This window comes from Shewanella pneumatophori (genome assembly GCF_023283895.1).
Lineage (GTDB): Bacteria > Pseudomonadota > Gammaproteobacteria > Enterobacterales > Shewanellaceae > Shewanella > Shewanella pneumatophori.
Window position 1 is genome coordinate 1 of record NZ_JAKILB010000012.1, and the last position, 57,671, is coordinate 57,671.

The following is a 57,671-nucleotide window of genomic DNA, read 5'->3' on the forward strand; positions in this document are numbered from 1 at the left end:
TTCCTATTAGTGTAACTTTCATATTGGACACCTTTTGTTAGTTATTGAACGCACAAATTCAATATGGCGCAAATGACGCCGGTTTAACAAGAGGTGTCCATCCCATCATCCGTGTAGGCTCAACGAAAACATCCATGTTTTCGACGGCTTCAGCCGCATCTGCACTAGGTTAAACAAGCACTATTCTGGTGATTCGGAGTTATGGCTGTATGGCTCGTTAATTATCTATTCCAAATTCGTTTTGACCCGTTTATGTTCGATAAATTTTCGGTATCGCTTTGCGATATGGAAAAATCAATTTTTTAACATCTTTCAGATAAATGACTTTACATCAATGGGTTACGTTGCTAGTTTTGATATCAATTAATAAAAAGCAAGGATTTATCCAAGATGCAGGATAATAAGCTGTTAGCAATTTAATTTAGCATGTGGGAAATCTTTTAATCCCTTTTGGTGTGTTGAAGCTTTATTAAAGGACAATAATAAAATTTAAGGAAGAATATGAATAATAAAATACTAAAATCCCTCGCCTTTAGCTCATTAATTTTATGTAATTCAGTTGCTGCGGCAGATTGTCGTGATGTGTCCCAAATTATTGCTAAACAACTTGAAGATAACTACGTAATTGAAAATACGGCAACAAAGATATCTAAGTTAATGCGCTCCAAACAATTCCTCTCTGATTGCAGTCGCCTAGAATCAGCTGAAGATATAGCTGAATTTATGACTTTGGAATTAAACAAGATTGCAAATGATAAACACCTCTCAGTGGTCTATGACCCACAATGGGTTAGTGAATTGAAAGCCTATCGTTCGTCAGCACAAACTGAGGCGTTTGCTGATAGTCGTGTCATGGAAACTCCGACAGACAACTATGGTTTTAAAAAAATTGAAATGCTCGATGGAAACATTGGTTACCTTGACATAAGAATGTTCTCTGATAGTCATTTAGGTGGTGAAACGCTTGAAAATGCGATGAAGTTTTTACAGCATTCGGATGGCATAATTATTGATTTAAGGAACAATTTTGGTGGTAGTCCATTTATGGTTACTTCCTTAGCCAGTTACTTTTTTGATTTAAATACCGTCCATTTATCAACCTTTGAACAACGTGAAAACGGTGTGTTAACTCAAACGCAAGATTGGACGTCGCCATATGTACCGGGTCCTAGGTTTAAAGATACTCCACTTTATATTCTCACCAGCAGTAATTCTGCCTCCGCAGCAGAAGGCTTTAGCTATGCTATGCAAAGTTTAACTAGAGCAACCATTGTTGGAGAGGTAACTGCTGGCGCCGCTCATGCTAGTAGCGCAGAAATTGTCAATAACGATTATATTCTCACGTTACCATCCACACGACCTGTAGATCCGAGAACAAATGACAACTGGGAAAGAAAAGGTGTAAAACCAAATATAGAAACGAGCAGTGACAATGCACTTAATGTAGCTTATGCAGAGGTGCTGAACTTCTTAATTAAAAGTAAGGGTAGTAACCTTAGTTTGCATCAATGGGTCTATCCGCTAGTAAAAGCTAACTCCAACCAATACCAGCCAAGTCAGAATGACATCGACCAAATTATAGGTACGTATGGTAAGCGCAAAGTTTTTCAAAAAAATGGCAAACTTTTTTATCAATATTTAGATGACACAGCTTTTGAAATAGAGCTGCTTGATAAAGAAGTTATTGTGTTTAAAGCGTTTACTGAAGCTAGGTTGCAAGTGATATATAAAGATAAACAAGCCACAGCATTGAAAATGCTCTCTTTTGGCGAGGATGGAAGAGAGTTTCAGAGAACCATGTAAAAATTGCTAACAAGCGCTTCAATAAAGACAAATACTGGTTTGAATCTACGCTGCGCTTCGGATTATAGCCAACTAGCATTTTCCTGTTAAGCGGGCGTTATTTCAAATTCATCATACAGGGATAGTTAATGATAGATTCAAAGGTAGTTTTAGTAACTGGTGGTAGTCGAGGGATAGGTGCTGCGACTTCAATATATTTAGCAAAGCAGGGTTACTCTGTTTGTGTTAATTATATTTCAAATGAAATTGAAGCTAACAAAGTCGTCGCTGAAATAAAAGATAATGGCGGTGTAGCTATCGCGGTGCAAGCAGATGTATCTAAAGAAGCTGATGTGATTCGTCTTTTTAATACTATTGATAGCTCATTGGGTAAAATCACACATTTGGTTAATAATGCAGGTATTTTACTTCCGCAAATGCGCGTATCTGAAATGACAGCAGAAAGAGTTAATAAAATTCTTACAACAAATATCACTAGTTATTTTTTATGTTGCCGTGAAGCAATAAGCAGAATGAATAATGGAGGTTCTATTGTTAATGTATCTTCGGCGGCATCAAGATTAGGAGGTGCTGGAGAGTATGTAGATTATGCCTCGTCAAAAGGAGCAATTGATACATTAACAATAGGCCTCTCGCTTGAAGTTGCTAATCAAAATATTCGGGTGAACTGTGTTCGTCCTGGATTTATATTCACTGATATGCATGGAGATGGCGGTGAGCCTAATAGAGTTGAACGTGTTAAGCCATTAATCCCTTTACAACGTGGCGGTACACCAAAAGAAGTAGCTGCTTCTATAGCGTATCTTCTATCCAATGAAGCATCATTTGTTACTGGTACATTTATAGAAGTTGCCGGTGGTAAATAGCCGTATAACAAGGCAATAAAGTCACGGGCGCATAACAGTTGGTTGCATTCGAGCTTCGCTAATTTTAGCCAACTATTTTACGCCACTGATTGAGGCGTTATATTTTAAACATCTAGAAAGAGTCTAATAAATGAAGTCTGTAAAGTTAAATGGAATTGAGGTTCAACCAACAAAATTGGTGTGCATTGGAAGGAATTATGTAGAACATATTAAAGAACTCAATAATGAAATACCTACAGATCCAGTAATTTTTATAAAGCCCAACTCATCAATATCAAATAGCATTGATACAAGTAAAACCGAAGAAATACACTACGAAGGTGAAATCTGCTTTTTAATCAAAAATAACAAATTACATGGTGTAGGTTTTGGTTTAGATCTTACGAAAAGAAATCTTCAATCTACACTTAAATCCAAGGGTTTACCTTGGGAGCGTGCAAAATCATTTGATAAATCTGCTGTATTTAGTGAGTTTGTAGAGTGTGGTGATGTACAAAGTTATAAAATGGAATTGTATATCAATGATCATCTTAAACAGTCAGCCAATTATCAGCTTATGATACATAAGCCTGAAGCCTTATTAGAGGAAGTTAAGAGCTTTTTAACACTTGAAGATGGCGACATAATAATGACCGGAACCCCTAAAGGAGTTGGTATCATTAATTCTGGTGATAAGTTTACAGCAAAAATATTTTGTCGTAAAAATACAGTAATTGAAAAGTCATGGGTCGCTTTGTAAAAATATGCAAGCTGTTCTAGTGGAGCTGTTAAAGTTTGGCTCGGTTTCGTTTCACTTCACATTTTAGCCAAACATTATCAGTCCCTTAACAGGGCGTTACAGCATATCTTATTGTCATAGCTTTCCTAAGGCTAAGAGTAATTTTCAGAGCTTAAGCTCGAACCAATTTCTGTCCAAAATCGAGCTATAAGTTTCTTTTATCTGTAGTTAAAACTTCAAGGCTAGCTATCCGCTGAGGCTTAAAGGAAACGCCAATTCCCCATCGAAGTTGCCGAAATACGCTGAAGAAATAGGCGTGATGCCCACATGGATGTGGGCATAGCTTTCGCGGGGCAGGATGCCCCATCGGAAGCGTTAGACTATTTCGAGTAAGTACGAGGAAGACAACTTCGACTGGGGCGCTGAGGGTTTGCTAAGGGGGACAAGCGCTTTCCCCCTTGGCTCGGGTGCGGGCGAAGCGCCGCGACCTTAGTTGTTAGACGTAGTCTAACTTTGTGCTAATTAGTGCAGCTTCAAGTGTGGGTGTACGATGCGGCTAATGCCTTTAGCGAACATCAACAAGGTGCCTTTAATTGGGCCGTGTAGCTCAATTAAGTGTCTGCGGTATAGTGAGGTGTAAACAAAACGCGCAATCTTGCCTTCTACCATTACGCCGCCACCAATAAATGACATCAAGTTACCTACAGTGTGGAACTTAGATAAGTTTACTAATGCACCTAAATCTTTATATACGTAGTTGTTTGATGCTGGCTTGCCATCTAACAATAACTTGATATTGTCTGCCGTCATCAGTGCCATTTGGCGGGCTGATTGACCACGTGGCGGTACCCAACTGCCATCTTCTTGTGGGCAGGCCGCGCAGTCACCAATAGCGAAAATAGCTGGGTCGCGGGTAGTTTGCATATTCTGATTAACCATAACTTGGTTAATGTGGTTACTCTCTAGGCCGCCAATTTCTTTTAAGAAGTCTGGTGCTTTTACGCCTGTAGACCAAATCACCATATCTGATGGAATAAATTCATCTTCAGAAGTATGTAAGCCTTCTTCTGTGACTTGGTTAATACGTGTGTTGGTCATTACCTTAACGCCAATGGCTGTTAGCTCTTTGGCAACAGATGCTGAGATCTCGGCTTTTTCTACCTTAGGTAGAATACGGTCATCGGCTTCAATAAGGGTGATTTCAAGTAGGCTGCTATCGATTTTGTAGCCAAAGCCGCGAAGCTGATCAACAGCGTGGTGCATTTCTGCAGACATCTCAACCCCAGTTGCCCCTGCGCCAACAACGGCAATTTTGATTTTGTCGTCTAGTTGATGATGGCTAGCGTAGCGCATGAACTTGTTTAGTAGCATGCTACGAATTTCCATCGCTTGCTCTGTGCTATCTAAAAATACGCAGTGCTCACGCACACCGGTAATATTAAAGTCATTGGCGATACTACCAATCGCAATCACTAAGTAGTCGTAATCGATACGACGGGCAGGTAAAAGTTCATTGCCTTTTTCATCATTAATAGGCGCTAAAATCACTTGTTTAGTTTCTCTATCAATATCTGTCATCGCACCTTGTTGAAAGTGGTAGCCATGATTAGCAGCATGGCCGCGGTAGCTAATAGCATCAATACCAATATCTAAGGCGCCGGTGGCAACCTCATGCAGAAGGGGCTTCCAAACATGGCTTTCAGCGCAATCAATTAATGTAACCCTAGCTTTGCCTTTTCGGCCTAGCTGGTGACCAAGTTTTGTTGCGATTTCCATACCACCAGCGCCGCCACCAACGATGACAATATTAGCCATTTCATGCATGAGTTTTAAAATCCTTAATTAGATAAAAGTGTAAATTAAATATAGGTTTAGCTTGAGGCCGAGTAAGCAAAAAGGCGAGTTTAGCCTAAAGATTTTACTTGGTTATAACTTGGGCTATATCGAAATTTTGACGATAATTTAGGTTAAAAAGTGTAGCAGTAGATATGAAAAACGGCAATTTAGCGGCAAAACTGGGTTTAATTGCGTTTTTTAGTGAGTTATGTTTTTTAATTCTTTGTATTTTAATGTTTTATTGTTTTTGTTGGTGTTGTTTTATAGCTAATTGTAAGCAGTGAGTTGCTGTTGGGGATGGGAGAAAGTTTTACTAGAAAGTTAGAATTGTGATCTTGCTCGTTATTTAACAAGTAAATCAAAAATCGGCATGTCTCGATAACGGAAACATGCCGATAATTATTAGAGTTTGCTTAAGCGAGACTTATAGTCTTCGATAACATGCTCCATGATCTCTTGCACTGAGGTGTCTTTGGTTTTGTTATCCATAAATACTTTGAAAGTTACTAGTGCGTGCTTATCGTCTTTGAGGCGATCATTTTGCATGGCAAAGTAGGCTTGCTCTTGCTCACATTCTCTAACCACAAAACCTTCATGTTCAAAAAGTCGGTTGCCTGAATGGCCGTGCCACTTAGTAATTCTGTCTAATGCGATTTCACATGAGCGATTAAGCTCAATATGGTTACGCCAGCTGGTTGGGTGAGCGGGATCCTTGATGTGTGGGCATCGTACTGTGTAGTTGTATACATGAGAGATTGCTGTCATAAATTACCTACCTGTTCGCTGTGACTGATGCCATCTTAGGCATCGTTTTTTATCATGGTCAACCACTTGCGTGGTTTGAGCGTACTTTCTGTGTAGTTCGAGCAAATTGAGCTAACTAAATATTGATCATTTCTATCGCGCAAAATCATAGCGCCTAGTTAACACTCTAGTTGCTGTATCTATTGTTTACCATGACACTTTACTGAATAACCTTGCTTGAGCTCTCACTTTTATCGATGAAGTTAAATTTGCTGCGGCTTTGGCTAATAAAGCATCAGTTAAATTGCAGGCTTACATACTAATACCCGTCTATATTTCCCTTGTAATGTTAATCAGACTCTTTCAGTGGTAGACAAAGTATTGAGTATTTGTTGGCAAAAGGTTTCTTTTGCGTGAGCTTTAAGCATATAATTTCTGCATAAAAATAAAGCACATATCCTATTTCTTTGGAGGCTTGAATGGCTAGCTCAACAGTTTCAAAACTTGCGTTGTGGATTATCGTCTTGGGTTCCACAATAACTTCAGGCTGTGGCGAGGCTCCAAAACCACAACAAGCCATGTTACCTAGTGTGATTGTTAACGTAGCGCATCAAAAAGATATTATTCCTAAAACTGAAATTGTTGGTCGTACCCGCGCGTCAGAAGACGTGGTCATTAAATCGCAAATTCAAGGCCAGTTGCTTAAACGCTCTTTTGTTGAAGGTGATGATGTCACCGCTGGTGATTTATTGTTTGAAATTGATCCCGCAGCCTTTAAAGCAGAACTCGCGCAGCAAAAGGCGGTATTAAAGCAAGCGGTTGCCTCACGTGATGTAGCGGTAATGAACTGGGAGCGTGGTCGCCGCTTATTACCTGATGGCATGATTAGCGCCCAAGATATGGATGAGCTAACCAGCCGTAAATTAACCACTGCAGCAGGTGTTGTGCAAGCGGAAGCGGCAGTGCAAGCCGCTGAGCTACAGTTAAGTTATACCAAGGTTTATGCGCCAATATCGGGCCGTATTAGTAACGCTAAAGTCAGTACCGGTGACATCATTACGCCGCAGTCTGAGATGGCGAGCTTAGTTCAACTTCAACCTATGTGGGTGAGTTTCCAAGTTCCAGAAAAGGGACTGATTACAGCGCAGCAAAACTTTTCTAAAGCGGAGCAACGTGAAGTTAAGATAAGCGATATTGTTATGCGCTTGCGCCTGCCTAACGGCACCATGTTTGATGAGGTTGGTTTTATCGACTTTGTTGGTAACCGCGTTGATGCCGCAACGGGTACCTTACCGGTGCGCGCGACCTTTAAAAATGACGATAAGCTGATGTTACCTGGCTTGTTTGTCACCTTAATTATTGAATCACCTATTAAAGAAACTGCACTGTTAATTCCTCAAGCCGCTGTGCAAGAAGATCAGCAAGGCCGCTTTGTAATGGTGTTGAATCAACAAGATGAAGTGCAAAAGCGCGTAGTTGAGCTTGGTGAGCGTTTTGGCGTGGAGTGGCGCGTGTTAAACGGCCTTGAAGATGGCGAGCGTATTGTGGTTGAAGGGCTACAGAAAATCCGCCCAGGGATCAAGGTCAACCCTGTAGAGCAAGAAGTTATCCCTTTTAAAGAAGACGAAACTAAATAGGAGCTGTGCTGATGAACACATCTTATTTTGTCTACTCAAGGGCCGCTTATGCCTATTGTAATGAGCGTGTTTTAACGCTGACAGGGGAACACCATGATTAGTGATTTTTTTATTAACAGGCCCAAGTTTGCCTTTGTTATTTCAACCGTATTAACCCTTGTTGGTTTAATTTCTATTCCTGTGCTGTCGGTAGCTGAATTTCCTGAAATAGCGCCGCCTCAAGTGAGTGTATCGACCAGCTACTCTGGTGCCAGTGCCGATATTGTAAAAGACACTATTGCCCAGCCGTTAGAAGCCGAAGTTAACGGTGTTGAAGGCATGCTCTACATGGAGTCTAAAAGTGCTAACGACGGCAGTTACTCGCTCAATGTGACTTTTGAGGTGGGCACCGACGCCGATATGGCACAGGTTAAAGTGCAAAACCGGGTGCAGCAGGCGATGCCTCGATTGCCTGAAGAGGTGAAACGCCAAGGGGTTAAAGTAGAAAAGCAAAGCCCTAATATGTTGATGGTGGTTAACCTTGTTTCGCCAAATGAAACCTTTGATTCGCTGTTTATTACTAACTATGCCGGACTCAATGTAAAAGATGCATTGGCGCGCCAATATGGTGTGTCTAAAGTGCAGGTTATTGGTGCGCTCGATTACGCCATGCGTATTTGGCTCGACCCAGACAAAATGGCCAGCCTTGGCGTAACGGCTACCGATGTGATTGCCGCCTTGCAAGAGCAAAATATTCAGGTTGCTGCTGGTCGTATTGGTGCTGCGCCTGTGGATCCCGATCAGCAATTTCAATATACCCTACAAACTAAAGGCCGCCTTAAAGATCCGCAAGAGTTTCATGATGTGATGATCCGCGCCAATAACGACGGTTCTAAAGTGGTGGTGGGCGATGTAGCTCGAGTAGAGCTGGGCTCACAAACCTATGATGCGCAGGGTAAATTAAATAATAAACCATCGGCAATTATTGCAATTTATCAGTCGCCTGATGCCAATGCGCTAGATGTAGGACAAGCGATTAAAGCTGAGATGGAAAAGCTTTCAGAGCGCTTCCCTAACGATTTAGAATATGAAGTGCTGTACGACACAACAGAGTTTGTTGAAACCTCTATTGAAGAGGTAGTGCAAACCCTGTTTATCTCAATCGCACTGGTTGTATTTGTGGTGTTTATCTTCTTACAAGATGCGCGCTCAACCTTAGTTCCGGGTATTGCTATTCCGGTTTCACTTATCGGTACATTCGCCTTTTTGCTCGCCTTTGGTATGAGCATCAATACGGTTTCTTTATTCGCGCTTATTTTGGCGATTGGTATTGTGGTGGACGACGCTATCGTGGTGGTCGAGAACGTCACTCGCTTAATGCAAGATGAGGGCTTATCACCTAAAGAAGCCACATCTAAAGCGATGAAAGAGGTGACGGGGCCGATTATTGCTACAACATTAGTATTGTTAGCGGTATTTGCGCCAACAGCTGTTATGCCGGGGATCACCGGCCAAATGTACGCACAGTTCTCGGTCACTATCTGTATATCTGTATTAATCTCATCGATTAACGCATTGACCTTAAGCCCTGCGTTATGTGCTTCATTGCTGCGCCCGCCTAAGACGCACACTAAAGGCTTTCATGCTGCCTTTAACCGCAATTTCGAGCGCTTTACGGGTAAGTATATGAAGTTGGTGTCTTCACTGACTCGCAAGTTGGTATTGGTTGGTGTGGTTTATGGCTGCTTGATCTTGCTAACAGGCGGCGTGGCTAAAATCTTGCCTTCTGGCTTTGTGCCGATGGAAGATAAGAAAGCCTTCATGGTTGATATTCAGCTACCCGATGGTGCATCACTAAACCGTACTGAAGATGTGATGCGTGACTTAGTTGAGCTAACGCTAGCAGAGCCGGGCGTTGAGAATGTGATCCACGCCAGTGGCTTTAGTATTCTTACCGGCTCTGTTTCATCCAACGGTGGTTTGATGATTGTGACGCTATCCACTTGGAGTGAGCGTGAATCACCAGATATGGTTGAATCGGCTATCGTGGCAAAACTGCAGGCTAAATACGCTGCGAACCCATCAGTTAAAGCTATGGCATTCTCTCTGCCACCTATTCCTGGGGTTGGTAGCGTGGGTGGCTTTGAGTTTGTGCTGCAAGATACCCAAGGGAGAAGTCCACAAGAGCTAGCATCGGTTATGCGCGCCTTAATTATGAAAGCCAATGAGCAACCTGAAATTGCCATGGCGTTTAGTAACTTCCGCGCCGATGTGCCGCAAATGTTTGTTGATGTTGATAGAGATAAAGCCAAAGCGCTTGGTATATCCTTAAATGAAATCTTCTCGACGATGCAAACCATGCTCGGCTCTATGTACGTTAACGACTTTAACCGCTTTGGTAAGGTGTTTAGGGTTATTTTGCAAGCGGAAGGCGACTTTAGAGATTCTGACCAAGATATTTCTCGATTCTATGTGCGCTCCAATACCGGTGAGATGGTGCCGCTCAGCACCCTAGTGACTGTTACGCCGATATTAGGCCCGGATGTGATGAACAACTACAACATGTTCAGCTCAACCACCATTAACGGTTTCCCTGCGCCTGGCTACAGCTCGGGTGACTCGATTACTGCGATGGAACGTGCAGCGAATGAGTCATTGCCTGCGGGATATACCTTTGAGTGGACGGGGCAAACCTATCAAGAAATTAAAGCAGGTAACCTTGCGCCGCTTATTTTCTCGTTAGCGTTAGTGTTTACTTACTTATTCCTAGTGGCTCAGTATGAGAGTTGGACCATTCCGTTTGCGGTTATTTTGGCAGTGCCGATTGCGGTATTAGGGGCATTCCTTAATATCTTGCTGGTGGGGTCAGATCTTAACTTGTACGCGCAAATTGGTCTGGTGCTACTTATTGGCCTTGCCTGTAAGAACGCGATTTTGATTGTTGAGTTTGCTAAGCAGCTTAGAGAAGAGGGCAAAAGCATTATTGAAGCCGGTGAGACTGCTGCAAGACTGCGTTTTCGTGCGGTATTAATGACGGCGTTCTCTTTCTTACTCGGCGTATTACCTTTAGTTGTGGCATCGGGTGCGGGTGCAGGTAGTCGCCGCGCCTTAGGTTATTCGGTATTTGGTGGTATGTTAGCGGCCACTATCGTTGGTACCATATTAGTGCCAGTATTTTATGTGATTATGCAAAAAATGCGTGAGAAAGCGAAAGGCAACAAGCCTGAGTTGGAAACAAAGCAAGCATAGGCGCTAATACTGAGAGCGATAATACTGTTAACTCCGATGAATATCAGATCAATGGAGTAAAGGCTAAATGTATTCATTGCGGCCATAGTCATTTTGAATTGGGAAGCGCTCAATTAAACACGGCAGGTATGACTCTTCTCAATTTAGATTGGGCAAATGATAGCGCCAGAAAGAAGAAACCCACTCCGAGGAGTGGGTTTCAAAGCTTGCTTTAACTTTTGCAGGGAAAAAGCGAACTTCTCAATTATACCAAATATGTATCCCTTTGTATCGCCATTAGCAGGATAAAATAGCGCCAAAGAGTCTAGGTAGTTGTTTTAATTGCAGTTAGTCATTAAGAAAGTGACAAAAATGCTCGCCAATAGCCGAGCATTTTTTTAAGCTTTTTATAACTAGGCTACTTTATCTGCTGGCAGCCTAGTTAAGGCTCTGGGTTTAAGCGCTGGGTTAAAGCTTAGGGTTAAAGCGCATTAGTAAAGATTTGGCAGATCTCTTCGTGAGTTGCTTGCTTAGGGTTAGTAAAACCACAAGCATCTTTAAGTGCATTATCCGCAAGAGTTGGGATATCTTCTGCTTTTACGCCTAGTTCAGTTAGGTTAGCAGGGATATTGACCGCAACAGATAGCTGCTTTATCGCCTCAATTGCTGCTTGTGCACCTTGCTCGTCTGTAAGCGCTATTACATCAACACCCATAGCTTTTGCCACATCTTTTAGGCGGCCTGGCACAACTTGCGCGTTGTAAGCTTGTACGTGTGGCAGCAATAGTGCGTTACAAACACCGTGTGGTAGGTCATAGAAGCCACCAAGTTGATGCGCCATAGCATGTACATAACCAAGGCTTGCGTTGTTAAATGCCATACCCGCTAGGAACTGGGCGTATGCCATTTGGTCACGAGCTTCAATGCTTTGGCCATTATCAACAGCTTCTACCAAGTTACCTTTAATTAGCTCAATGGCTTTAATTGCACATGCATCGGTAATTGGGTTGGCAGCGATAGAAACATAAGCTTCAACTGCGTGGGTGAGCGCGTCCATACCGGTAGCTGCAGTTAGCCCAGCAGGCTTGAGGAGCATAAGCTCAGGATCGTTGACTGATAGAATTGGCGTGGTGTTCTTATCTACAATGGCCATTTTGATGTGACGTTCTTCATCGGTAATGATGCAAAAACGGGTCATCTCACTTGCAGTACCTGCAGTGGTGTTGATTGCCACTAGTGGCAGCTGTGGTTTAGTTGAAACATCTAAACCTTCGTAATCTTTAATGCTGCCGCCATTGGTCGCTACAAGGGCAATACCTTTAGCGCAATCATGAGGTGAACCACCACCTAGAGAAATCACAAAGTCACAATTGTTGCGGGTTAAAATTTCAAGGCCCGCTTCAACATTACCGACCGTTGGGTTAGGTTGCACCCCATCAAAGACTACGGCGTTAATTTCGTTGCTAGCTAACTTATCTACGACTTGAGCGACAAGGCCAATATCAACTAGAGGTTTATCTGTAACAATTAGCGCATTTTTAAAGCCAAGAGACTTAATGTCACCAATAGCTTCTGTAACAGCATTTTGTCCTAAGATATTGACAGATGGGATAAAAAATTTAGCAGCCATAAGAATCACCTATTACGCTTAATGTTAAAAGTTGTTATCTTTTCTGGTAATTAAAGTACCAATACTGCGACTTTAAAGGTGTGATCTAGCTCAAGAAAAACACCGACTTAGCTAAATATAGAGCGAAAGTTGGATCTGTATTACTAATTCTGTAATTTTATGACATAAACAAGGTGTTTTTAGCTGCCCGCACTGTTTTGGTTAGTTAAATAGTGAAATAAACTAATAAATTAGCTGTTAACTAGCACTAAGTAATGAGTTTATTCGTCAATGTAAATTCTGATGCACTACCATGGGTTTAGTTTGCGCTAATTTAGTGCAATAAGTTGTTGTTTTTACTTTACCGTTTTAAACGCTTGGTAATTTTCTGATCCACTTACCCTATTGATTTTAAAGGTTTAAAATATTTAATAATTCTGAAATAAAACTGTCTCCATATTGTTATTTGTAATTGGCATGGTAACTGCTCTATTCAGGGCTGGAATAGCCAAGTGCAAGGGTGACGGATATGGGATTAGATAAGTTACTGTATTTGCAAGGCGTTGCCATTGAGTTTAATGATTGCAATGGTGAGTATGTTCGTATCTCCGACGCTGACAGGTTAGGAGTACTAACCTGCATGTTAACCAAAGTTGATGCAAGCCAGTCCGACTGTTTAAGTACTGCTACCGAGTTATTACTGTCTGAAGAATCCATTGCTAAACGCAATTTTCAGCTTGATGCCAAGCCATGGACTCAAGCACTGCCTCCGTTTCAGCATTGTGATATCGAGCAGTTAACCCTTAGTTTTTATCTCCCCGACAATTTTCAGCAGCAAGTTGAGATTAAGCTGCAGCTTGAAAGCGGCGAGTGCTATCAGTTTGCTATTAATGCAAGTCATCATTTCCAGTGTCGAGTCGTGGGTGATTATCGAATTGATGCTCAAGTCTATCTGCACTATCAATTGCAGATCTCTACCGACGTTTGTGGCTCAGAGTTGCCGCATATTGGCTTTGGTTATCATCAAGTATCAATCAGTGGTTATAGCAAAGAAGACGCCGATAAACAGATAAGCGCAACTTGGTTGGTTGCACCTACTAAAACCTATCAAAGAGGGCTCACAACTCAGCAAGCCACTAAAGAGTGGGGGATAAGCGTACAGCTTTATAGTTTGCGCAGTGAAAACCAATGGGGAATAGGTGACTTTGGTGACTTGCTGCAATTAATTGATTTAGCTGCCAGTCAAAAAGCGGCGTTTATCTTATTAAATCCATTACATGCGCTCAATATCAGTACCCCTGAGGAAGCTAGCCCCTATAGCCCAGATGACAGACGACGGCTAAATCCGCTGTATATCAATATAGAGCAAGTCGCCGAGTTTAATGACATTGACCAGCCGAAGTTACTTAGCCGTTTATCGCAGTTTGACGGCATTTTATCTCAGCTTGAAAATAGTGATTTAGAGACGATAGATTCATTATCAGCACTCAAACACCTCCTCAATCAATCAGATTGGTTAAATTACACTGAGGTTAGCTTTTGTAAGTACCATGTGTTGCAACTGCTCTATGAACAATTTTGCTTAAAGCAACTCAATTGCAATAGCCAAAGGGCACAGCAGTTTAAAGACTTTGTAGCTGAGCAAGGGCAACCGCTGACTCAGTTTTGCCTGCAGCAAGTAAAAGCTAGCGCCAATTTAGACGGTTTTGATAATCCTGCCGCTGAGTTTTTTGCTTATTTGCAGTTTGTTGCCGAGCAGCAATTAGCAAAGTGCCAACTGCATGCAAAGCAACAACAGATGTCGATTGGTTTAGTGCGAGATCTTGCTGTTGGTGTATCTGCTAGCGGCAGTGAAGTGACAAGTCATCCAGAGCTGTTTTGCACCCATGCAAGTATCGGCGCACCGCCAGATAGATTTGCACCACAAGGTCAAAACTGGGGCTTAGTGCCACTTGACCCCATAGCCCTCAAACAAAATAGCTACCAGTTTTTTATCAATTTACTTAGACGCAATATGCAGTCCTGCGGGGCGCTGCGTATTGATCATGTTATGTCGCTTTTACGCCTTTGGTGGTGGCCGAATAATTCTGAGTTGGGTGGCGGCGCTTATGTTTATTATCCGCTTGATAGTTTGATGGCCATTTTATGCATTGAAAGCCAGCGTGCACGCTGCCGAGTTATTGGCGAAGATCTTGGCATTATACCAACTGAAATCATTACTTGCCTCGAGTCTGCCGGAGTGCTGTCGAATCAGTTGTTTTACTTCAATAAGCAGCAACAGCAGTTCACCGCGCCAAAACAATACAAACAACATAGCTTAATGATGTTAGCCAATCATGACGTTCCTACACTTGCAGCTTGGTGGACGGGAGCGGATCTGACTTTGCGCCGCAGCCTTGATCTTATTGCCGATGAGCAGGCGTTATCTCAGTTGCAGGCTGAGCGTGCTGACGACAAACAGCAGCTATTGGACCTTGTTATTGCCCATAACCAACTTGATGCGACTAGCACTTTAGACAATGTTGATTATCAGGCCTTGTTGTCGGCATGGATCCAGGTATGTGCCACTGGTAAAGCCGAGTTATTTAGTGTGCAGCTTTGCGATCTAATTCAAGAGCGTTTAAGCGTGAATGTGCCGGGAACTTGGCACGAATACCCCAATTGGCAGCGACGCTTACCGAAAACGCTTACGCAAATCATCAATGACGATGAGGTTAAGTTGCTGATGCAGCAACTAGCTGCCAGCCGCGCAGAAGTAACAAATTAAAATTTGGCGAGCGCTAGCAAAAATCGGCGCTCATAACACCATCACGGACTGATATGGATAAACTTTTATGGACACGATAGCAATGACTCAAAATGCTCCGGAATTTCAAAACGGTGTCGATATAGCGCTGCTTAATAGTGAATATATTGATGTGTTTGGCCTACTTGGTATGCACTCGATTAATCAAGGGAAAGCGTTGAGTGTGCGCTGCTTTTTGCGCGGTGCACTTAAGGTCGATGTGATTTGTCATAAAACCGGTCGCAAAATTGCCAGTTTAGAGCAAAGTAATGAGCAAGGTTTATTCAGTGGCATTATGGGTCGCCGAGTTAAACCTTTTCTATATAAGCTAAGGGTTGAATATCCATTAAGTCAGCAAGAGATTGTTGATCCATATCAGTTTGCAAGTCTGTTATCTGAAGATGATACCTACCTGTTTAATGAAGGTCTGCAACTGCAGGCTTACCAGTTTTTAGGCGCTAATTGGCGCGAGACTCAAGGTGTTACAGGAGTGCATTTTTGTGTGTGGGCGCCCAATGCTAAAAGGGTTTCGTTGCTAGGAGATTTTAACCATTGGGATGGCGCCGCCCATGTTATGCGTCAGCATTTGGCTAGTGGCTTATGGGAAATATTTTTACCTAATGCAGAGGCTAATCAGCACTATAAGTTTGAAATTATTACCGCGAATAATGAACGGTTAGAAAAGTCAGACCCTTATGCTAAAGCGATGCAAGAGGCGCCGAGTAATGCTTCGCTGGTGCCTTATCCAAATGAATATCAATGGCAAGATAACAACTGGCTAAGTGCGCGTAAAAAAGTGCAGTGGCATCAAGCTCCCATGTCTATCTACGAAGTGCATTTAGCATCGTGGCGTCGCAAAGGTGATAACGGGGAGCAGTACTTAAATTATCAAGATTTAATCGATCAATTAGTGCCTTATGTGGTCGAAATGGGCTTTACCCATCTGCAACTGATGCCGATTAGCGAGTACCCATTTGATGGCTCTTGGGGATATCAGCCTGTCGGTTTATACGCACCGAGTCATCGCTTTGGTGATGCGAATGGCCTTAAAGCCTTTATCGATGCTTGCCACCAAGCGGGCATCGCGGTGGTTTTAGATTGGGTAGCAGCGCATTTTCCTAAAGATCCTCATGGGCTTACTCAGTTTGACGGCAGTTGTTTATATGAGCATAACGATCCGCGCCAAGGGGAACATCCTGATTGGGATACCTTGATCTACAACTATGGCCGTGGAGAAGTGCAAAGCTATTTGTTAAGTAATGCTCATTATTGGCTTAGTGAGTTTCATTTTGACGGCTTAAGGCTTGATGCCGTCTCTTCGATGCTTTATCTCGATTACAGTCGTGAACCGGGTCAATGGTTACCGAATCAGTATGGCGGCCGCGAAAACTTAGCAGCGATTAGCTTTTTACAAACGCTTAATCAGCATATGTACCAAGCTTTTCCTGGCGTTTGCATGATCGCCGAGGAGTCAACCGCTTGGCCGGGTGTGACCCATATGATTGGCGAGAATGAACAGCAGTCGTCACAAAGTCTTGGCTTTGGTTTTAAGTGGAATATGGGCTGGATGAATGACAGCTTAGGTTACCTTAAACGCGACCCTATTTATCGAAGCCATCATCACCAAGAGCTGACTTTTAGCTTGGTGTATCAATATACAGAGCAATTTATCCTGTCTTTAAGCCATGATGAAGTGGTGCATGGTAAGGGCTCACTGCTACATAAAATACCTAATGATGATTGGCAGAAGTTTGCCACACTCAGAGCATATTACGGCTTTATGTGGGGACACCCAGGTAAGAAGTTACTGTTTATGGGTAATGAGTTTGCCCAGCGAGACGAGTGGAACCACAACAAGAGCTTAGATTGGCACTTACTGCAATATGCCCCCCATCAAGGCATGCAATTATGGCTGAAAGATCTCAATAAACTTTATCAGTCAACGCCTGAGCTTTGGCTAGCAGATGGCGAGCCATCAGGTTTTCAATGGTTAGATTGCAATAATGATAAAGCCTGCGTTTTAAGCTTTATGCGCAAATCCACGGATAGCGATACACCGGTGATTTTCATTATTAATATGACGCCTGAGGTGCATCAGGGGTTTCGTATCGGACTGCCAGATGGTGATGATTATATTGAGCTATTAAATAGCGATAGTGAAGCTTATGGTGGCAGCAATGTGGGCAATAGCGGCGTAATTTGCTCACAAAAGCAATCTTATCAAGGCTTTGATTACAGCGCAGAGATCACCGTCGCGCCGCTGTCTTGCCTAGTGCTGGGTAAAGGCTAACTAATGCGGGTATTAGCCGGCAGGCCTTACCCATTAGGGGCAACTGTTGAAGATGGCGGCGTCAATTTTGCGCTATTTTCAGCTAATGCCACTAAGGTGACCTTGTGTTTATTTGACCGCAGTGGTCATTTTGAAACTCAGCAAATTGTGCTTGAGCAAAACACGCAGCAGGTTTGGCATGGGTTTTTAACAGGCATTGAAGCAGGTCAAGTATACGGTTATCGCGTTGATGGTCTGTACGAGCCCCATTCTGGTCATCGCTTTAATCCACATAAATTGTTACTCGACCCCTATGCTAAGCAATGGGTTGGGCAATTTGTTGAGCACGATAGTCATTATGCATACGATAAGAGCAGTAGCGATGAGGACTTATCACTGGATCTGCGCGATAACAGTGAGTTCATGCCCAAATGTAAGGTCATCGATGTTAGTCACTTAACTCCAATCGCACCTTTGCAAAGAGGGCAATTTACCGAGAACCTAAGTCAATCGGTTAACTTGGCTAATGCGGCTTTAGCGCCAACGCCTACACCAATAGCAGAAAGCATCCTCTATGAGCTACATGTTAAAGGGTTTACCCAGCAACATTCTCAAGTAGCGCCGCGTTATCAAGGCACTTTTTTAGGCCTAGTAGAGCAAGAACCACTTGAATATTTAACCCAGCTTGGAGTGACTGCTGTTGAATTACTGCCAGTACACAGTTTTATCTCAGAAGCGTTTTTACAAAACAAAAGCTTAAGTAATTACTGGGGCTACAACAGTCTAGGTTTTTTTGCGCCCCATAGCGGCTATTTAAGCCACGCCAATATCGATGAGTTCCGCCAAATGGTAAGTAAGCTGCACCAGGCTGGCATCGAAGTCATATTGGATGTTGTTTATAACCATACAGCAGAAGGTAATCATTTAGGGCCAAGCTTAAGTTTTAAAGGCATTGATAACCTGAGTTATTACCGCCTGCAAAGTAATGATAAACGCTTTTATATCAATGATACAGGTTGTGGTAATACCCTAAACATTAGTCATCCTCGAGTGTTGCAGTTAGTGATGGACTCGCTGCGCTATTGGGTTGAAGTGATGGGTGTTGATGGTTTCCGTTTTGATTTAGCCAGTACGCTTGGGCGCGAGTCTTATGGTTTTGATGCTGGTGCAGGCTTTTTCGATGCAATAGCCCAAGATCCGCTGTTAAGCCGGGTGAAGTTAATTGCTGAGCCTTGGGATATTGGCCCAGGAGGTTATCAGCTTGGGGCTTATCCTCAAGGGTGGAGTGAGTGGAACGATAGGTACCGCGATACATTAAGGCGCTTTTGGCGCGGTGACTTTGGTATGTTGCCAGAGTTTGCTCGCAGAATTCATGGCTCTAGCGATCTGTTTGAACATTCTGGCCGAACCCCGAGTGCCAGCATTAATTTTATCACTAGCCATGATGGCTTTACCTTGTATGATTTGCTCAGCTTTAGCGAGCGACATAACTTAGCTAATGGTGAAGATAATCGCGACGGTCACCAAGAAAACTTTAGCCATAATCATGGCGTTGAAGGGCCAACCGAGCAGGCGGATATTATTCGTCTGCGGCAGCGGCAATCTCGAAATTTACTCACCAGTTTATTGTTATCTCAAGGCATCCCTATGTTGCTGGCAGGCGATGAGTTTGCTCACAGTCAACAAGGTAATAATAATGCTTATTGCCAAGATAATCCGCTGACTTGGCTCAATTGGCAACACAGTGCAGAGCAGCAACAACTCATTAAATTCACCCAGAATCTGATTAGTCTAAGAAAGCGTTTTCAGGCGCTTCGTTACCCGCGTTACATTCATAACAATACTCAAGATAACTCACCATTATTAGATTGGTTTTGCCGCCAAGGCGAGCCGATGAGCAAGGTGTTGTGGGCTGAGGGGCAAACTCGCAGTTTAAGCCTTGTGCTGCGCGGAGAGTTAGATGCAACTGAGTCTGGTGAGCAAGCATTGTTATTGATGCTTAACAGCGATGAACAAGCGCTAGAGTTCACCGCACCGCCGTTAAATGGATTTTCTGCTTGGCAACAACTCATCGACACCCATGCTGAAGCACTTGATGAGCAAATTTGCCTGACTGATAAGGCTGCCACGCTCGACGCTAATCAAACCCTATTGTTACCAGACCGAAGCTTAATGTTGTTTTACGCCAAATCACAAGGAGTGACTGCATGACAACGCCTGTAAAACCGAATGTTAAAAGTAAGTCCAAAAAGCAAGTTACTGCCAAAAAAGCTGCTGCAAACAGTTTGCCGCAAGATTTAGATGCCTCATTAGCTAAGCGAATGCAACGCCACGTTAGCCATGGATTAGGCCGTGATAAGCATAGTAAACAGGAGCTATTTCAAGCATTAGCGCTGAGTATTAAAGAGGAGATGCTTGCACGTTGGCGGGCAACTCGTCAGCTAGATAGTCAGTTTGAGTGCAAACAGGTGGCGTACTTATCGCTGGAGTTCTTAATGGGCAGAGCCATGGGCAACGCGATTATGAACTTAGACTTGTTGCCTGAAACCAAGGCGCTTATGCAAGATTACGCTGTTGAGCTCGAGGAGCTTGAAGAAGTTGAGCATGATGCTGGGCTTGGTAATGGCGGACTTGGCCGGCTGGCAGCGTGTTTTCTTGATAGCTGCGCCAGCCTTGATTTGAGTGTAACAGGTTACGGCATTCGTTATGAATATGGCATGTTTGCCCAAAAGCTGGTGGACGGTTTTCAAGTAGAGCGTCCAGATCGCTGGCTTAGAGAAGGTAATCCGTGGGAGGTGCGCGTCTCTGAGCATAATGTCACTGTGCCATTTTTCGGCCACACCAGCAGTTATGTTGACCCTAATGGTCGCCGCAATGTGGTTTGGTTAGACACTCAAGATGTGTTGGCCGTTGCTTATGATATGCCTGTGCCGGGTTATAAGAACGATCGCATCAATACCTTAAGGCTGTGGAAGTCTGAAGCGACTGATGACTTTGACTTAGAAGAGTTTAACCAAGGTGATTACACCGAAGCGGTAGCAAGAAAGAACCTTGCAGAGCAGATCACTATGGTGCTTTATCCCAATGATGCCAGTGAAAATGGCAAAGAGCTGCGCTTACGTCAGCAATATTTTTTAAGCTCGGCCAGTCTGCAAGATCTACTCAATAATTGGGTTCGCAAACACGGTAACGACTTTAGCCAATTTGCTAAATACAACGTGATGCAGCTTAACGATACTCACCCAAGTATTGCTATTCCAGAGCTGATGCGTTTACTCGTTGATGAGCATTTCCTTGAATGGGACGATGCGTGGCAAGTTGTCAGCCAAACAATGGCTTATACCAATCACACCTTGCTACCTGAAGCGCTAGAGCGCTGGCCTGTACGTATGCTGGGGCATATGTTGCCGCGTATTTTAGAAATCATTTTTGAAATCAACGCCCGTTACCTAGAGCTTGTTGCCCACCAGTGGCCGGGAGACGAGCAAAAGCTCGCGGCGATGTCGATTATTGAAGAAGGTCAAGAGCAGCATGTGCGTATGGCATATTTAGCCATAGTTGCCAGCTTTTCAGTTAATGGTGTGGCCGGGCTACATAGCAAGTTATTGACCTCAGGTTTATTTAAAGACTTCTATCAATTGTGGCCTGAGAAGTTTAATAACAAGACCAATGGTGTGACTCCAAGGCGTTGGCTAGCTCATTGTAATCCAGAGCTTGCGGCATTATTAACCAAGCGTTTGGGCGCTGATTGGGTAAGCGATTTAAGCCATCTTAATGCGCTTAATGCATTTACCGACGACAAAGCATTCTTGCGTGATTGGCAGCAAGTAAAGCTTAACAATAAAGCGGTACTAAAGCAGTTGATTAAAGCTGAATGTGACGTTGATTTTGATGTCAACATGCTGTTTGACGTGCAAGTAAAACGCATTCACGAATACAAACGTCAGTTACTTAATATTTTGCACATCATCCACCTTTATCACCAAATTCAACAAGGCAACACCAGCAATATGGTGCCGCGCTGTATCTTAATTGGTGGTAAAGCCGCACCTGGTTATGCCATGGCCAAGCTGATTATTAAATTAGCTAGCAATGTGGCGCACATGGTCAACTCTGACGCTGAGGTGGCTAAGTACCTAAGAGTGGCCTTCCTACCAAATTATAACGTTAGTGCGATGGAAAGAATCTGTCCGGCGACAGATGTTTCCGAACAGATCTCCACCGCGGGCAAAGAAGCGTCTGGCACTGGCAACATGAAGTTTATGATGAATGGTGCGGTCACCATAGGCACCTTAGATGGCGCGAATGTGGAGATGCTAGAGGAAGTCGGTGAAGACAACTTTTTCTTATTTGGCCTGACTGCTGAGCAAGTGATGGAGCAGCGCCTTAATTATCAACCACAGCAATTTATCAATGCCTCGCCCGCACTTACAGAGGTATTAAGCCTGATTGAAAGTGGCCACTTTAGTTTATTAGAGCCGGGGATTTTCGCGCCGTTATTAACCGCAATTACCAGCCCAGATGATCCTTGGATGACGGCGGCTGATTTTGAGTCCTACCGTTTGGCGCAAGAGCGCGTGGCTAAGGCATACAAGGACCCTATCACTTGGACGCAAATGAGTATCCGTAATACTGCGGCAAGTGGCCGTTTCTCTAGCGATGTCACCATTGCTCAATATCGTGATGAAATTTGGAGAGCGTAATAGATGGAACAGACCAATTTAATTCAAATCAATTTAGTAGCAAGTTCAAGGAGTGAACGTACATGACCAAAACCAACCCGCGCTATATCAGTAATTTAACTCGTGACACCTACGCTATTATTCTTGCTGGTGGCCGAGGCTCTCGCTTGCATGAATTAACCGACTGGCGTGCTAAGCCTTCTCTGTATTTTGGCGGTAAGTTTCGTATTATCGATTTCCCATTATCAAACTGTATTAATTCAGGGATCCGCCGCATTGGTGTCGTTACCCAATACAAGTCTCACTCATTAATTCGTCACGTTATGCGCGGCTGGGGCCACTTTAAAAAAGAGCTAGGCGAGTCGGTAGAAATTTTGCCTGCATCGCAGCGTTACTCTGACAACTGGTATCAAGGAACTGCGGATGCGGTATTTCAAAATATCGATATTATCCGCCATGAACTGCCGAAGTACGTGATGATTTTATCTGGCGATCATGTCTACCGCATGGATTATGCTGGCCTTTTAGCTACTCATGCTGAATCTGGCGCCGATATGACAGTATCTTGTTTAGAGGTGCCAGTTGCTGAAGCGACTGGAGCATTTGGTGTAGTTGAAGTGGATGAGTCTAAGCGTATTCTTGGTTTTGAAGAAAAACCTGCATTGCCAAAGCATCTGCCAGAAGATCCTGAGATGTGTTTAGCCTCAATGGGGAATTACGTTTTTAATACTGAGTTTTTGTTTGATCAGCTAAAGCGTGATGCGCAAAATGAAGATTCAGACCGTGACTTCGGTAAGGATATTATTCCCGCAATTATTAAAGAACATAAAGTCTACGCCCATCGTTTCCGTAGCGCCTTTCCAAATGAAGAAGCCTATTGGCGCGATGTGGGCACTTTAGATTCTTTTTGGCAGTCGAATATGGAGCTGCTTTCTCCTACTCCAGCGCTGAACCTTTACGATGCCAAATGGCCAATTTGGACCTATCAAGAGCAACTACCGCCAGCAAAGTTTGTGTTTGATGACGATGACCGCCGCGGTATGGCATTAGACTCAATTATTTCCGGTGGTTGTATTATCTCTGGCTCCACAGTGCGTCGTAGTGTGCTGTTTAATGAGGTGCGAGTTTGCTCTTATTCAAGTGTTGAAGACTCGGTGATCTTGCCTGATGTGGTCATTTTGCGTAATTGCAAAATCAAAAATGCCATCATTGACCGCGGTTGTATTATTCCAGAGGGCAGTGTGATTGGTTATAACCATGAGCAGGATAAAGCTAAAGGCTTTAGAGTGTCTGAAAAGGGCAAGGTGTTAGTCACACGCGACATGCTAGGTTTACCTGTGGGGTACGAGTAATTTATGTCGATATTGGATAATCAATATAATCCCCCTCAGGCAAGAGTGTTAATGCTTGCGGCTGAAAATGGCGCCATCCCTGGCGCTAAAGTTGGCGGCATGGCTGATGTGTTACGTGATCTGCCGCTTGCGCTGGCAAAACTCAATATCGCGGTTGATGTGATAATGCCAAGCTTTGGCTCATTAATCGCTTCGGCAAATGCCCATTGGGTAGCTAACATTGACGTTGATTTTCAAGGGCAACATCAGCGCGTAGCGGTTTACCGCGCTGCTAACCCAAAACTTGAAAACAGCCACTTTTACCTTTTTGAACATGGGCTGTTTAACGGCAGCCTTGGCGCTTATTCGCAAGGGGATGCACAGCGCCCGTTTGCTGAAGATGCGACCAAGTTTGCACTGTTTAACTTGGCGGTAGCCGAAGCCCTAAGTCAGGATTTTTATACCGATAAACCGCGACAGGTTTTTAACGAGCTTCCTAGTCATATTCATCTGCACGATTGGCATACAGGCATGTTTGCAGCGCTGCGCGCTTTTGATCGCCGCTACCGCTTTTTACAAGACTTGCCTTGTGTGTTTAGTATTCACAATTTGGCACTGCAGGGCATTAGGCCGTTAAGTGGTGATTCATCGTCGCTTGCAGCTTGGTATCCAAGATTAACTGCTAAACTTAGCCCCGAGCAGCTTTGCCAGTTACAAGACCCGCGTTATTACAACTGTGTCAACCCTATGCGCGCAGGCATAGTGCTTAGCGATAAAGTGCATTTAGTCTCACCGAGTTACGCCCATGAAGTGCTTCGGCCATCGGCGCCAGCACAAGGCTTTTTTGGTGGTGAGGGACTAGAGCATGACTTGCAAGCAAAGCTAGATAAGCAGGCATTGGTGGGGATTTTAAATGGCTGTATGTATGGCGATGAAACACAAGCAACTGACTCTTTAGCTGCGAGCTGTGATTCAAAACTCGATTTTGTTGAGCAAGCTTTAGATAAGCTTATTAATTGGCAAGTGGGAAAATTGCAGGTCAGAACTCAGGACTTTATTGCTCAGAGTCGATTGCAGCAGTGGCAATCTGGCAGCCTAAATAGCGTTAATCAAGCCAAAGATGTTAAAGGCTCAAACGCGCAGCAGGCATTTTTGTTGACCTCAGTTGGCCGCTTAACTGATCAAAAGGTGATGATATTGCGTCATCGCTTTTCTTTAGAGGTGAGTGACAACAGCTTGCGCGGTAAAACCGTGTTAGAAGTGCTGCTGGCGAAACTTGCTGAGCATGATAGCCACGCTCGCTTTGTGATGCTTGGTAGCGGTGATAATGCTATTGCCCGTGAGTTTGCTGATATCGCCGCCAGACATAAGCAGTTTATTTTTATGGATGGTTACGATGAGCAATTATCAAAACAGTTATATGAGTTAGGCTCATTGTTTTTGATGCCGAGTTCATTTGAACCTTGTGGGATCAGCCAGATGTTAGCAATGCGAGCAGGGCAGTTGTGCTTAGTTAATCATATCGGCGGCCTTAAAGACACGGTACATCATTTAGAGACTGGTTTTGTATTTGAGGGCGAGGATATACAGCAGCAAGGTTTATCATTGTTAGCGACCTTTGATAAGGCGTTATCTATGGCTGGTAGTGCGACATGGCAGCAAATGCAGCAGTGCGCTAAGTCAGTTCGCTTTGACTGGCTAAGCCAAGCAAAACGCTATAAAAGCGCGCTTTATGATTTGGTTTAGCGAGTTGTATTAGTCGCTAAGATAGCCCAGCGTAAATATAATAAAGGCTCAGCCAAATTAGTGGTTGAGCCTTTTTTATTTAAGCTTTTATCGTTAACTATAAGGTTAAAATAACAAAGCTACCGTCATGAGCTTAAAGCAACAAGGCTAAAGTAAAGAACTTAAAGCAACAAGCTAGGGTCGATTTCATGGTACTGGTTAACAGAGTCAATCAGTGATTTTGCGGTTAAGCTTGGCACGCCATAAACCTGAGTTTCCACGCCATACTTTTGCTGGATTTTTTGCATCAGCAAATCAAAATCTCCGTCACCGGATAGCAAAATAACACTGTCTACTTCACTTGCTGCTTCCATAATATCTATAGTTATGCCCACATCCCAGTCACCTTTGGCTGAGCCATCACTGCGCTGGATAAAAGGTTTTAGTTTTACCTCAAAGCCAATGTGTTTTAATGCGTCTTGAAACTTGAGCTGGCCGTCATCACCGCGATGAATTGCATAAGCGGTGGCCTGTACTATATCGCCCTCATAGCCTAAATGTTGCCACAGTTTACGATAGTTAAACTGTTGGCCGTAGGCTTGGCGACAGGTGTAGTAGATGTTTTGCACATCAACAAACAGAGCGATTTTTTTCAAAGTAGACTCATTTAGTTAGGCTCATTTAGTAAGACTTAATTTTGCTGAGCATAGGCAGAAGTTGTTAGCTAGCTAGATAGATAGATGCTAATTGATGAGACTAGCACTAACTCACAGCGCTCGCACTAATTGATTACACTCGTACCGGCTCATTGCGCTTGCATTGACTCATGAGACAAGCCGACCATCTTGTGATAGTCGATTATACATAACGATACTTTAGTTGTGTTGTTAGTTATGTTGCTAGCTATGCGGTTAGCGAGTGTTACAACTGATTATATATAGATATCAATATCAGGTAGGTAGTTTTGCGATGATTGGCGTCTATCGTAGGCCTTTAGTTTACTGTTCGCTCGATTGTCGCGTCCTGAGCGTCTTTCTACAATAAATTGGCCGTCAATATGCACAGTGTCAAAGATATTACTGTCATCGGTGTCAATTGAGGAGTCATAGTGAGCATTGTTGCGAGTAAAGTCAGTTTCATCCATAAGCGTGACCTCCTTGTGCGAATAAAGCGTTTGCTAGGTGGCAGTATATCCTCCTGCCTTAATACCAATAAGTATAGAATCAATATCAAGCTTTGCTGTGTGTTTTTATACCAATCAGTAAAAACAAAAAGGAGCTCATATTATGAATATGGGCTCCTTTATAGTGAGTAAGATTATTGCTAGTTAGCTTTTACTCTCCAGCTGTGACTTATCATCAAGTCATCAATATTATGATGATTGTGAAGTTAGCTGCTTATGCTCTTCAATGGCTTTATCAAGCTGTGACTCAACAAAACCTGGCGATTTGGTTGCCACAGAGATCAAGCGGTACATAGCTGGGATAACGAGTAGGGTTACAAAGGTGGCAAACGCCATACCAAAGAACACTACAGTACCGACAGAGATGCGGCTCTCTGAACCTGCACCAGTTGATAAAATCAGTGGGATTGCACCAATTAGCGTAGTAAATGCCGTCATCAAAATTGGACGTAAGCGACGAGTCGATGCATCAATAATCGCTTGCTCAATTTCAAGGCCTTTATCGCGCAACTGGTTAGCAAATTCAACGATAAGAATACCGTTCTTGGTTACCATACCAATTAGCATGATCATGCCGATCTGGCTGTAAATATTTAGGCCTTGGCCGGTTAGATACAAACCTAGGAAACCACCAAATACCCCCATAGGTACAGTAAACATCACCACTAACGGGTTAATAAAGCTTTCAAACTGCGCTGCTAATACTAAGTATGCAACCAGCAAGGCTAAACCAAACACAATAAAGATACTGCTTTGGTTTTCTTTAAAGTCTTTTGACTCACCGGTGTAAGCAACAGTGATATCGCTTGGCAGCATTTCAATTGCTTTTTGATCTAAGAAGTCTAACGCTTCACCTAAGGTGTAACCTTCGCCTAAGTTGGCTTTTAAGGTGATCGACTTTTGCTTGTTGTTGTGGCTAAGTTTAAGCGCTGATGCCACTTCTTCAATATGAGTAATGGTATCTAAGGTGATGAGCTCGCCTTTGTTTGAGCGCATATAAATTTGGCTTAAATCGGCTACGTTATTAAAGCTATCTTCATCGCCGCGCAGATAAACATCGTACTCTTCTCCACGCTCAACAAAGGTCGTTTCGCTGCGGCCACCAAGCATGATCTCTAAGGTTTCAGACACTTCTGCAACACTAATACCAAGCTGCGCTGCACGTTCTTTGTCAACGGTAACCACAAGCTCTGGTGATGTTTCTTTATAGTCTATTTCAGGGCTATCAAATATCGGGCTGTATAGGGCTTCTTCCTCAAGCATTGTTGCCCATTTAAATAGCTCTTGATAATCAGAACCACCAAGTACAAATTGCACCGGCTCACTTGAACCGCCTCTGAAACCCGGTAGTAAAGGACGTACCATCACATCTGGAATACCTTTTAACGCGTTGGCGATAACGCCTAATGCTTGTTGTGCATTAACGGTTCTGTCGTTCCAATCTTCTAGCTGAATGATCACAAAGCCTGTTTGGTCACCCGCGCGGCCGCCAAAGGCTGGTGCTTGAATACTAAATGACTTAACTACGCCTTGGCCTAACAATGGCATTAGCTTGTCTTCTGCGATCTCCATGTTCGCAGCCATACGGTTGTAACTGGTGCCTTCTGCGCCTTTGATAAAGGCGAAAATCACACCGCGGTCTTCAGTTGGTGCAAGTTGAGCAGGAACCTGTTGCATTAACCAGCCACTACCAAGCACACAGGCAATAATCACCAGTGGCGCAGCTAAACGTAAATTCACTGCTTTAGTGACCATTTTACGGTAGCCATTCTCGAGGCGATTAAAGGCACAATCAACGATGAGGTTAAAGCGATTTGGCTTAACATTGGCCTTGAGGATTTTACTGCCAAGTACCGGCGTCAATGTTAGTGCGATCAGCGATGAAAACAGTACTGAAACTGCCAACATGACAGAGAACTCGGTAAACAGGAGTCCAACCATACCTTCCATAAACGAGATCGGTAGGAACACCATTACCAGTACTGCGGTGGTTGCCATCACCGCAAAGCCAACTTCGCGAGTACCATTGTATGCCGCGAGTAATGGCGGCTCGCCTTTTTCGATATGGTGGAAAATATTTTCTACAACAACGATGGCATCATCTACTACCAGGCCGATAGATAAAATCAGTGCCATTAGCGTAAGTAGGTTAATTGAATAACCAAATACGTTGGCAGCAATAAATGCTGAAATAAGCGATACCGGTACCGTCACTGCTGGGATTAAGGTGGCTCTAGCTTGGCCAATAAAGATGTATAACACCAAAATTACTAGCAAGGCGGTTACCGCTAAGGTGCTAAATACTTCATCAATAGAGCGGTCGATAAATACCGTAGAGTCGTAATCGACAATCAACTTGGTACCGTCTGGTAAAAAGTCTTGGATTAGCTCGACTTCTTTGTGAACGTCTTGCGCCACTTCCAACGGGTTTGCATCAGATTGGGCTACGATACCTAGGCTGATGTTAACCACGCCGTCGCTTTTAAAGGTTGAGTTCTCGTTTTCAGCGCCAATAAATACGCTGGCAACATCTTTCAAATAAACTTGAGAGCCATCGCTTTCTGTGCGTAGAACTAAGTAATTAAAGTCTTCAGGGCTTTGATAAAGGCGGGCTGTGCGCACTGCCATAACCGTTGTATCGTTACGGACTTGGCCGCCCGGCGTTTCAACGTTTTCTTTGTTTAGTACATTAACAATATCTGAGGTGGTAATGTTACGGCCAGCCATAAGTTCAGGCTTAAGCTGCACATACATTACCTTGTATAGACCACCAGAAATATCAACGCTACTAACGCCAGAGATCAGACTGAATCTGTCTTCTAATACGCGCTGAGCATAATCAGTCAGCTGAGTTCTATCCATGATAGATGAACTTAAATTGACATAAACTGAAGGCTCACCAGTACCGTTGTCTTTAGATACCACAGGATCGTCAGCTTCATCTGGAAGACGGCGCTGAGCCCGCGCTACAGCGTCGCGTACGTCACTGACGCCTTCTGTTAGATCCCACCCGATGAGGAAGGTCACGGTAATACGCGACATACCATTGCGGGTAACGGATTCGATTTGGTCGACACCACTAATACCGGTTAATTCAGATTCTAGTGCAGTGGTGATCTGGCTTTCTATAATGGTGGCAGACGCACCAGAATAGGTGGTCATTACCGTGACGACAGGGCTTTCTACATCTGGCATTTCGCGTACTGCGAGCTTGCTAAATGACACCATACCAAATACGCACAGCAGTAAGCTTAATACAATGGCGACAACCGGGCGTTTCACTGAAACATCAGACAACCACATTTAGATGCTTCCTCTTGCTTGTTGCTCTTCTTGCGCTGCTTTAGCTTGTTTGTTAGCAAGAGCCGATTCGGCTAAATCATCGACACGTAAACCATCGCGCATATTTACAAGGCCTTGAACTACTACTTTATCGCCAATTTTTATGCCGTCAGTGATTAGCACTTCATCGTTAATACGTGCTCCTAGCGTCACTTTAGTGCGCTTAGCAATGTTGTCTTCACCGATAACATATACAAAACGGTTAGTCCCTGAATACTCTAGTGCTTGTACTGGAATAACAGGCTCAGATACGCTTGGGAATAGCATAGTTGCCGACATCAACATGCCAGGTTTTAACTGGTGCTTTGGATTACTAAACTGAACGCGGACACGCAGGTTTAAGGTGTCTTGGTTAACGCGTGAATCAATAGCGATAACTTTGCCGACAAACTCTTGCTTAGGCCAAGCGCGGCTCTTTGCGACCACAGACATACCAATACTTAGCTGTGATAAGTAGTTTTCAGGTACTTGAAGGTCAAGGCGCATGCTAGATAAGTCATCTAATGAAAGAAGTTCGCTGCCAGCGGTAACCATCTTACCTTGGCTAAAGTCGATAAGACCTGCTGTACCCGCAAAAGGGGCACTTAAATAATGATAATCAAGATCGGCTTGCGCGGCGGCTAGGCGCGCTGCAGCCATATCAACACTGGCTTTTTGAGCATCAATTTCTGTTTTAGTAATTGCGTTTTGGTCAATCAGCTTTTGGAACTCTTTGAGCTTTCTTTTTTCATCTGCAAGGTAGGCTGCCGCTTCTGCAAGTGATGCTTGCGCTTTGGCATCGTCAAGTTGCACTAAAATCTGCCCTTGGGTGATCTCTTGATCTGTGTTGACTTGCACAGATTTAATTTTGCCGGCGATTTGCGGCGCGATAAAAACTGATTGCTCGGCATCTAGCTTGCCGATAAGTGAAAGCGCCTGAGATAGCTCATGTTGTTCAACAAGGCCGGTTACAACAGGAACAGTACGAACGGCGCGTTCTTTTTTATCAGAGCGCTTTGCTTCAGAGTAACTGCTGTAGGATACCGCACCTACAACAACCAGTATTAAAGGGACAAGATAATATGATGGTTTCATGAATGATTACTTAACACAGCCAAAGTTGGGATTATTGTAGATAAAAATCCAGCTTTGTACGGTAAAGCAATGTAAAGTAAAGAAAATTAGAAGTTAACGTTTTACATTTCTCGATCTTAAATTTTGCATATTTAACCAATGTGCATCTTTGTTTTCATTATTTGATCAAGTGCGTTTATCCATCACTGCTATTGTAGCTTTGTAGACTATGTTGGCGAGCATAAATTGCAGCGGAATTTAGCATGCTTTATTACCTAGAGTATTGCTCTGGGCATTGTCTAGAGATTAAGTCTTATGCGGCTAATTGGCATTTGCTATAAGCAGTTAATTTACAGCTTTAGTTATAGCGGGCTAAGAGTGTAAGTCAGCTAAGCTAAATTATAACGGCTGACGGGCACCATTATATAAGCCACGAATAAGCTCACCATTTTCAATCAATAGTAGCTCACCCTGTACGCCGCGTTTGATACTGCTATCAACAGCAATAAGCTTATTATTAAATAGGCCCAGTACTTGCGTTTGTGAGGTATGGCCGACAGTAATATGCCTTACGTTGAAATAGGCCAAAATCTTATCGAGTTCAGCCTCTCTGAAGCTATCTTTAAAGTAACCGCGGTACCAAGTTGGTCCATTGCCGTAAAATAGGAAGTTGAGTAGCTCATCTTGTTTAAGCTCTTTTTTAGAGCGACCAATGTTATCGCGAAATATCTGATTGGCTTGGCTAATTGTCAGCTCTCTTGTTAGCCATTCGCTGCTAATGCCACCGTGCATATATAGCACGTCGTTAATTTTGACTAAGGTATGTTTACTGCGAAGCCATTGGCCGATCTCAGTATCTTCTCCATAAAGGGCATCGTTGCTTTTATTCAGCAACTTACTGGCTAAATCGTAACGCTGGTGGACGTAGCGTAAATCTCCTCCAAGCACCATTTGCTCATGGTTACCCATCAATAAATGCAACATGCCGCCAGCGGCTTTGGCTTGGCGATCTAACTGATACACAAACCAGAGCACTTCATTGATTTTATCGCCGCGGTCAAACATATCGCCGGTGATCACCATATGACCATCGCCAAAGGCCCAGTTATTATTGGCATCAATAATGTTTTGATTCTTTAGTAATGTGATTAGTACATCGTATTGGCCATGTACGTCACTTAGGGTGACAATCTTTTTAATGCCATCGTAGCTGTCAGGCATGATCTGCTTTACGGTATCGCTAAGTAGCGGCTGTGGTAACTGACCACAGTTGTCTGGTCGAGTTAGCTGCTTATCGCTGGCATAGTTGTGTTTAAGCTCTGCATTACACACCCAATAAGCACTGTGCTTGGTTGCCTTTTTTGCGCTTGAGTCATTAAAAACATACGGTCCATCAAATTGATATGCCAGCGGCTCTGATGCCTGTAGTTGCCATGTGCTAGCCAGTAATGTTGCAGCTAGTAAAAGAGATTTAGTCATTGTTGTCATTCTTATTTTATTTTTTAAATCAAAACTATATTAAGTGATAAGCAGCAGATAAGTTACCAGCCGATAAGGTAGCGACTGCGTTTGCTGAGTAGCTTTTTAATAATGATGGCAATCAGATAAGAGATTGCCACCACAGCTAATGTGACCAGTAGCGTAGTAAAAATATTGCCTTGGTTGGCTAGTCCAAATAAGTCTGGGCTGTCGTATATCATCCACCAAGGCGTGGTGATCCAGGGGTGAATAAAGTAGATAGCAAAACTCACCTCTGCCAGCTTTTGCAGCGGTGCAATCGAGATATGTTCGAACTTATTCAAAATGGCCAAAATGACTAAGGTTAACAGGATTTTTTGCGGCAACATTAAATCAGGTACAGTCATTTCAAAAGGCTCTTTATTGAGTGTGCCTGCACCAAAGAATTGCGCCTGAATAAGTGCAAGTGCAATTCCTGTGAGTAACATAGCTAGCCAGTATTTATCGATAAAAGGAAACAGCTTATCGCGATGAGCTGAGCCCCAAACCCCCAGCAAATACACTGGCAAAAAGTACACTAGCGATTGAATTGCATTTAAATTTGAAATGGGCCTGTGCACCATAATCGCGATTAAGAGCATAGGTATGGCGTAATACAGTACCTGTTGTTTTTTGATTAGCTGCATGACCCAAGGTGACAGAGCAAACAGCATCATACCCATAGGAATGTACCAGTATGCGGTAAGTGTGCGACCAGTAATTACATACCAACTTGCAGCTGCAGCAGGACCAGAAATATCGGCCATCTCTTTATGCATCATAGGATCGGTGCCAACGGTTAAGTGCCAAACAATCCAAGGTAGTGACAGCAGCAGGTAAGGAAGAAAAACAAACTTAGTTTTGTTTTTCATGTATTTCTTGTAGTCCCAGCGGTGGTAGAAAACGTGGTGAAATAAAAAGCCTGAGATAAATACAAAAAATACCGTGCCATTCATCATTAAGTTAAACCAGGCTTTATCGGCAAAGGTTTCAATTTCCCAGCCTGCTGGACGGTAACAGTGAGCCATAACAATAAAAATAATGGCGATGCCACGAAAGTGGTTGATGCTGTTTAAAAATGCTTTGGGCTTTTTGGGAGCTGTTGTTGCTGAATCGTGCGTATCAACCGGCTGAGTAGTTGTTTCGTCCGTTTTGGTTTCATCCATTTTCTTTTCAACCATTCTTTTTCCAACCATGGTATCACGCTTATTGTTGTTATTTTATACGGTTAGCATACTCACGTTTGGTTAACTTAGTCTAATTTAATCGCAAGATTTATGAGTAAAAGTGGTAACCAATTATAAATAGTGATGAAGCTGGAAAAGTTCAACAGGAGTGATTAATGGGCTTAGGTAAGCGAATATTCGCTACCTACTTAAGCCTGATTAGACCTTAATAGGTAGCATTGCCGGCCTTGTTATTGGCGTAACTGCTCGGTACTAAACTCAGCGTTCTGTTGGTTAGTCGTTGCAGGGATCCCGATAAAGTACTCATAAGCCTGTTCTTTATCAGCCTTATTCTTTGTTGCTTTGCTTGGGGTAGGGATCGTTGTGTTATCAGCTAACAAGGTAAACTTAGCTTTAGGTTTCTTGGTTTCAGAGCTATTGGCTGTGGTTTTAGTTTTAGCTTGGGTTTTTACTGGCAGTGCAGGCGGCAAAAGCTCAACACTGTTATTTTTGCTGACAAGTTGTTTGTTAGCTTTGACATGCTCGAACTTGTAGCTAAATACGCCATTGCCTTCGATTTTTTCAATACTTGATTTATCGCTATTTTGATAAGAAGCCAAGATCCCATGTTTACCTAGTGGCACCTCGTGGAATATTTTTGTGCCTGTGCCGACTTTGACTCCATTGATATACCAGTCTGCAGCGACATTGCTGACTAGAGTGATCATGGCTGAACGTAAGCCGAGTTTTTCATTGATAACGGTATCGATTTTACTGTTATAAGACGGCTTAAAGTTCATTGCTACTTTATAGCGTAGATCGCCAGTCATATTCATACTTGCGTCAGTGACTTCATAAGATAGCAATACGCTTTTATCATTCAAAAAAGGAGATTCACTGCGGGTACTGGATAAGATTTCAGACTTGGATTTTTTTAAGCAATCAGAAATTGACTGAAACTTAGAGCATTGAGTGCTGCCATCGAGATCAACTTTTAGCTTGCTTGAAGATTTTGACAGATCAGCGAGCAGGCGGTTGATAATGTCTGTTTTTAATTTAAAGAGTTGCTGGCTTCTATCAAGACGTTGTTCTTCGACGATTTCATATTCTTGCTGCACTATAACGCGTTGACGCTCAATCGCTGCTGCATCTATTTTGGTTTTTTGGGTTAGGTTGGCAGTTGAATTAATATTGGCTTCAATTTGACTATAAAATTGCGCCATATTAGTTTTGGCGAGAATTTTATTAGGCAGCTGAGCGATAAGATCATCATAAGCCACTTGATTAGCTGTAATGCTGTCTTTTAACTCTTGTAAATCATAATAGCGTTTGTTGAGCTGAGAGAATTTGTCGTTAACAGTGATCAGTTGAGAGTCAATATTATATTGCTGTTCGATCTCTTTTAAGGTGGCTTCTTCCGAAGGAGTGATTACCTTCAGGTTTGCAAATGAATTAGTTGAAAATAAGCATAAAAGCGCAATGGCTATAGAACCGTATCTCACTGAAAACTCCATTTAAATTAATCCAATACTGTAAACAACCAATCCTTTTTTGATTGTAACGACAAGGCTATGGAATTGTTGCGAACCATAGATTTTGAACGCATGTTACTCAACTTGGTTTGGCTTTACAAATAGATTATGTAGATAAATGACGATTTTTTGACAGTGATGCTTAATAGGTGAAAAGTATGAAGGATGACAGAAGGGATGTATAAAGAAAGAGACCAATAACATTGCTGCCAAGGTCTCTATCATTATTACTATTTATGCGTTGATATTACTTAACCATGCGCTTGTACTTTAAGCGGTGTGGTTCAACAACATCGGTACCCATAGTTTCTTTCAACCATGTTGAGTACTCAGTGTAGTTACCTTCATAGAAGTTAACTTTACCTTCGTCACGGTAGTCTAGGATATGAGTCGCGATTCTATCTAGGAACCAACGGTCGTGCGAAATAACCATGGCGCAACCAGGGAACTCAAGTAAGGCTTCCTCAAGTGCACGTAATGTTTCAACGTCCAAATCGTTGGTTGGTTCATCGAGTAACAGAACGTTACCGCCAGCTTGTAGTAGCTTAGCTAAATGTACACGGTTACGCTCACCACCAGATAATGTGCCGATGATCTTTTGCTGATCGCCACCACGGAAGTTAAAGCGGCCTACGTAGGCGCGGCTTGGAATTTCAGTGTTGTTGATGCGCATAATGTCTTGGCCGTCAGAGATCTCTTGCCAAACTGTGTTCTTATCGTTCATTGAATCACGGAACTGCTCAACCGAAGCGATCTGCACTGATTCACCTAGCTCTACGGTGCCGCTATCTGGCTGCTCTGCGCCTGAAATCATCTTAAACAGGGTTGATTTACCCGCACCGTTCGCACCTATAATACCGACGATAGCGCCTTTTGGTACTGAGAAACTTAAGTTATCAATCAGTACGCGGTCACCGTAAGATTTGGTTAGGTTATTGATCTCGATAACCTTGTCACCTAGACGTGGTCCAGGCGGAATAAATAATTCGTTGGTCTCGTTACGCTTTTGGTAGTCGTTAGTATTAAGCTCTTCAAAGCGAGCCATACGCGCCTTACCTTTAGACTGACGGCCTTTCGCGCCTTGACGTACCCACTCAAGCTCTTTGGCAATCGTCTTTTGACGAGCACTTTCTGTTGCTGATTCTTGCTGTAGACGAGCATCTTTTTGCTCAAGCCAAGAAGAGTAGTTACCTTCCCACGGAATACCTTCACCACGGTCAAGCTCTAAGATCCAGCCTGCAGCATTGTCTAAGAAATATCTATCGTGGGTAATTGCCACAACAGTACCTGTGTACTCTTGTAAGAAGCGTTCTAACCATGCAACTGATTCAGCATCCAAGTGGTTGGTTGGTTCATCAAGTAATAGCATGTCTGGCTTTTCAAGTAGCAGACGACAAATTGCTACACGGCGGCGCTCACCACCTGATAGCACTTCGATTTTCTCATCCCAATCAGGAAGGCGCAGTGCATTAGCTGCGCGATCTAGCACTACATCTAGATTGTGTGCATCTTGTGACTGAATAATAGCTTCAAGTTCACCTTGTTCTTTAGCAAGTGCATCAAAGTCAGCATCTGGCTCTGCATAAAGGGCATAAACTTCATCTAGACGTACAAGCGCATTTTTGGCATCAGCAACGGCTTCTTCAACAGCTTCACGCACAGTTTGGTTTGGATCTAGTTTTGGTTCCTGTGGTAAGTAACCAATTTTCAGATCTTGCATTGGGCGAGCTTCACCCTCAATTTCGGTATCTAGGCCAGCCATAATACGTAGAAGGGTAGACTTACCTGAACCGTTTAGGCCCAAAACACCGATTTTTGCGCCAGGGAAAAAGCTTAATGAGATATCTTTAAGAATTTGTTTCTTAGGCGGGACAATTTTGCCCACTCTAAGCATGCTATATACAAATTGAGCCATGTTTAGTTCTCTTTAATGGTATTTGTTCTTTTGTTGAATGGCGCTAATTCTACTTGGTTAAAGGCAGAATTTAAATCTCAATTAGCCGGGTTATAACCATAGTTGATTGTTTGCAGATACAGATCGATTTTGGACGATTGGCACTTTTTACAAAACTCACTCATCTACAAATGCAAGTAATTTCATGATGCAAATGCTGGGATTGTGATCGAATGCGCTGTAGAATACGCGCAACCCTACTAGAAGAATTTTACAGCTGGAGTGAGTAATGCTGAAAAAAGATATGAATATCGCGGATTACGATCCACAACTATTTGCAGCAATCGAAGATGAAACGCGTCGCCAAGAAGAGCACATCGAACTCATTGCTTCAGAAAACTACACTAGTCCTCGTGTTATCGAAGCGCAAGGTACTCAGCTTACTAACAAGTATGCAGAAGGATACCCAGGCAAGCGCTACTACGGTGGTTGTGAGCATGTTGATATCGTTGAAGAACTAGCTATTTCTCGTGCAAAAGAATTATTTGGTGCAACTTACGCTAACGTACAACCACACTCTGGTTCACAAGCAAATGCTGCAGTATTTATGGCATTACTACAAGGCGGCGACACTGTTCTAGGTATGAGCCTTGCACACGGTGGTCACCTAACTCACGGTTCACACGTAAGCTTCTCTGGCAAGCTATACAATTCAGTTCAGTACGGTATTGATGAAACTACAGGTAAGATTGATTACGCTGAAGTCGAGCGTTTAGCTGTAGAACATAAGCCTAAAATGATCATCGCAGGTTTCAGCGCTTACTCAGGTATTATCGACTGGGGTAAGTTCCGCGAAATCGCTGATAAAGTAGGTGCTTACCTATTTGTTGATATGGCACATGTAGCGGGTCTTGTTGCTGCTGGTATTTACCCAACTCCAATGCCACACGCTCACGTTGTGACAACAACAACCCATAAGACGCTTGCAGGTCCTCGTGGTGGTTTGATTTTATCTGCTTGTAATGATGAAGATATTTACAAGAAGCTAAACTCAGCGGTATTCCCTGGTGGCCAAGGTGGTCCTTTAATGCATGTTATCGCTGCTAAAGCGGTTGCATTTAAAGAAGCACTAGACCCAGAGTTTACGACTTACCAAGAGCAAGTAGTTGTTAACGCTAAAGCAATGGCACGTACGTTCATCGAACGTGGTTATGATGTGGTTTCTGGCGGTACAGACAACCACCTATTCTTGCTTGATTTGATCAGCAAAGATATCACTGGTAAAGATGCTGACGCAGCCCTAGGCAACGCTAACATTACAGTGAACAAAAACTCAGTACCAAACGATCCACGCTCTCCATTTGTGACCTCTGGTCTGCGTATTGGTTCTCCAGCAATTACCCGTCGTGGTTTTGGTGAAGAAGAGTCTGTATTACTGACTAACTGGATGTGTGACATCCTAGATGACATTTCAGATCTAGCCGTTAGCGAACGCGTTAAGGGTCAGGTTCTGGAATTGTGCGCTAAGTTCCCTGTTTACGGTTAACCTTAAGCGTTAAATCAGTTAGACTCCTATGGCCGCATTTATGCGGCCATTTTTGTTTATTCGAACATACTTTTTATCCGGGTTTACTTGCTAAGGTAGCTCCCTACCTTGTGATTGAAATCCATTAACTGCTAAGCGGAGGCTAAATGCATTGTCCATTTTGCAGCGCAACTGACACAAAAGTGATTGATTCGCGCTTAGTCGCAGACGGCCATCAGGTGCGTCGACGTAGAGAGTGTGTTCAATGTCATGAACGTTTTACTACTTTTGAAGGCGCTGAACTCGTTATGCCTCGAGTGGTAAAACAAGACGGCAGTCGCCAGCCATTCGATGAAGAAAAGCTACGTGGCGGTATGTTAAGAGCCGTTGAAAAAAGACCTGTATCTATGGATCAAATAGAGCAGGCATTAACTAAGATTAAATCAACTTTACGTGCCACAGGCGAGCGTGAAGTAAAATCTGAAATGATAGGTAACTTGATGATGGATCAGTTGGTTAATTTAGATAAAGTTGCCTACATACGCTTTGCATCAGTTTACCGCGCCTTTGAGGACGTTTCAGAGTTTGGTGAAGCCATCGCTAAACTGCAAAAGTAAACTACCTGACAAGGGCTAGGTGGATAACTTGGTCCTTTATCAATCGAACAATCGGAATTGCCGCCATTATGTGGTCTATTGAAGACAGTCAAATGATGAGCCTTGCCATTGAATTGGCACAAAAAGGCATGTACACCACACGTCCAAATCCAAGTGTTGGTAGCGTTATTGTTAAAGACGGTGAAATTGTGGGTGAAGGTTACCACATTCGCGCCGGCGGCCCTCACGCTGAAGTTTATGCGCTAAATATGGCAGGTATTGATGCTCAAGGTGCGACTGCTTATGTCACGCTTGAACCTTGTAGTCATTACGGCCGAACACCTCCTTGTGCTAAAGCCCTTATCGAACATGGTGTCAGCCGTGTGGTTATTGCGGTAACGGATCCTAATCCTGAAGTATCTGGCCGTGGCATTGCTATGCTACGTGAAGCTGGCATTAAAGTGGATGTAGGTTTGATGACCACTGAAGCGATGCAGGTTAACTTAGGCTTTCTAAAGCGTATGGAGAAAGGCCTGCCTTGGGTAACGGTCAAACTTGCTGCCAGTCTTGACGGAAAAACCGCATTATCAAATGGTGTTTCTAAGTGGATCACAGGGCCTGAAGCTCGTAGTGATGTGCAGCGCCTGCGAGCGCGCCACTGTGCAATTGTAACTGGCGTTGAAACCATTATTGCGGATAACCCTAGTTTAAATGTACGTCATAGTGAGTTAGGCTCTCTGGCAAATCAATTAGCACCGGCAGAAATCCACCAACCACTGCGTGTAGTGGTTGATACTCATGCGCGTCTTGGCACTGAGCTAAACTTATTTAAGCAAGCAACACCAGTACTATTGGTCAGTGCTAAACCGTATCCTGAAGAGGTGCAAGCAGCGTGGCCAGAACATGTATCACAGCAGATTTTGCCAACGGTTAATGGCCGTATAGATTTAACCGCCTTACTTGGCTTATTGGGTAAAACCTGTAACTCAATACTGATTGAAGCGGGCGCAACCTTAGCTGGCGCGGTTGTTAATCAAGGTTTAGCCGATGAAATCGTGCTCTATCAAGCGATGAAAATCCTCGGTGGTCAAGGGCGAAACTTATTGGCATTAGATGACTTTCAAGCCATGTCTGACATTCCGCGTATCAACCTAATCGATGAGCGCAAAGTGGGTAAAGATACCCGCTTAACGTTAAGAGTGAGTAAGTAGTTTATGTTTACAGGAATTATTGAGTCTGTTGGCCACTTAAGAAAAGTGGAACGTCGCGGTGATGATATTCGCTTAACGGTAGCCAGCGGCAAATTAGACTTATCAGATGTAAAGTTAGGCGACAGTATTGCTACCAATGGTGTGTGTTTAACCGTTGTTGAGTTAATGAGTGATGGATACGTGGCAGATATTTCTGCAGAAACTGTCAGTTTGACGGGGTTCTCTCATTATCAAGTGGGCAAAGCCGTTAACCTTGAGAAAGCGGTGACACCAACCACTCGTTTGGGCGGACATATGGTCAGTGGCCATGTAGATGGTATTGCCCAAGTAGAGGATAGACAGCTACGTGGTCAAGCCATTGAATTTTGGTTATCACCACCACAAGAGCTAGGACGTTATATTGCTCATAAAGGCTCGATTACTATCGACGGTGTGAGCTTAACGGTAAACGAAGTACAAGGGCATAAGTTTAGATTAACAATTGTGCCGCATACCGCAGGTGAAACTACGCTCGTTGACTTAAAAGCAGGTGACAGTGTGAATATCGAAGTGGATTTAATCGCCAGACACTTAGAGCGATTAATGAGCTACGGTAGCCAGCAAGCAGATGGCGCACCAAAATCAGAAGTCACCATGGAATTGTTAGCTCGCTCAGGGTTTTTAAGATAAACACTGGCTTAAGGGCTGTTTGGCGATTAAATTTGTCTGCAGTCGCTTATTTTGAGCAATAGATACAAGAATAATCATTAAATTCTTACTGAATAAGCGCATTGACCTCGATGCGAACCGCTTATTGCAGTAACAAAAAATAAAGGTCTGAACATGGCGTTACATAGTATAGAAGAGATCATCGAAGATATTCGTCTAGGCAAGATGGTGATCTTGATGGACGATGAAGACAGAGAAAATGAAGGCGACCTAATCATGGCTGCTGACATGGTGACGCCAGCAGCGATTAACTTTATGGCGACATTTGGCCGCGGCCTAATTTGCCAAACAATGACTAAAGCGCGTTGTCAGCAACTGAATTTGCCGTTGATGGTGACTAACAACAACGCACAGTTTTCAACTAACTTCACCGTTTCTATTGAAGCGGCTGAAGGCGTAACAACGGGTATTTCTGCCCAAGACCGTGCAGTAACTGTATTAGCCGCTGTAGGTAAAGATGCTAAGCCATCTGATATCGTGCAGCCTGGTCATATCTTCCCGCTAATGGCGCAAGAAGGTGGCGTACTTATTCGCGCAGGTCACACTGAAGCGGGTTGTGATTTAGCACGCCTTGCAGGTTTTGAGGCTTCATCAGTTATCGTTGAAATTCTAAATGATGATGGCACGATGGCACGTCGCCCAGATCTTGAAATCTTTGCTGAAAAACACGGCTTGAAGATGGGCACCATTGCTGATCTAATCGAGTACCGTAACACTAAAGAAACCAGTGTGGTACGTGAAGCAAAATGTAAACTGCCCACTCGTTTTGGCGAGTTTGAAATGCTGACCTACCGTGACACTATCGATAACCAACTGCACTATGTATTGGTTAAAGGTGAGATTACTGAAAACACCTTAGTTCGTGTTCATCTGCAAAATACCTTCAATGATTTACTGCACTCAGAACGTGATCAGCAACGTAGCTGGCCACTAGAAAAAGCCATGGAGCGTATTAGCAACGAAGGTGGCGTATTGGTGTTATTGGGTAACCAAGAACACAGCAGCGACATTTTAGCGAAAGTAAAAGCGTTTGAAGCGGAAGACAACGGCAGTGCGCCAGCGTCGGCTCAATGGCAAGGTACTTCACGTCAAGTAGGCGTAGGCTCACAAATTCTTGCAGATGTAGGCGTAACAACTATGCGCCTATTGAGTTCACCAAAGCGTTATCATTCTCTTTCTGGCTTTGGTTTAGAAGTAACTGATTATATAGCAGAATAAAAAACTGCCTCAGGCTGCTTATCAGCTTGAGGCTTAAATTCACACTTTTCTTATTAATTGCATAGAGATCAGCGCGAAGTGCTGTGGTATCATACCGCCTCTTCCGTCCCTATGTAGGGTAATTAAGCTAATTTAGGTAAGATAAATGAACGTAGTTCAAGGTAATATCGAATCGAAAAACGCCAAAGTTGCGATCGTAGTTTCACGTTTTAACAGCTTTGTTGTTGATAGTTTGCTCGATGGCGCGGTTGACACACTTAAGCGTTTTGGCCAAGTTGCAGATGAAAACATCACTGTAGTACGAGTGCCAGGCGCTGTTGAACTGCCACTTGCTGCGCGCCGTGTTGCGGCTAGCGGAAAATTTGACGGTATCATCGCACTTGGTGCGGTTATCCGTGGTGGTACACCTCATTTCGATTTTGTTGCAGGTGAATGTAATAAAGGTTTGGCTCAAGTAGCGCTTGAGTTTGATATTCCTGTTTCATTCGGCGTTTTAACCACAGATACCATTGAACAAGCTATTGAGCGTTCAGGTACTAAAGCAGGTAACAAAGGCGGCGAAGCTGCACTTGGTCTGCTAGAAATGGTTAACGTTCTGCAAGCACTTGAAGAACAGCTGTAATTTAGGACAATTTGATGAAGCCTTCAGAGCGCCGTAAGGCCCGCCGTTTAGCCGTTCAGGCCATTTACTCATGGCAGCTAAGTGGTAACAATATTGCTGATGTTGAGCATGAGTTTCTAACTGAACAAGATGTTGCTGGCGTTGATATCGCTTACTTCCGTGAGCTATTAGGCGGCGTTGCAACTAAAAAGAGTCAATTGGATGAGCAAATTGCTCCATTCGTGACTCGTCCACTTGATGAAGTGGATCCAGTTGAAAAAGCGATTGTACGTATCGCAGCTTATGAACTGACATTCCGCAAGGACGTGCCTTATAAGGTAGCGATTAACGAAGCTATCGAGCTTGCAAAAGCATTTGGCGCAGAAGATGGTCATAAGTTTGTTAACGGCATTCTAGATAAGCTGGTAGCACGCAATAAATAATTGAAACGGCATCTTCGGATGCCGTTTTTGTTATGTTCGACAGAGAGGTTAGGGCAGCCCGCGCATTTTTATTTTAGCAAAGAACGCGAGTTTTCATCTTTGCCAAATTATCGGTCTGGTTTAACTTGCCTCTATTCTCCTTGAACCTTCCCTTATTATTTGTGATTGGTATTGTGAAAGAATTTCAATTAATAGAAAGCTTCTTTACTGGGCGAGCCCAGTCGCGCAAAGACGTAGTCATCGGCATTGGTGATGATTGCGCTGTGGTTGCGCCAGCAGCCAATAAATCGATTGCTATCTCTTGTGACACCTTAGTTGAAAACGTGCACTTTTTTCCTGATATGCCAGCGAAAGATCTCGGTTATAAATCTTTGGCGGTTAACTTATCAGATTTGGCATCCATGGGCGCTGAGCCGGCGTGGATGACACTCGCGCTGACATTGCCAGAGGTTGATGAGCAGTGGTTAGCTGAGTTTAGTGAGGGTATGTTTGAAATCGCTGAGTATTACGGTGTTGCCTTAATTGGTGGTGATACTACACGGGGTCCACGCTCCATCACCATTACAATTAATGGCCAAGTGCCTCAAGACACTGGTTTAACTCGCAGTGGTGCAAACAATGGTGATTGGATTTACATTACCGGTACCTTAGGCGATTCAGCACTAGGCTTGGATATCTTACGTGGCAAAGTGACGGCAGATAAGCCTGACAGTGATTACTTAATTGGTCGTCACTATAGGCCAACTCCTAGAGTATTGGCTGGACAATCTTTACGTATGCTTGCCTCAAGTGCTATCGATATCTCAGATGGCATAATGTCTGATATTCAGCACATTATCAAAAGCTCACAAGTGGGTGCGGTAATTAATGTTGACAGCCTGCCTTTGTCTGACGAGCTAAAACGCAGTGTAGAGCTTGAAACTGCATTGAGTTATGCCCTTACTGGTGGTGAAGATTATGAGCTACTCTTTACAGTTCCTGAGGCGCAAAAAGGCGCATTAGAAATTGCGTTAGCTGAAACCGGTGTACGTTTTACCCAAGTCGGCCAAATTTGTACTGGTGGCCAGTTAAAACTGTTAAACAATAATAAACCTTTTGAGCCAACCAACTTAGGCTTTGAGCATTTCGAGTAATGAAGCTACTTTCAACCGATCCTGTGTTAGCTAAGCTTTCACTTAAAAATCCGATCCACTTTTTAGCATTGGGCTTCGGCTCAGGTTTAGCGGCAAAAGCACCTGGTACGTTTGGTACGCTGGCGGCTATTCCTTTGTTTTTGATAATGGCGCCGTTGAGTTTACCTTGGTATGTGGCACTCACCTTATTAAGCGTATTCGCTGGCTTTTATATTTGTGATAAAGCTTCGAAAGACATGGGCGTCCATGATCACGGAGCGATTGTTTGGGATGAAGTCGCGGGCTTACTGATCACTATGATTGCAGCACCTGCAGGATGGCAGTGGTTAGTGATAGGTTTTGCACTATTTCGTTTTTTTGATATTTTAAAGCCTTGGCCAATCCGTTGGTTAGATGCCAAAGTGCATGGTGGTTTTGGTATTATGATTGATGATGTTTTAGCGGGAATTTTCTCTTTACTTTGTCTGCAAGGTTTAGCGCATTACTTTGCTTAAGCACGTTAGTTGTTAGCATAAAAAATGCAGAGCTTAGGCTCTGCATTTTTGTTTGAAGTATATACAATCATACTGTTGAGTTTGCTACAGCACTTGCTTGCAGAATTAACTCAGCAGTAACTCTTTAGCATTAGCCAAGGTATTACTGGTAATAGTGTCACCACCGAGTAAGCGGGCTAATTCTTCTATTCGCTGAGTTTTATTAAGCGCAACCATAGAGGTTTCTGTTTTACCGGCTTTGCTGCTCTTATTCACAAACATATGTTGATGACCATTACCAGCAACTTGCGGCAAATGAGTGACACAAAATACCTGTGTCGACTCACCAAGGCTGCGGAGCATTCGGCCTACAACTGCGGCTGTTGGGCCTGAGATCCCCACATCAACTTCATCGAAAATGAGTGTCGGTGTAGATACTTTTTTCGCGGTGATCACCTGAATACCTAAACCAATACGTGACAGTTCACCACCTGAGGCTACTTTGGCAATAGGCTGTAAAGGTTGGCCTGGGTTGGTTGAAACTAAAAATTCAATATTGTCACAACCGGTAGGGGTGACAACTGACTCATTAAAGTTTACAGCGATATTGAATTTACCCTTTGGCATATTCAGTTCGTGGATAGATTGAGTTACTTGTTTATCTAACTCTTTAGCATAGCGGTTACGGCTCTGGCTAAGCTTTCTGGCGTGAACTAAATAGGCTTCGCGATTGGCTTTTAACTGCTCCTTAATATCATCAAGCTTATCGTCATCAGAGCCCAAATCTTCAAGCTCCTCTAATAGGCTTTGATGGTGCTGGTATAGCTCACTTGCTGATACCTGATGCTTGCGTGCAAGTTGCATGGTTTTAGATAAACGCTGTTCTAAATGAGCAAAGTACTCAGGGTCTAACTCTAAGCCATCTAAATAACGTTCAATTTCACTGGTGCTTTCTTGTACTTGTATAAGCGCATCGTTAAGCATGTTTACCACATTGCCAAATGCAGGATCATAGCTTTCTAGATCTTGTCCTTGACCGATTGATGAGTTCAGTAATGACTCTACGCTGCCTTCATCATTATCTTGCAGAATATGCAACTGGTTACGGCAAAGTTCAATCAATGCTGTGCTATTAGCTAGCTTTTTATGTTCAGCTTCAATGGACTCAAATTCGCCCTCATTTATGGCAAACTCATTTAGCTCTTCAATTTGATATTGCAGCAATTGTTTACGGGCTAAACGCTCTTGTTGAGAAAGCTCTAATTGGTGCAGTTGTTTTTCTATAGTTTTGCACCTGTGGTAACTTGAGTTCACGCTATCAAGCAGCATTTTATGATTTGCATAGCTGTCTAATAGGGTTAGCTGGTGCTCACTTTTAAGCATGGCATGATGAGCATGCTGCCCATGAATACCTATGAGTAATTGACCAAGAGACTTTATTTGCGCTAACGGTACTGGGTTACCATTGATATAGGCGCGTGAACGGCCATCACTGCTAATGGTGCGGCGGAGTATGCATTCATCGTCTAAATCAAGATCGTTGTCTTCAAGCCAGCGCTTGGCTTGAGGGGTATCATTTAATAAAAAGCGGGCACTTACTTCGGCCTTGGTCGCATCAGGTCTAATTGCATTAGCGTCGGCTCGATTACCTAAACATAGGCCGAGGGCATCGATAGCGATCGATTTACCTGCGCCGGTTTCACCGGTAATACTGGTCATGCCAGCTTTAAAATCGAGTTCTAAAAAACGCACAATAGCAAAGTTGTTGATACTGAGTTGGCAAAGCATAGTGATGTCCTTTTCAAAACACTGTATTGTTATACAGTATATACTGTTTTTTCATACAGTAAATATGGGCATTTAAATTAATGCGTGTTGCTTGGCATTTTTATGAGATACAGGATAAACAAGAAAACCTTATTACAGGATAATTATAGTTTAACTTTTTGAGCGAGATGTTAGCTCGAACTGCATATAAGCGCTGTATATAAGAACTGGCTCTGAGCGCTGCATAGTTAAAAAAGGCGACGCTGTATGTTTTAGCTAGAGTGTTTGAGTGTTTATCTTAAAAGCTGAGTAAAGGAGGGCTTAGTGTTGATCCGTTATAAAGGGACGGCAGTTGGCCAAATGCAGCTTTACTAGAAATATAAGCTGCACTTGGCATTGGCGATTAGTTAATCTGGCTGGCTTTTACACTTATCAACCGCTGCTTGATAATAATCTTGGTAATTCATCGTTATTAACTCTTGCTCTGAATACAGCTGCTGGATCACGTTATCACAGCGCTGAATAATCTCTTTTACTTGGGTTACCCCGTATTGGCGTGGCCATGCAAAAGATAATGACTTAATAATATTAAGGCATACGGTTTTCAAAAGTGGCGCTGTCTCGTTAATAGCTAGATAGGTTTCAAGTAAAGTACGTTTATCTAAATTGCCGTTTTTTACACTCAGGTACTTTTCTTTTAACCACATCTTTTTGGTTTCATTGCTCTTTTTCAACCCTTCTAGCATAGAAACTTTACTGGAAAATATAACCTGATTACTTTCTAGGCCTAGGTTTTGCCCACACCATTGAATTGCTTCACTAAACTCATTTTCTACGCTCATAATGTTAAGCAACCAGGCGTAGTGATACGTGGCGTAGAAGTGCTGAAAGCACTCTTTCTTGTGTAAGTTTTTTAAGATGCTCATTGCTGAACGATAAAAGCCTAACTCTACCGAAACGTGGGCTTTTAATAGTTCAACTTCATTTAAGATTGATTCATCTTTGCTATTCATCAACGCTCTAAGGTGATGCTTCGCCTCTTCAATCAACGCAAGCCTATTAGGTGCAAAGTGAGCTTGATATAGAAGAACGCGAATTAATCCTAATTTACTAAAGTCGTTATTGCGGTAAGTGTCTTTGTTTATCTCTAGGTACAAGCGATAACGCTCGAGCGCTTGGCCATAGTCTTCGACAGAAAGGCATAAATTAACGATGATCAGCTCGCGCTCAGAATTACCCGGTACCAGTTGACTGGCGAGCTCTAAGTGGGAAATTGCCGCAGGAATATCGCTATCTTTTAATTTAATATAAGCAGCTTCTGTTCTTACCTGAGTATCGTTAGGTGAAGACTCAATTAACTGCTTTATTATTTTTTCAGCTTCTTCAATTTTGCCTAAGTTGGCTAATGAGTTGGCTAAGCCCACTCTTGCCCAGTCGAGATTTTTTTTCTCTAGCGTTGACTGATAGACATTTTTCGCTTGTTCGTGGCGCTGCAAAATAGTTAAAAAGGAGGCCTTAAAACGCTCAATAATAAAATAGTATTCAGGGTGAAATGGCGCAATCTCGCTGCACAGTTGTAAGCCTGTTTCTGCATCTAACAAGCGCTCAGCTGTATAAAGTGCTGCGAGCTTTTCACGGCGACGAATTGCTAATGATAAGCGTTGCTTTAGCGTAATGGCGTTAAATGGTTTTAGTAAATACTCATCAGGTTTGAGCTCTACAATGGGTCTGACGGTAGCGGCAGAGTTGTCGCCGGTAACTAAGATGAACACGGTTGTGTCTGTTAGCAGTTTAAGGTGCTTGAACTCTTCAAACAACTGTTTACCGTTCATGCCAACGCCAAAGTTATAGTCACAAATGATCACATCAAATGGCTTATTAGTGGCAAGATCTAGCGCCATTTTCGCAGATTTAGACGTAAATACATTGGTTTCTAAAAATCCTAGCTTTACCAACATACTCTTGATTGTAAACAAGAATGTTGGTGCATCATCGATAATTAAAAGCTTAAGTGTTTGAAAAGATTGCATAGCAAGTATGTTCCCAAAACGAGATAGCAGCTTAAGCTGCCATCACACTAAATTTGTAAAATTCAATAAACAAGCATTTTGAAATAGTGGCTAAGTCAGACTGTATAAGCTAAACAGTATTAGCCAAACATTAAAGGCTATTGATGTTGCTTAATTAGCCATTGATTAATGGTGTTAACCACGGTATCTATTTCAATATTGAGCTTATCAATTGCAAAGTCAGCATTGTGGGCAGCAACAACTTCACATTCAGCAGCCGCTTGTGCGAGTTGCTCTAAGCCGAGCGCATTGGCTGCGCCTTTTATTCTATGCCCTAGTGCCGCTAGCGGAATCGATTTATCTGCTAGTTGTTCTTTATCTGCGAGTAAAGAATCTCTAACTATGGCTGCAAGCTCAAGCTGCTCTTCATCACTATAGTCATTTAGCCAGTTAAGTGTATCTTGGTTATTATCACACTCTTGTTTATTACAGTAGCGGCTAACAACTTCAGATAATGAGTTAAATGTATATGGCTTGTACATCACTTCATTCATGCCAACATTAGCGGCTTTTTCTGCCACTAAACGCGAATCTTCTGCTGTACAACCAACAATTGCAAAGTGTTTAAACTCAGGTTTAGAACGCAATTGACGCACTAACTCATAGCCATTTAAATTTGGCATATGGCAATCGGTGATCAGGAAGTCAATGTCCTCTCTATTAGCTGATAAGTAGAGTAAAGCTTCTAAGCCATCATTTACCGTAACCGCATTCACGCCAAGCTTCTTGAGCTGTTTTTGGAATAAAAATCGGTTAATGGGATCATCATCTGCAACTAACACTGTGCCAGTATATTTTTGACTTAGGTCAGCGGTTTTTTGAGTCTTATGACTATTAGCCAGCAATACTTGTCTTAATAGTAAGTCAGGGTATAGGTTTCCCGTACCAGCATTAACCGGGTTAGCTAAAGCGTTATCGCTAGTTGTCTCGGTATTGATCCCCCAAGCTGTTAGCCATTGTACTACTTTTTCATCTTGACTTTGTGCGTGCGAAACTAATGGCTCACATGCGGTCGTGAATTTTACTGGTATATTTACAGTAACTTTAGTTCCCAGATATCGTTCACTGGTAACAGCTATTTGACCGCCCATTAGCTGGACTAGGTGTTGCACAATAGACATGCCTAACCCAGTACCACCGTACTTTCTATTGATGCTGGCATCTGCTTGTGTAAAAGGTTGGAACAGGGCTGTTAATTGCTCTGTTGTCATGCCACAGCCACTATCTTCTACGATAACCTGCATAGAATCATCTGTGTTACTTACCGAAATGTTAATTGCTCCTTGTTGGGTAAATTTAAGAGAATTACCAATAAGGTTATTAATTATTTGGCTTAAACGCAGCCAGTCTAATTCGGCCTGACAATAGGATGAAGGTTGCCAATTGAGGTTAAAGCTGAGTTGTTTTAGCTCGGCACTGGCTTCATGTAATCTAAAGATCACGCCTAGTTCTTCAAAGAAATAACTAGGGTAAACATCGAGCTGTAATTGATCGGCCTCCATTTTAGAGAAATCAAGAATATTGTTTACTAGGCCTTTTAAGCGCTCGGCAGATGCCAATGCATTTTGCATTAGCTCTTTATTTTTTACCGTCTTGATTTCAGGGTTTAATAGTTCCATTAAGCCCATCATTGCTGCTAAAGGCGTGCGTAACTCATGGCTGATAATAGCCAAAAATGATTCTCTGGTTTTTAACGCTTCAACTGCTTGTTGTTGGGAGATTTTTAACTCTTCCTTACGGCGTTTAAGTTCAGTAAAGTCAGTAAAAACAGTAATGTGGTACTCATTGCCATCATTATGATTAACCACATCGCGAGAAACTCGGTAAAACTTGCCACTAATAGTGCATTCTGATTTGTCTATGTGGACGATTTCACTACTAATCTCGGCTGCAATGGAGTGCACAACATCTAAAAATGTACATGGAGTTTGGTTTTCAATGCAGCGATTGGTTACACAACGATTAAAGCAATCATTGTATGCCTTATTAGATAATAGAGGCACACCTTTAGCATCTGAAATCAATACCATACCGGGAAAGCTGTTTAATACACTCGTTAACCACTGCATTTGGTCATGTGACTTTTTGCCATTGGCACGGGCTTCTTGCAAATAGCTTTTCAGTTTAGTGTTCCATAGCACTCCAGCAATTACCACGACAGCAAAAAACAGGAGTAAAATAATAATGGTGCTTCTTGCTTGTTTTTTACCATAAACGTATTCAGTTTGAATCGTATTATGACTCTGAACCGCTAAAGAAATTTCATTTGGCGTGGTAATAGCAATGGCAACATTAAGTATGTCTCTTAATGCGGTCGCATCTTTTTTAAGGCTAATTCCCATTAGGCTTTGCAGCTGATGTTTTTGGCCATAAACCAGCTCAAAATCATTATTATTACCGTAGTATAGGTAGTCATCTGCAATACTTCTTGGAATATAAGCATGGGTAATCACTCCTCGCTCGATATCATTTTTCAGCAAAGCAAAATCGGTATATATAACAGGGTTATTTAAAAAGTTAAAAATACCCAGTTTAGCGGCTTTGCCGCTTCTATCTAAAATAGCCACAACTTTCTGTTGATAGGCTTTGGTGGTGCGCACATGCGACCAATTTATCGTGTAAAAAGGTTGGGTTTTTACTGTGCTCTTTGATATTTTTTCAGATAGTAATTCACCTGGAATAAAGTCAATCTCGCCAGTGGCAAGCATCTCGTCAACTGAGTGTTTATTTGGGTAAACATACTCAAAGTTCAGCCCGGTTTTAAGTGCCAATATTTTTACGATGTCGTGTATATAGCCTGAAATTTCGCCATTCGCTTCCGATATGTAAGATAACGGCGCAAGGTTGTCTTCAATGCTGTAACGAATTGTATTTCTGCCGTATTGCTGATAAATAGCCTCTATCGTTAGCTCATTATGCAGCATACTTAAGTTGTTAAACTCAAAAGGCTTTATTACTTGATTGTCATGTACGCTATGTTGATATTGATTGAGAATACTCATCAATTGCGCATTGGTTTTAGCTGTTATAAAAGAGGACAGCATCGGCTGGCTGTTTTCGTTAAATACAATATCACCCAACCAATCACCAACGGCTACTGTTTGATAGTAATGATGCACCGAGCCAAAATGTATAACCGCGCCGTCAGCTTTACCTGTCGAAAGATGGTGAATAAGGCTTCTTAACGTCTTAACTCGAGTTAGCGTTCGGTAACCATTTTTAGCCGCAGCTTCACAAGAAAATGAACCTTCAACACATATCCAGTCCATTTTTGTAGGCGCTGTATTGCGGTAGCTTGAGTTGCGTAACCAATTGAGTTGATAGTTTTCAAACACAGGTACAGAGAACAGCAGGTTCTTTTCCCGTTCCGTTGTTGGTATAAACCCTAGTGATAAGTCTGCCTCGCCAGATGCTACCGCACTTAGCAATTTATCTAAGCAGTTATAATCTTTAAATTCGATTGCGATATTTAATGTTTGAGCCAGTTCTTTTAGGTAGTCGGTATATACCCCTGGGGCGCCTAAGGATGATCTGTTCCAGTAAGCACGCAGCCCCGTGCTAGGCATAGCGACAACAAGCACTTCTTTTTTTTGTAAAAAAGCTTTGTCTTCTGAATTTAGTTCGAAAGATTGTGCAGATGGAAAGCTTAAAAAAGTAGTGATGAATAACAGAAAAACAACAAGCTTAGTCATTTTTTGAGCAATGAATAAAAAAAGGTGGCGAATAATAATCTACAAATTACTTTTTGACCAATCTATTTTTAGCATTTATTGATGGACTTAAAACCTTGAATATTAGTCTATTCAATTTAGTGTACTAGTCGCTAATGAAAGGTTGATTTGGTAGTTGTTTTTCTCATTGTTTGTTGCGTAATTGCTGTGTAGCGCCATATCTAAAAAAGTCGTGTTGAACTAAATAACTATTATGCATCAAGCCAAATTTAATGGGGCTAAGCTAGTTGGTGGATACTAACTTTTGTACATTATTCTTGTTGTTGAGTAAGGTTATTAAAGCTAGGCTAAAGTAAAAAGCGCTCCAATAAAGGTAGGCTGACAAAAGTTAAAAGCGTGCCTAATAAAATCCCTTGGGCACTGGTAATGACTTGAGTTTGATAACGCTGCGCAAGTAAGTAAACACTCGCAGCAGTGGGTAATGCGGCTAAAATTACTCCCATGGCAATTAATTGCGGCTCAACATTCAGCCATTGCATTAAAACGTAGGTGAGAGCTGGCTGAATAATTAATTTTACTAAGTTAATCGTACTGATTTCTGCTGCTTGATTGATGTTGATAAAACGCGAAGAGCGTTGATATTGCCCTGACTTAGCTAACACCATACCAATCGCGAATAGTGCGCAGGGGCTGGATGTCATGCCTAGCTGCCTGATCATCAGCGCTAGGCTTTCAGGTAGGTTAATACTTAAAGAAGATAGACCTATTCCAATTAAGCTCGCTACGACTATTGGGTTTTTGCCTAGCGCTAGCAAAATGATTTTGGGAGCGGAACCTTTACCCCTACTAACATTCATCTCAAGTGAGACAAGGGCAATTGCAAACATACATACCGACAGTAAGCTGGCAATGGCTGCGGCGGCTAGCGCAATTTGCTCTGTTGGAAACAACATAGCCATTAACGGAATACCAATAAAGGCTGTATTACCAAAGGTAGCATTAAGAGCGCGCATGGTGGCGCAAGCGCTTTGTGCGGGAGTGATTATGCGAGATGCAAAATAGCTTAAGAAATAACAGCTAAGCATAGCTAGGCTGTAACCCAAGATATAACCCCAGTGCAGAATGTCTTGGATTGGCGTTTGCGCTAATGTAATAAGCATGATGGCCGGAAAGGCGATGTAGTAAACATATTGATTGAGAACCTGATCGGTTTCCGCGGGCAAAAGTTTACTCTTTTGCACTAAGGTGCCTAACAACATAATGCAGAATACGGCAATTAATGGGGTTAATATCGCGGGCATATAGGCTCTATTTTGTTACGACTAAAAATGAAACGAGCAAATGATTGAGCTGAAACATTATCATAATTCGGCTTTAGTGTAATATTGAGCTTAGGTCGTAGAGCGGCTAAAAATCGTGTTTAGATACTAAGGTTTTATTAATGAGCAGCAACTTTGGTTTGGAGCTACAACTGATCTATCAGTTTGTGCATCTGGTTAATGCTGGAAGCTTTTCTCAAGCAGCAAAAGAACTGGATATGCCCATTGCGACAGTGAGTCGCAAACTTACTAAATTAGAGACAGTATTAGATAAACAACTGTTGATGCGAAATACCCGTAAACTAAGGCTGACTGAAGAGGGATTGGCGCTATTTCAGCAGTACCAATCAATTATCTGTCAATTTGATAGTATCAGTGGCGCAACGGTTGATAAACCTGAGGGCACCTTGCGGATCGCTGCGCCGGTGTCGATTATTTCGATGATTTTTATCAAAACCCTCAATGAGTTTTGTGAATGCTATCCTGACATTCAACTGCATATCGCTCAGAACAATAATGTTATCGACTTAATCGACGAAGGCGTTGATGTTGCCATTGTGGGGGGGACGCAACCAGACTCATCTTGGATCTCAAGCTCATTAGGTGTACTGAATTACGGGCTATTTGCTTCAGTTGATTATATTGAAAAGGCGCAAGCATTAACTCACCCAAGCGAGTTGGTTAATCACGACTTAATCAAGGTGTGGCCACTTTATAACTGGTCACTAAAGCATCCTAATGGTGAATCGTTTTATTATGATGGTAAAGCTAAGTTAACCTTAAGTGATTTACATGGCGCAGTTGAAGCCACTATGGCAAACGCGGGAATTTTATATGGCCCAGAGCTATTTGTGAAAAAACAACTTAAAGCTGGCAGTCTTAAGGCTGTGCTACCTGAGTGGATTGGCGAGAAACGACGGATTTCCATTTTGTACCATCAGCGCAGTCATCAGCCGTTAAAGGTACAGCTATTTATAGAGTTTATGCAAGCTAGAGCTGAACAGCTGTTTTCTATGGATGCTTGAGTTATAAAAAAAGCGCATTAACAAATGCGCTTTTTAGTGAATTGGCTAGTGGTTATTTTAACGACTAGCTTCAATACCAATATTTGATACACCAATTTCTACAATTTCTCGGCGTAACTCTTTAATAAAGTCGGCTTTCATTGATGGGTTTTCTTCAATGATTTCTAGTAGCGAGTTTTGCATCTCTTTTTCTTCTTGCATCACTTCATGAGCAAAGATGTAATCATCTAATGCATCTTCGTTATCAAACTCTTGCTCGCAAGTAGCTTCAATATAATTTGCTACAGTAGATGAAGACAATTTGCTGATATTGACAATATCTTCTTCTACTTTACTTTGCAGTGCGCTAATGAGAGATGTTAGTGCAACCACTGCGTCCATCGCAGGGTAAACACCGTAAACGTCAAAATCAGCAGGCTCTGGAGTGTTGTCATCAAGGCGCTGTAGATAAATATCAATATTTAACTTTAGCTTGTTATCGTACATCGATTGCCAAAGCAGGTTTAGCAAGGTATCGAGTACTTTAGGATCGCCAAATTCGCATACCTCAGAAAATAACTGATAGTTTGGTAGCATACGTTGGCATAGGGCAACCGCGAAAAGCTTCTTTTGAGGTAACTCGAGTGCTTTTAGGCGTTTAAAAAATCCCTGTTTGTTTGTCATCTTATATATCCACTGATAGCTGGGAGATCACTTGATTAGCGGCTGATTCTACCTTAGTTAACTCATCAAGTAACTCTAGTATTTCGGGTTCTACGTCATCAATTGAGACGCCACGCTTTAAAGCTGATTCAATTTCTTTGCACAACATCTGTGTGCTGGGGACGCCGCAGTAACAGCAGGCGCCGTGAAGTTTATGGATACAAGCCAGCATTTTGTCATCATCCGCTTGCGATAGTGCTGTTTCGATATGCTCTACGGTTTCAGGTAACGACTTGAGCAACATCTTCAACATATCTAGTGCTAAGTCTGGCTTGTTATTGGCTTGGGTCAAGCAAAGATCCCAATTCAATGTTCGTTGATCAAAGTGAGTAAACTTAGGTTTTGTTTTCCAGCGAGTGATTACACCTTTTAGTGCGGCCTCATCAATCGGTTTTGGTAGATAGCCATCCATACCACTAGTAGAAATACGCTCTCTTTCTTCTGCTATCGCATGTGCAGTTACCGCAATAATAGGTGTATTGCGGTTTAAAGAGTGGCTTCTAATTAATTTAGTCGCAGTAATGCCATCTGTACCTGGCATTTGGATATCCATAAAGATCAAATCGTAACTGCGCTCTTTAGCGAGCTGCACAGCAAGCTCTCCGTTATCTGCAACTTGCACTTGAGTGACTAACTCTTTTAAAAGGGTATCAATCAATTTAAGGTTTGCTGGATTATCGTCAACCGCGAGCACGCTGAGGTTTTCTAGCTTAGCGGGCATAGCCACAGGATTTAGCGGCAATAAGCTGTCATTCAATGCTGATGAGTGTGGGTCGAGTAACGATTTTGATAATAGTTTTTCGCCAACAGGTATTGAGATCTGTTTATCGACATAAGGTCTAAGCTGTGAGAACACATCTTCTTGTTCAACGCAGTCTGACGTTAATAGCAGATAGTTGATATTAGGTTTAATCAGTTTGAGTAATCGTGCTGGGGAGTTGGCTAAAATAAGCGCACGGCAACTCACAAGTGCAAAATCGAAAACTTTACTAGATTGGTTAGTACTTTGCTGTAGTTGATCTATGTTATCCACTATGGTCACTTTCATGTCCCAGCGGTTTAACATGCGCTCTGTTGCTTGTTGAGTAAGTGTTTTTGGTTCAAACAAAAGGATACTTTTACCCTTAAGCGGAGCTAACGGCAAAGTATCATTAATTGGGTATTGGCTAATGTTGAGCGGTAAAGATAACCAGAAAGTCGAGCCTTGATTAGGCTCAGAGTAACAACCTATTTGGCCGCCCATCCGATTAACCAAGCGCTTGGTGATAACTAATCCTAGGCCTGTGCCGCCAAAGCGACGAGATATAGAAGAGTCTGCTTGACCAAATGCTTGGAACAAAGATGATTGCTGCTGCTCATCAATACCAATGCCGGTATCAATCACTTCACAGCGAACGTGTAATTTCCCGTCTTTAATATCTTCAAGTTGCAGTTTTAATTGTACGCTGCCTTTGTCGGTAAATTTAATTGCATTACCGACCAAGTTGGTGATGATTTGGTTAAAGCGCATAGCATCACCAGTAACATCTTCAGGTATACGAGAGTCTACATCGATTACCAGTTCAAGCTCTTTTTCGCGCGCAGTGCTCGATAACATCGTTACTGTTTCTTCTAAGGTTTCCCTTAAAGAGAACGGAATATTCTCCAGCACCATTTTTCCTGCTTCAAGTTTCGAGAAATCGAGAATGTCATTAATGATACTAAGCAAGTTTGTCGCACTGCGTTCAATAGTGCGAATATAGTCTTGCTGGCTTGAGTGCAGCGGTGTTTTCAATAATTGTTTAGCGAAACCAATTACGCCGTTCAGTGGCGTTCTTAATTCGTGAGACATGTTAGCCAAAAACTCTGATTTTATACGGCTGGCTTCTTGAGCACGCTTTTTGGCCATATCAAGTTCAACGTTTTGGATCTCGATTTGCTCTAAAGTTTCACGTAAATCAGAGGTCGCTTGGTCGATGTTTTGCTGCATCTCATCATGGTATTCCGACAATGAGCCTGCCATGGCATTAATACCACGTTTAAGTAAGTCCAGCTCACCAATCAAATTACCTGTTAAACGCGTATCCAGTTTGCCTTCACGAATTTTGGCTACAACCCGCACCATTTCTGTAATGGGTTGGGTGACGTTTTTAACTAAACGGAAAGTAAAGAATAGGTTTAACTGCACACCAATTAACACAATAATAAATGCTGCCACTGCGGCTCTATGTTGTTGTAGTAGCGCGTTTTCTTTATTGATAAGAATCGCAATGTAGCCAATTTTTATTACATCAGAGGTGGCTTGGTTGCTATTAAAACCCTGTACAGGCGCGTTACTACTTTTAAAAATAG

General features: G+C 42.7%; 38 protein-coding genes (1 of these 38 running past the window's edge). 21 read left to right on the plus strand and 17 right to left on the minus strand.

The genetic code is table 11. The features are described from left to right. The first annotated feature begins 501 nt into the window (after positions 1–501). From L2740_RS16400 to L2740_RS16410, 3 genes are all read left to right on the plus strand, one after another. Complete coding sequence (locus L2740_RS16400; RefSeq protein WP_248951186.1) at positions 502–1,803, plus strand: S41 family peptidase; 1,302 nt, start codon at positions 502–504, stop codon at positions 1,801–1,803. A gap of 128 nt (positions 1,804–1,931) precedes the next feature. Then, positions 1,932–2,669, plus strand: a complete 738-nt coding sequence (locus L2740_RS16405) for an SDR family oxidoreductase (protein WP_248951187.1) — start codon at positions 1,932–1,934, stop codon at positions 2,667–2,669. A 130-nt stretch (positions 2,670–2,799) separates the two neighbouring features. Further along, entirely contained in the window at positions 2,800–3,408 is a 609-nt protein-coding gene (locus L2740_RS16410) for a fumarylacetoacetate hydrolase family protein (RefSeq protein WP_248951188.1), read from the plus strand. A gap of 501 nt (positions 3,409–3,909) precedes the next feature. Here the strand turns inward: L2740_RS16410 and L2740_RS16415 are convergent. Continuing rightward, positions 3,910–5,211, minus strand: coding sequence for an NAD(P)/FAD-dependent oxidoreductase (locus tag L2740_RS16415; RefSeq protein WP_248951189.1), 1,302 nt, complete (start codon positions 5,209–5,211; stop codon positions 3,910–3,912). 414 nt (positions 5,212–5,625) lie between these two features. Beyond that, positions 5,626–5,988 (minus strand): cytoplasmic protein, encoded by a 363-nt coding sequence (locus tag L2740_RS16420; RefSeq protein ID WP_248468803.1) that lies wholly within the window; start codon positions 5,986–5,988, stop codon positions 5,626–5,628. 458 nt (positions 5,989–6,446) lie between these two features. Between L2740_RS16420 and L2740_RS16425 the strand changes: the two genes are divergently transcribed. Together L2740_RS16425 and L2740_RS16430 are read left to right on the plus strand one after the other, a co-directional pair. Beyond that, entirely contained in the window at positions 6,447–7,604 is a 1,158-nt protein-coding gene (locus L2740_RS16425) for an efflux RND transporter periplasmic adaptor subunit (RefSeq protein WP_248951190.1), read from the plus strand. 93 nt (positions 7,605–7,697) lie between these two features. Then, the gene (locus tag L2740_RS16430) at positions 7,698–10,832 is read left to right on the plus strand and encodes an efflux RND transporter permease subunit (RefSeq protein WP_248951191.1); all 3,135 of its coding nucleotides are present in this window, start codon (positions 7,698–7,700) and stop codon (positions 10,830–10,832) included. A 460-nt stretch (positions 10,833–11,292) separates the two neighbouring features. Here the strand turns inward: L2740_RS16430 and yiaY are convergent, their stop codons facing one another. Then, entirely contained in the window at positions 11,293–12,441 is a 1,149-nt protein-coding gene (gene yiaY, locus L2740_RS16435; protein WP_248951192.1) for an L-threonine dehydrogenase, read from the minus strand. A gap of 508 nt (positions 12,442–12,949) precedes the next feature. Here yiaY and malQ point away from each other — a divergent pair. From malQ to L2740_RS16465, 6 genes are all read left to right on the plus strand, one after another. Then, positions 12,950–15,187 carry a 4-alpha-glucanotransferase gene (malQ, locus tag L2740_RS16440; protein ID WP_248951193.1) on the plus strand — a complete coding sequence of 746 codons (2,238 nt, stop codon included), beginning with the start codon at positions 12,950–12,952 and terminating at the stop codon, positions 15,185–15,187. Between the two features lie 67 nt (positions 15,188–15,254). Further along, positions 15,255–17,495, plus strand: coding sequence for a 1,4-alpha-glucan branching protein GlgB (glgB, locus tag L2740_RS16445; protein ID WP_476707512.1), 2,241 nt, complete (start codon positions 15,255–15,257; stop codon positions 17,493–17,495). A 3-nt stretch (positions 17,496–17,498) separates the two neighbouring features. Further along, a complete protein-coding gene (glgX, locus tag L2740_RS16450) occupies positions 17,499–19,685 on the plus strand; it encodes a glycogen debranching protein GlgX (RefSeq protein ID WP_248951194.1) in 2,187 nt (728 codons plus the stop codon). Continuing rightward, positions 19,682–22,177: a glycogen/starch/alpha-glucan phosphorylase gene (locus L2740_RS16455; protein WP_248951195.1), complete on the plus strand. Its 2,496-nt coding sequence runs from the start codon at positions 19,682–19,684 to the stop codon at positions 22,175–22,177. Before glgX ends, L2740_RS16455 begins: the two co-directional genes overlap by 4 nt. A 62-nt stretch (positions 22,178–22,239) precedes the next feature. Next, on the plus strand, positions 22,240–23,508 hold the full coding sequence (gene glgC, locus L2740_RS16460; RefSeq protein ID WP_248951196.1) for a glucose-1-phosphate adenylyltransferase: 1,269 nt from the start codon (positions 22,240–22,242) through the stop codon (positions 23,506–23,508). A 3-nt stretch (positions 23,509–23,511) separates the two neighbouring features. Further along, complete coding sequence (locus tag L2740_RS16465) at positions 23,512–25,233, plus strand: glycogen synthase (RefSeq protein WP_248951197.1); 1,722 nt, start codon at positions 23,512–23,514, stop codon at positions 25,231–25,233. Between the two features lie 161 nt (positions 25,234–25,394). On the opposite strand, the gene L2740_RS16470 is transcribed toward L2740_RS16465, so the two are convergent. The 8 genes from L2740_RS16470 to ettA form a co-directional block, all read right to left on the minus strand. After that, positions 25,395–25,868, minus strand: coding sequence for a LabA-like NYN domain-containing protein (locus L2740_RS16470; protein WP_248951198.1), 474 nt, complete (start codon positions 25,866–25,868; stop codon positions 25,395–25,397). 275 nt (positions 25,869–26,143) lie between these two features. Further along, on the minus strand, positions 26,144–26,356 hold the full coding sequence (locus L2740_RS16475; RefSeq protein ID WP_248951199.1) for a hypothetical protein: 213 nt from the start codon (positions 26,354–26,356) through the stop codon (positions 26,144–26,146). Positions 26,357–26,584: 228 nt separating this feature from the next. Further along, entirely contained in the window at positions 26,585–29,698 is a 3,114-nt protein-coding gene (locus L2740_RS16480) for a multidrug efflux RND transporter permease subunit (protein WP_248951200.1), read from the minus strand. Continuing rightward, positions 29,699–30,811: an efflux RND transporter periplasmic adaptor subunit gene (locus tag L2740_RS16485; protein WP_248468791.1), complete on the minus strand. Its 1,113-nt coding sequence runs from the start codon at positions 30,809–30,811 to the stop codon at positions 29,699–29,701. Between the two features lie 378 nt (positions 30,812–31,189). Next, positions 31,190–32,269, minus strand: coding sequence for a metallophosphoesterase (locus L2740_RS16490; protein WP_248951201.1), 1,080 nt, complete (start codon positions 32,267–32,269; stop codon positions 31,190–31,192). A gap of 62 nt (positions 32,270–32,331) precedes the next feature. Beyond that, positions 32,332–33,468 carry an acyltransferase family protein gene (locus L2740_RS16495; RefSeq protein WP_248951202.1) on the minus strand — a complete coding sequence of 379 codons (1,137 nt, stop codon included), beginning with the start codon at positions 33,466–33,468 and terminating at the stop codon, positions 32,332–32,334. A gap of 236 nt (positions 33,469–33,704) precedes the next feature. Further along, positions 33,705–34,955, minus strand: coding sequence for a hypothetical protein (locus L2740_RS16500; protein ID WP_248951203.1), 1,251 nt, complete (start codon positions 34,953–34,955; stop codon positions 33,705–33,707). 277 nt (positions 34,956–35,232) lie between these two features. Continuing rightward, entirely contained in the window at positions 35,233–36,900 is a 1,668-nt protein-coding gene (gene ettA / locus L2740_RS16505) for an energy-dependent translational throttle protein EttA (RefSeq protein ID WP_248468787.1), read from the minus strand. A gap of 268 nt (positions 36,901–37,168) precedes the next feature. Here ettA and glyA point away from each other — a divergent pair, with 268 nt between their 5' ends. From glyA to L2740_RS16550, 9 genes are all read left to right on the plus strand, one after another. Then, complete coding sequence (gene glyA, locus L2740_RS16510) at positions 37,169–38,425, plus strand: serine hydroxymethyltransferase (protein ID WP_248951204.1); 1,257 nt, start codon at positions 37,169–37,171, stop codon at positions 38,423–38,425. A gap of 146 nt (positions 38,426–38,571) precedes the next feature. Further along, positions 38,572–39,021, plus strand: coding sequence for a transcriptional regulator NrdR (nrdR, locus tag L2740_RS16515; RefSeq protein ID WP_012154416.1), 450 nt, complete (start codon positions 38,572–38,574; stop codon positions 39,019–39,021). A 68-nt stretch (positions 39,022–39,089) separates the two neighbouring features. After that, positions 39,090–40,211 carry a bifunctional diaminohydroxyphosphoribosylaminopyrimidine deaminase/5-amino-6-(5-phosphoribosylamino)uracil reductase RibD gene (gene ribD, locus L2740_RS16520; protein WP_248951205.1) on the plus strand — a complete coding sequence of 374 codons (1,122 nt, stop codon included), beginning with the start codon at positions 39,090–39,092 and terminating at the stop codon, positions 40,209–40,211. Positions 40,212–40,214: 3 nt separating this feature from the next. Beyond that, the gene (locus L2740_RS16525) at positions 40,215–40,880 is read left to right on the plus strand and encodes a riboflavin synthase (RefSeq protein ID WP_248951206.1); all 666 of its coding nucleotides are present in this window, start codon (positions 40,215–40,217) and stop codon (positions 40,878–40,880) included. A 153-nt stretch (positions 40,881–41,033) separates the two neighbouring features. Then, a complete protein-coding gene (ribBA, locus tag L2740_RS16530; protein WP_248951207.1) occupies positions 41,034–42,137 on the plus strand; it encodes a bifunctional 3,4-dihydroxy-2-butanone-4-phosphate synthase/GTP cyclohydrolase II in 1,104 nt (367 codons plus the stop codon). 145 nt (positions 42,138–42,282) lie between these two features. Beyond that, on the plus strand, positions 42,283–42,759 hold the full coding sequence (gene ribH / locus L2740_RS16535; RefSeq protein WP_202722445.1) for a 6,7-dimethyl-8-ribityllumazine synthase: 477 nt from the start codon (positions 42,283–42,285) through the stop codon (positions 42,757–42,759). A 14-nt stretch (positions 42,760–42,773) separates the two neighbouring features. Beyond that, the gene (nusB, locus tag L2740_RS16540) at positions 42,774–43,181 is read left to right on the plus strand and encodes a transcription antitermination factor NusB (protein ID WP_028768517.1); all 408 of its coding nucleotides are present in this window, start codon (positions 42,774–42,776) and stop codon (positions 43,179–43,181) included. Positions 43,182–43,354: 173 nt separating this feature from the next. Further along, the gene (gene thiL / locus L2740_RS16545; protein ID WP_248951208.1) at positions 43,355–44,314 is read left to right on the plus strand and encodes a thiamine-phosphate kinase; all 960 of its coding nucleotides are present in this window, start codon (positions 43,355–43,357) and stop codon (positions 44,312–44,314) included. After that, the gene (locus L2740_RS16550; RefSeq protein WP_248951209.1) at positions 44,314–44,808 is read left to right on the plus strand and encodes a phosphatidylglycerophosphatase A family protein; all 495 of its coding nucleotides are present in this window, start codon (positions 44,314–44,316) and stop codon (positions 44,806–44,808) included. The genes thiL and L2740_RS16550 overlap by 1 nt, the downstream gene beginning before the upstream one ends. Positions 44,809–44,913: 105 nt before the next feature. Here the strand turns inward: L2740_RS16550 and recN are convergent, their stop codons facing one another. The 4 genes from recN to L2740_RS16570 form a co-directional block, all read right to left on the minus strand. Beyond that, positions 44,914–46,575, minus strand: a complete 1,662-nt coding sequence (gene recN / locus L2740_RS16555) for a DNA repair protein RecN (RefSeq protein ID WP_248951210.1) — start codon at positions 46,573–46,575, stop codon at positions 44,914–44,916. A 386-nt stretch (positions 46,576–46,961) separates the two neighbouring features. Further along, positions 46,962–48,584 carry a response regulator gene (locus L2740_RS16560; RefSeq protein WP_248951211.1) on the minus strand — a complete coding sequence of 541 codons (1,623 nt, stop codon included), beginning with the start codon at positions 48,582–48,584 and terminating at the stop codon, positions 46,962–46,964. A 137-nt stretch (positions 48,585–48,721) separates the two neighbouring features. Continuing rightward, positions 48,722–52,315: a hybrid sensor histidine kinase/response regulator gene (locus tag L2740_RS16565; RefSeq protein WP_248951212.1), complete on the minus strand. Its 3,594-nt coding sequence runs from the start codon at positions 52,313–52,315 to the stop codon at positions 48,722–48,724. A 326-nt stretch (positions 52,316–52,641) separates the two neighbouring features. Continuing rightward, complete coding sequence (locus tag L2740_RS16570; RefSeq protein WP_248951213.1) at positions 52,642–53,595, minus strand: AEC family transporter; 954 nt, start codon at positions 53,593–53,595, stop codon at positions 52,642–52,644. Positions 53,596–53,735: 140 nt separating this feature from the next. Here L2740_RS16570 and L2740_RS16575 point away from each other — a divergent pair, with 140 nt between their 5' ends. Further along, positions 53,736–54,638 carry a LysR family transcriptional regulator gene (locus L2740_RS16575; RefSeq protein ID WP_248951214.1) on the plus strand — a complete coding sequence of 301 codons (903 nt, stop codon included), beginning with the start codon at positions 53,736–53,738 and terminating at the stop codon, positions 54,636–54,638. A gap of 57 nt (positions 54,639–54,695) precedes the next feature. Here the strand turns inward: L2740_RS16575 and L2740_RS16580 are convergent, their stop codons facing one another. Together L2740_RS16580 and barA are read right to left on the minus strand one after the other, a co-directional pair. After that, positions 54,696–55,301, minus strand: a complete 606-nt coding sequence (locus tag L2740_RS16580; protein WP_248468774.1) for a YjaG family protein — start codon at positions 55,299–55,301, stop codon at positions 54,696–54,698. Between the two features lies 1 nt (position 55,302). Next, positions 55,303–57,671 carry the 3' portion of a two-component sensor histidine kinase BarA gene (gene barA, locus L2740_RS16585; protein WP_476707513.1) on the minus strand. It continues 400 nt past the right edge of the window, so only the last 2,369 of its 2,769 coding nucleotides appear in the window; its start codon lies beyond the right edge, outside the window; it ends in the stop codon at positions 55,303–55,305.

Bases quoted from the DNA above. Each gene is read 5' to 3' on its own strand.
- L2740_RS16400 (WP_248951186.1), top strand. From the start codon at position 502: ATGAATAATAAAATACTAAAATCCCTCGCCTTTAGCTCATTAATTTTA.
- L2740_RS16405 (WP_248951187.1), top strand. From the start codon at position 1,932: ATGATAGATTCAAAGGTAGTTTTAGTAACTGGTGGTAGTCGAGGGATA.
- L2740_RS16410 (WP_248951188.1), top strand. From the start codon at position 2,800: ATGAAGTCTGTAAAGTTAAATGGAATTGAGGTTCAACCAACAAAATTG.
- L2740_RS16415 (WP_248951189.1), bottom strand. From the start codon at position 5,211: ATGCATGAAATGGCTAATATTGTCATCGTTGGTGGCGGCGCTGGTGGT.
- L2740_RS16420 (WP_248468803.1), bottom strand. From the start codon at position 5,988: ATGACAGCAATCTCTCATGTATACAACTACACAGTACGATGCCCACAC.
- L2740_RS16425 (WP_248951190.1), top strand. From the start codon at position 6,447: ATGGCTAGCTCAACAGTTTCAAAACTTGCGTTGTGGATTATCGTCTTG.
- L2740_RS16430 (WP_248951191.1), top strand. From the start codon at position 7,698: ATGATTAGTGATTTTTTTATTAACAGGCCCAAGTTTGCCTTTGTTATT.
- yiaY (WP_248951192.1), bottom strand. From the start codon at position 12,441: ATGGCTGCTAAATTTTTTATCCCATCTGTCAATATCTTAGGACAAAAT.
- malQ (WP_248951193.1), top strand. From the start codon at position 12,950: ATGGGATTAGATAAGTTACTGTATTTGCAAGGCGTTGCCATTGAGTTT.
- glgB (WP_476707512.1), top strand. From the start codon at position 15,255: ATGGACACGATAGCAATGACTCAAAATGCTCCGGAATTTCAAAACGGT.
- glgX (WP_248951194.1), top strand. From the start codon at position 17,499: ATGCGGGTATTAGCCGGCAGGCCTTACCCATTAGGGGCAACTGTTGAA.
- L2740_RS16455 (WP_248951195.1), top strand. From the start codon at position 19,682: ATGACAACGCCTGTAAAACCGAATGTTAAAAGTAAGTCCAAAAAGCAA.
- glgC (WP_248951196.1), top strand. From the start codon at position 22,240: ATGACCAAAACCAACCCGCGCTATATCAGTAATTTAACTCGTGACACC.
- L2740_RS16465 (WP_248951197.1), top strand. From the start codon at position 23,512: ATGTCGATATTGGATAATCAATATAATCCCCCTCAGGCAAGAGTGTTA.
- L2740_RS16475 (WP_248951199.1), bottom strand. From the start codon at position 26,356: ATGGATGAAACTGACTTTACTCGCAACAATGCTCACTATGACTCCTCA.
- L2740_RS16480 (WP_248951200.1), bottom strand. From the start codon at position 29,698: ATGTGGTTGTCTGATGTTTCAGTGAAACGCCCGGTTGTCGCCATTGTA.
- L2740_RS16485 (WP_248468791.1), bottom strand. From the start codon at position 30,811: ATGAAACCATCATATTATCTTGTCCCTTTAATACTGGTTGTTGTAGGT.
- L2740_RS16490 (WP_248951201.1), bottom strand. From the start codon at position 32,269: ATGACTAAATCTCTTTTACTAGCTGCAACATTACTGGCTAGCACATGG.
- L2740_RS16495 (WP_248951202.1), bottom strand. From the start codon at position 33,468: ATGGTTGAAAAGAAAATGGATGAAACCAAAACGGACGAAACAACTACT.
- ettA (WP_248468787.1), bottom strand. From the start codon at position 36,900: ATGGCTCAATTTGTATATAGCATGCTTAGAGTGGGCAAAATTGTCCCG.
- glyA (WP_248951204.1), top strand. From the start codon at position 37,169: ATGCTGAAAAAAGATATGAATATCGCGGATTACGATCCACAACTATTT.
- nrdR (WP_012154416.1), top strand. From the start codon at position 38,572: ATGCATTGTCCATTTTGCAGCGCAACTGACACAAAAGTGATTGATTCG.
- ribD (WP_248951205.1), top strand. From the start codon at position 39,090: ATGTGGTCTATTGAAGACAGTCAAATGATGAGCCTTGCCATTGAATTG.
- L2740_RS16525 (WP_248951206.1), top strand. From the start codon at position 40,215: ATGTTTACAGGAATTATTGAGTCTGTTGGCCACTTAAGAAAAGTGGAA.
- ribBA (WP_248951207.1), top strand. From the start codon at position 41,034: ATGGCGTTACATAGTATAGAAGAGATCATCGAAGATATTCGTCTAGGC.
- ribH (WP_202722445.1), top strand. From the start codon at position 42,283: ATGAACGTAGTTCAAGGTAATATCGAATCGAAAAACGCCAAAGTTGCG.
- nusB (WP_028768517.1), top strand. From the start codon at position 42,774: ATGAAGCCTTCAGAGCGCCGTAAGGCCCGCCGTTTAGCCGTTCAGGCC.
- L2740_RS16550 (WP_248951209.1), top strand. From the start codon at position 44,314: ATGAAGCTACTTTCAACCGATCCTGTGTTAGCTAAGCTTTCACTTAAA.
- recN (WP_248951210.1), bottom strand. From the start codon at position 46,575: ATGCTTTGCCAACTCAGTATCAACAACTTTGCTATTGTGCGTTTTTTA.
- L2740_RS16560 (WP_248951211.1), bottom strand. From the start codon at position 48,584: ATGCAATCTTTTCAAACACTTAAGCTTTTAATTATCGATGATGCACCA.
- L2740_RS16565 (WP_248951212.1), bottom strand. From the start codon at position 52,315: ATGACTAAGCTTGTTGTTTTTCTGTTATTCATCACTACTTTTTTAAGC.
- L2740_RS16570 (WP_248951213.1), bottom strand. From the start codon at position 53,595: ATGCCCGCGATATTAACCCCATTAATTGCCGTATTCTGCATTATGTTG.
- L2740_RS16575 (WP_248951214.1), top strand. From the start codon at position 53,736: ATGAGCAGCAACTTTGGTTTGGAGCTACAACTGATCTATCAGTTTGTG.
- L2740_RS16580 (WP_248468774.1), bottom strand. From the start codon at position 55,301: ATGACAAACAAACAGGGATTTTTTAAACGCCTAAAAGCACTCGAGTTA.